The sequence below is a fragment of the Gordonia sp. YY1 genome (assembly GCF_009872315.1).
Lineage (GTDB): Bacteria > Actinomycetota > Actinomycetes > Mycobacteriales > Mycobacteriaceae > Gordonia > Gordonia amicalis.
Map to the genome: position 1 here is coordinate 402,653 of NZ_WXYI01000001.1, position 57,671 is coordinate 460,323.

Annotated in this window: 46 protein-coding genes, 1 tRNA gene and 1 pseudogene (1 of these 48 cut by a window edge); 21 read left to right on the forward strand and 27 right to left on the reverse strand. The window is 66.4% G+C overall.

Features of this window, described 5'->3' with window-relative positions:
• Positions 1-88 precede the first annotated feature (88 nt).
• A complete protein-coding gene (locus BPODLACK_RS01865; RefSeq protein ID WP_410471361.1) occupies positions 89-1,642 on the forward strand; it encodes a DUF222 domain-containing protein in 1,554 nt (517 codons plus the stop codon).
• Positions 1,643-1,977: 335 nt separating this feature from the next.
• On the opposite strand, the gene BPODLACK_RS01870 is transcribed toward BPODLACK_RS01865, so the two are convergent.
• The 7 genes from BPODLACK_RS01870 to BPODLACK_RS01900 all read right to left on the reverse strand — a co-directional run bounded on the left by BPODLACK_RS01870 (position 1,978) and on the right by BPODLACK_RS01900 (position 10,030).
• Positions 1,978-2,883, reverse strand: coding sequence for an alpha/beta hydrolase family protein (locus tag BPODLACK_RS01870; RefSeq protein ID WP_024500045.1), 906 nt, complete (start codon positions 2,881-2,883; stop codon positions 1,978-1,980).
• A gap of 263 nt (positions 2,884-3,146) precedes the next feature.
• On the reverse strand, positions 3,147-4,718 hold the full coding sequence (locus BPODLACK_RS01875) for a hypothetical protein (protein WP_024500044.1): 1,572 nt from the start codon (positions 4,716-4,718) through the stop codon (positions 3,147-3,149).
• Between the two features lie 100 nt (positions 4,719-4,818).
• Positions 4,819-5,655, reverse strand: a complete 837-nt coding sequence (locus tag BPODLACK_RS01880) for an HpcH/HpaI aldolase/citrate lyase family protein (RefSeq protein ID WP_024500043.1) — start codon at positions 5,653-5,655, stop codon at positions 4,819-4,821.
• On the reverse strand, positions 5,652-6,815 hold the full coding sequence (locus tag BPODLACK_RS01885; protein ID WP_024500042.1) for an acyl-CoA dehydrogenase family protein: 1,164 nt from the start codon (positions 6,813-6,815) through the stop codon (positions 5,652-5,654). The genes BPODLACK_RS01880 and BPODLACK_RS01885 overlap by 4 nt, the downstream gene beginning before the upstream one ends.
• Before the next feature lie 70 nt (positions 6,816-6,885).
• Positions 6,886-8,265 (reverse strand): MmgE/PrpD family protein, encoded by a 1,380-nt coding sequence (locus BPODLACK_RS01890; RefSeq protein WP_024500041.1) that lies wholly within the window; start codon positions 8,263-8,265, stop codon positions 6,886-6,888.
• Positions 8,262-9,473 carry a CaiB/BaiF CoA transferase family protein gene (locus BPODLACK_RS01895; protein WP_024500040.1) on the reverse strand — a complete coding sequence of 404 codons (1,212 nt, stop codon included), beginning with the start codon at positions 9,471-9,473 and terminating at the stop codon, positions 8,262-8,264. Before BPODLACK_RS01895 ends, BPODLACK_RS01890 begins: the two co-directional genes overlap by 4 nt.
• Positions 9,470-10,030, reverse strand: coding sequence for a MaoC family dehydratase (locus tag BPODLACK_RS01900; protein WP_024500039.1), 561 nt, complete (start codon positions 10,028-10,030; stop codon positions 9,470-9,472). The genes BPODLACK_RS01895 and BPODLACK_RS01900 overlap by 4 nt, the downstream gene beginning before the upstream one ends.
• Before the next feature lie 258 nt (positions 10,031-10,288).
• Here BPODLACK_RS01900 and BPODLACK_RS01905 point away from each other — a divergent pair, with 258 nt between their 5' ends.
• The 3 genes from BPODLACK_RS01905 (at position 10,289) to BPODLACK_RS01915 (ending at position 15,532) form a co-directional block, all read left to right on the forward strand.
• Positions 10,289-12,367, forward strand: a complete 2,079-nt coding sequence (locus BPODLACK_RS01905) for a hydantoinase/oxoprolinase family protein (protein ID WP_024500038.1) — start codon at positions 10,289-10,291, stop codon at positions 12,365-12,367.
• A 1-nt stretch (position 12,368) separates the two neighbouring features.
• Positions 12,369-14,189 carry a hydantoinase B/oxoprolinase family protein gene (locus tag BPODLACK_RS01910; RefSeq protein ID WP_024500037.1) on the forward strand — a complete coding sequence of 607 codons (1,821 nt, stop codon included), beginning with the start codon at positions 12,369-12,371 and terminating at the stop codon, positions 14,187-14,189.
• A gap of 128 nt (positions 14,190-14,317) precedes the next feature.
• Complete coding sequence (locus BPODLACK_RS01915; RefSeq protein WP_159404579.1) at positions 14,318-15,532, forward strand: amidase; 1,215 nt, start codon at positions 14,318-14,320, stop codon at positions 15,530-15,532.
• Here BPODLACK_RS01915 and BPODLACK_RS01920 read toward each other — a convergent pair.
• Positions 15,516-16,241 (reverse strand): FadR/GntR family transcriptional regulator, encoded by a 726-nt coding sequence (locus BPODLACK_RS01920; RefSeq protein ID WP_024500035.1) that lies wholly within the window; start codon positions 16,239-16,241, stop codon positions 15,516-15,518. The two genes, BPODLACK_RS01915 and BPODLACK_RS01920, sit on opposite strands and share 17 nt — an antisense overlap.
• A gap of 212 nt (positions 16,242-16,453) precedes the next feature.
• Here BPODLACK_RS01920 and BPODLACK_RS01925 point away from each other — a divergent pair, with 212 nt between their 5' ends.
• Positions 16,454-16,867 (forward strand): helix-turn-helix transcriptional regulator, encoded by a 414-nt coding sequence (locus BPODLACK_RS01925; protein WP_024500034.1) that lies wholly within the window; start codon positions 16,454-16,456, stop codon positions 16,865-16,867.
• On the opposite strand, the gene BPODLACK_RS01930 is transcribed toward BPODLACK_RS01925, so the two are convergent.
• Positions 16,864-17,379 carry a hypothetical protein gene (locus tag BPODLACK_RS01930; protein WP_159404580.1) on the reverse strand — a complete coding sequence of 172 codons (516 nt, stop codon included), beginning with the start codon at positions 17,377-17,379 and terminating at the stop codon, positions 16,864-16,866. The genes BPODLACK_RS01925 and BPODLACK_RS01930 overlap by 4 nt on opposite strands.
• A 345-nt stretch (positions 17,380-17,724) precedes the next feature.
• Between BPODLACK_RS01930 and BPODLACK_RS01935 the strand changes: the two genes are divergently transcribed.
• Positions 17,725-19,080, forward strand: coding sequence for an FAD/NAD(P)-binding protein (locus tag BPODLACK_RS01935; RefSeq protein WP_159404581.1), 1,356 nt, complete (start codon positions 17,725-17,727; stop codon positions 19,078-19,080).
• 37 nt (positions 19,081-19,117) lie between these two features.
• Here the strand turns inward: BPODLACK_RS01935 and BPODLACK_RS01940 are convergent, their stop codons facing one another.
• Genes BPODLACK_RS01940 through BPODLACK_RS01955 form a run of 4 tightly spaced genes read right to left on the reverse strand, consistent with a single transcriptional unit; the run spans position 19,118 to position 22,073 of the window.
• The gene (locus tag BPODLACK_RS01940) at positions 19,118-19,552 is read right to left on the reverse strand and encodes a hypothetical protein (protein WP_159404582.1); all 435 of its coding nucleotides are present in this window, start codon (positions 19,550-19,552) and stop codon (positions 19,118-19,120) included.
• Positions 19,549-20,730 (reverse strand): globin domain-containing protein, encoded by a 1,182-nt coding sequence (locus BPODLACK_RS01945; RefSeq protein WP_159404583.1) that lies wholly within the window; start codon positions 20,728-20,730, stop codon positions 19,549-19,551. The genes BPODLACK_RS01940 and BPODLACK_RS01945 overlap by 4 nt, the downstream gene beginning before the upstream one ends.
• A gap of 14 nt (positions 20,731-20,744) precedes the next feature.
• Positions 20,745-21,251 (reverse strand): RrF2 family transcriptional regulator, encoded by a 507-nt coding sequence (locus BPODLACK_RS01950; protein ID WP_006437469.1) that lies wholly within the window; start codon positions 21,249-21,251, stop codon positions 20,745-20,747.
• 39 nt (positions 21,252-21,290) lie between these two features.
• Positions 21,291-22,073 (reverse strand): DUF72 domain-containing protein, encoded by a 783-nt coding sequence (locus tag BPODLACK_RS01955; RefSeq protein ID WP_159404584.1) that lies wholly within the window; start codon positions 22,071-22,073, stop codon positions 21,291-21,293.
• Positions 22,074-22,443: 370 nt separating this feature from the next.
• Here BPODLACK_RS01955 and BPODLACK_RS01960 point away from each other — a divergent pair, with 370 nt between their 5' ends.
• A complete protein-coding gene (locus BPODLACK_RS01960) occupies positions 22,444-22,938 on the forward strand; it encodes an FBP domain-containing protein (protein WP_159404585.1) in 495 nt (164 codons plus the stop codon).
• A 93-nt stretch (positions 22,939-23,031) separates the two neighbouring features.
• Here the strand turns inward: BPODLACK_RS01960 and BPODLACK_RS01965 are convergent, their stop codons facing one another.
• Together BPODLACK_RS01965 and BPODLACK_RS01970 are read right to left on the reverse strand one after the other, a co-directional pair.
• Entirely contained in the window at positions 23,032-23,685 is a 654-nt protein-coding gene (locus BPODLACK_RS01965; protein ID WP_159404586.1) for a hypothetical protein, read from the reverse strand.
• Between the two features lie 236 nt (positions 23,686-23,921).
• On the reverse strand, positions 23,922-25,271 hold the full coding sequence (locus tag BPODLACK_RS01970; RefSeq protein WP_159404587.1) for a lipase family protein: 1,350 nt from the start codon (positions 25,269-25,271) through the stop codon (positions 23,922-23,924).
• A 148-nt stretch (positions 25,272-25,419) separates the two neighbouring features.
• Between BPODLACK_RS01970 and BPODLACK_RS01975 the strand changes: the two genes are divergently transcribed.
• The gene (locus BPODLACK_RS01975; protein ID WP_159404588.1) at positions 25,420-27,087 is read left to right on the forward strand and encodes a RecQ family ATP-dependent DNA helicase; all 1,668 of its coding nucleotides are present in this window, start codon (positions 25,420-25,422) and stop codon (positions 27,085-27,087) included.
• Between the two features lie 41 nt (positions 27,088-27,128).
• Here the strand turns inward: BPODLACK_RS01975 and BPODLACK_RS01980 are convergent, their stop codons facing one another.
• The 6 genes from BPODLACK_RS01980 to BPODLACK_RS02005 form a co-directional block, all read right to left on the reverse strand.
• Complete coding sequence (locus tag BPODLACK_RS01980) at positions 27,129-27,887, reverse strand: M48 family metallopeptidase (protein ID WP_159404589.1); 759 nt, start codon at positions 27,885-27,887, stop codon at positions 27,129-27,131.
• Positions 27,874-30,951 carry a type I restriction endonuclease subunit R gene (locus tag BPODLACK_RS01985; protein ID WP_159404590.1) on the reverse strand — a complete coding sequence of 1,026 codons (3,078 nt, stop codon included), beginning with the start codon at positions 30,949-30,951 and terminating at the stop codon, positions 27,874-27,876. Before BPODLACK_RS01985 ends, BPODLACK_RS01980 begins: the two co-directional genes overlap by 14 nt.
• Complete coding sequence (locus BPODLACK_RS01990) at positions 30,944-31,885, reverse strand: GIY-YIG nuclease family protein (protein ID WP_159404591.1); 942 nt, start codon at positions 31,883-31,885, stop codon at positions 30,944-30,946. The genes BPODLACK_RS01985 and BPODLACK_RS01990 overlap by 8 nt, the downstream gene beginning before the upstream one ends.
• A complete protein-coding gene (locus tag BPODLACK_RS01995) occupies positions 31,882-33,018 on the reverse strand; it encodes a restriction endonuclease subunit S (RefSeq protein ID WP_159404592.1) in 1,137 nt (378 codons plus the stop codon). Before BPODLACK_RS01995 ends, BPODLACK_RS01990 begins: the two co-directional genes overlap by 4 nt.
• The gene (locus BPODLACK_RS02000) at positions 33,018-35,450 is read right to left on the reverse strand and encodes a type I restriction-modification system subunit M (protein WP_159404593.1); all 2,433 of its coding nucleotides are present in this window, start codon (positions 35,448-35,450) and stop codon (positions 33,018-33,020) included. Before BPODLACK_RS02000 ends, BPODLACK_RS01995 begins: the two co-directional genes overlap by 1 nt.
• A gap of 206 nt (positions 35,451-35,656) precedes the next feature.
• Positions 35,657-35,742: transfer RNA gene (locus BPODLACK_RS02005), tRNA-Leu, on the reverse strand.
• 276 nt (positions 35,743-36,018) lie between these two features.
• Here BPODLACK_RS02005 and BPODLACK_RS02010 point away from each other — a divergent pair.
• The 7 genes from BPODLACK_RS02010 to pknB all read left to right on the forward strand — a co-directional run bounded on the left by BPODLACK_RS02010 (position 36,019) and on the right by pknB (position 45,879).
• Positions 36,019-37,365 carry a DUF3662 and FHA domain-containing protein gene (locus BPODLACK_RS02010; protein ID WP_159404594.1) on the forward strand — a complete coding sequence of 449 codons (1,347 nt, stop codon included), beginning with the start codon at positions 36,019-36,021 and terminating at the stop codon, positions 37,363-37,365.
• Between the two features lie 251 nt (positions 37,366-37,616).
• A complete protein-coding gene (locus BPODLACK_RS02015; protein ID WP_006437475.1) occupies positions 37,617-38,081 on the forward strand; it encodes an FHA domain-containing protein FhaB/FipA in 465 nt (154 codons plus the stop codon).
• Positions 38,078-39,574, forward strand: coding sequence for a PP2C family protein-serine/threonine phosphatase (locus BPODLACK_RS02020; RefSeq protein ID WP_159404595.1), 1,497 nt, complete (start codon positions 38,078-38,080; stop codon positions 39,572-39,574). Before BPODLACK_RS02015 ends, BPODLACK_RS02020 begins: the two co-directional genes overlap by 4 nt.
• The gene (locus BPODLACK_RS02025) at positions 39,571-41,004 is read left to right on the forward strand and encodes an FtsW/RodA/SpoVE family cell cycle protein (protein ID WP_024497913.1); all 1,434 of its coding nucleotides are present in this window, start codon (positions 39,571-39,573) and stop codon (positions 41,002-41,004) included. Before BPODLACK_RS02020 ends, BPODLACK_RS02025 begins: the two co-directional genes overlap by 4 nt.
• Positions 41,001-42,500 (forward strand): peptidoglycan D,D-transpeptidase FtsI family protein, encoded by a 1,500-nt coding sequence (locus tag BPODLACK_RS02030; protein WP_024497914.1) that lies wholly within the window; start codon positions 41,001-41,003, stop codon positions 42,498-42,500. The genes BPODLACK_RS02025 and BPODLACK_RS02030 overlap by 4 nt, the downstream gene beginning before the upstream one ends.
• The gene (locus BPODLACK_RS02035) at positions 42,497-43,858 is read left to right on the forward strand and encodes a protein kinase domain-containing protein (protein ID WP_159404596.1); all 1,362 of its coding nucleotides are present in this window, start codon (positions 42,497-42,499) and stop codon (positions 43,856-43,858) included. The genes BPODLACK_RS02030 and BPODLACK_RS02035 overlap by 4 nt, the downstream gene beginning before the upstream one ends.
• Before the next feature lie 71 nt (positions 43,859-43,929).
• Positions 43,930-45,879, forward strand: coding sequence for a Stk1 family PASTA domain-containing Ser/Thr kinase (pknB, locus tag BPODLACK_RS02040; RefSeq protein ID WP_159404597.1), 1,950 nt, complete (start codon positions 43,930-43,932; stop codon positions 45,877-45,879).
• 30 nt (positions 45,880-45,909) lie between these two features.
• On the opposite strand, the gene BPODLACK_RS02045 is transcribed toward pknB, so the two are convergent.
• Complete coding sequence (locus BPODLACK_RS02045) at positions 45,910-46,569, reverse strand: aminodeoxychorismate/anthranilate synthase component II (protein WP_159404598.1); 660 nt, start codon at positions 46,567-46,569, stop codon at positions 45,910-45,912.
• Between the two features lie 161 nt (positions 46,570-46,730).
• Between BPODLACK_RS02045 and crgA the strand changes: the two genes are divergently transcribed.
• Positions 46,731-47,021 (forward strand): cell division protein CrgA, encoded by a 291-nt coding sequence (gene crgA, locus BPODLACK_RS02050; protein ID WP_096272635.1) that lies wholly within the window; start codon positions 46,731-46,733, stop codon positions 47,019-47,021.
• A 118-nt stretch (positions 47,022-47,139) separates the two neighbouring features.
• Positions 47,140-47,652 carry a PH domain-containing protein gene (locus BPODLACK_RS02055; protein ID WP_159404599.1) on the forward strand — a complete coding sequence of 171 codons (513 nt, stop codon included), beginning with the start codon at positions 47,140-47,142 and terminating at the stop codon, positions 47,650-47,652.
• A 10-nt stretch (positions 47,653-47,662) separates the two neighbouring features.
• On the opposite strand, the gene BPODLACK_RS02060 is transcribed toward BPODLACK_RS02055, so the two are convergent.
• Together BPODLACK_RS02060 and BPODLACK_RS02065 are read right to left on the reverse strand one after the other, a co-directional pair.
• Positions 47,663-48,376, reverse strand: coding sequence for a rhomboid family intramembrane serine protease (locus tag BPODLACK_RS02060; RefSeq protein ID WP_159404600.1), 714 nt, complete (start codon positions 48,374-48,376; stop codon positions 47,663-47,665).
• Between the two features lie 203 nt (positions 48,377-48,579).
• Positions 48,580-49,101 (reverse strand): peptidylprolyl isomerase, encoded by a 522-nt coding sequence (locus BPODLACK_RS02065; protein ID WP_006437485.1) that lies wholly within the window; start codon positions 49,099-49,101, stop codon positions 48,580-48,582.
• Positions 49,102-49,248: 147 nt separating this feature from the next.
• Here BPODLACK_RS02065 and BPODLACK_RS02070 point away from each other — a divergent pair, with 147 nt between their 5' ends.
• The 3 genes from BPODLACK_RS02070 (at position 49,249) to BPODLACK_RS02080 (ending at position 56,332) form a co-directional block, all read left to right on the forward strand.
• Positions 49,249-49,428: a hypothetical protein gene (locus tag BPODLACK_RS02070; RefSeq protein ID WP_096272627.1), complete on the forward strand. Its 180-nt coding sequence runs from the start codon at positions 49,249-49,251 to the stop codon at positions 49,426-49,428.
• A gap of 885 nt (positions 49,429-50,313) precedes the next feature.
• On the forward strand, positions 50,314-50,553 hold the full coding sequence (locus BPODLACK_RS02075) for a DUF4190 domain-containing protein (protein WP_159404601.1): 240 nt from the start codon (positions 50,314-50,316) through the stop codon (positions 50,551-50,553).
• A gap of 295 nt (positions 50,554-50,848) precedes the next feature.
• Complete coding sequence (locus tag BPODLACK_RS02080; protein WP_159404602.1) at positions 50,849-56,332, forward strand: ATP-binding protein; 5,484 nt, start codon at positions 50,849-50,851, stop codon at positions 56,330-56,332.
• 184 nt (positions 56,333-56,516) lie between these two features.
• On the opposite strand, the pseudogene BPODLACK_RS02085 reads toward BPODLACK_RS02080, so the two are convergent.
• From BPODLACK_RS02085 to rpmB, 3 genes and pseudogenes are all read right to left on the reverse strand, one after another.
• Positions 56,517-56,621 (reverse strand): annotated as a pseudogene (locus BPODLACK_RS02085) (30S ribosomal protein S14); the annotation flags it as partial.
• Positions 56,617-56,781 (reverse strand): 50S ribosomal protein L33, encoded by a 165-nt coding sequence (rpmG, locus tag BPODLACK_RS02090; RefSeq protein ID WP_159404603.1) that lies wholly within the window; start codon positions 56,779-56,781, stop codon positions 56,617-56,619. The pseudogene BPODLACK_RS02085 and the gene rpmG, both read right to left, overlap by 5 nt.
• Positions 56,781-57,017, reverse strand: a complete 237-nt coding sequence (gene rpmB, locus BPODLACK_RS02095; protein ID WP_159404604.1) for a 50S ribosomal protein L28 — start codon at positions 57,015-57,017, stop codon at positions 56,781-56,783. Before rpmB ends, rpmG begins: the two co-directional genes overlap by 1 nt.
• A 100-nt stretch (positions 57,018-57,117) precedes the next feature.
• On the opposite strand from rpmB, the gene mrf reads away from it, so the two are divergent.
• A protein-coding gene (gene mrf, locus BPODLACK_RS02100; RefSeq protein WP_159404605.1) for a ribosome hibernation factor-recruiting GTPase MRF crosses the window boundary here: on the forward strand, positions 57,118-57,671 show its beginning. 793 nt of this gene lie beyond the right edge of the window; 554 of the gene's 1,347 nt are visible here — the first part of the coding sequence; its start codon is at positions 57,118-57,120; the stop codon falls past the right edge of the window.

Sequence of the window (57,671 nt, forward strand, 5' to 3'; positions counted from 1 at the left end):
GATATTCAGGCGTACGCTCGAACATACATTCGTAACAACGGCATCGGGGGGGGTGACCGTCTTGATCGAGATCTCGAACTCCGACGTCGTGCCGTCGACCCGCGCCTCCGAACTCGTGCAAGAACTACACCGGATCACCACCGAGCTGCAGACCGTCGACCTGACACAATGCTCCGATGCCGAGCTCGTCGACGTCGCCGCCGACACCGAACGCGCCATCGCCCGACTCACTTTCGCCGGCGACCGGCAGATCGTCGAGATCGCCGACCGCGACCTGCCCCATAAAACCGGGCACCGCAGCATCACCCAGTTCATGACCCACCGCCTGCGCGTGGCCGACCCCATGCGCCGCACCAAACAACGCCACGCGACCGCCACCCACCTCAGCCCGACCGGCGAACCGCTCGAACCCGAACACCCCGCTCTGGCCGAGGCATTGGCCGACGGCAAGATCAACACCTCCCACATCCGGGCGGTACTCGACGTGCTCGACCAGATCCCGCACGCCGTCGACCACGACGTGAAGATCGCCGCCGAACGACAGATGGCCGAAATCGCCGTCGACCACACCCCCGCCGACATCACCGCCCTCGGCGCCCGCCTGTTGGCCCACCTCGACCCCGACGGAACACTCGCCGACGACACCGACCGCAAACGCCGTCGCAAACTGTCGGTCAACCGGCAACGCGCCGACGGCACCGCCAAGATGTCCGCCGACCTCACACCCGAACTCCTCGCGCGGATCACCATGCTGCTCGCGGTCTGGGCCAAACCCGGCATGAACAACCCCGACGACCCCGAATCACCGCACGGGTCGATCGAGAATGCCGACCCCGAGATGGTCGAAGCCGCTGCCGCACGTGATGATCGCAGCGATGCGCAGCGCAACCACGACGCGTTCAACGCCTTGCTGAAGGCTGTGTTCGAGGACGGCCTGCTCGGCAAGAGTCACCGCGGGTTGCCGATACAGGTGATCGTCAAAGCCGACCTCAACGATCTGGTCCGCGAAGCCGGGTTCGCCACCACCGCCACCGGCACCCTGATCCCGATCCCCGACCTCATCGACATGGCCGCCGACGCCCAACCCTGGCTGGCGGTGTTCAAAGACGCCACCGCCGTCCCGCTCTACTTCGGCCGCGGCAAACGGCTGGCGACCCGCGAACAGCGACTGGTGTCCTTCGCCCGACCCGACGGCGAGGTCTGCTCCACACCCGACTGCGGCATAGCCGCCGCACACGTGGAAATGCACCACGCCCAACTCGATTGGGGTCTGGGTGGCCTCACCGACATCACCGACCTCGCCCCGGCCTGCCCGAAACACAATCGCATGGTCGGCGACCAGCCCGGACAGTTCACCACCCGGATGGTCCGGGAAGGGCCCGATGAGGGCCGCTGCGTCTGGCGGCTCAACGCCGAACCCGGCGCGCCACCCAACCCCGAACGTGTGAACCGGCGACCCGACATACCCCGACGGTTCATCGAGCACCTTGAACAGGTGCGCACCGAAATCCACGGGCCCGATGAGGCGTCCGGCGATCAGTCGCGCCTTCAGCTGCGCCAGATCATCGACCTACGCAACGCCTCCGACGCCGAAGCCACCCTCGCCTCGATAATGCTCGCCGCCGCATACCCGCGCGTGTGAAGCAAGCGTGGCGAGGGACGGTCACCGGCCCTTCGAGGCTCGTCGCTAACGCTCCTCACACCTCAGGGAGCAGATGGGCAAACACCCCCAACACTCCTCACACCTGAGGGAGCAAGTGGGCACCACTCGCTAACGCTCCTCACACCACAGAGAGCAAGTGGCCACTCACCGCCAACACTCCTCACACCTCAGGGAGCAAGTGGGCACCACTCGCTAACGCTCCTCGCACCTCAGGGAGCAAAGGTGGGCTCCTCAGAGAGCGAGGGTGGGCACCTCATCGAGCGAAAGTTCATGCAACCGGGCCGAAGTCGAATCGGAGGTCCGTGGTCGCTGCGTCAGTCGATCACGTCATCGACGTCATCGAGGTCTGCCGCCGAGACGCCGGTGATGATGTCGAGAACCTGCGGGTATTCGGGCGCGGTCGAGGTCACCACCGAGCCATGGTCACCGCCCGGGATCAGCACCGCCTCGGCCTGACCACCCTGCCTCACGACGGCATCGACGTAGCGGCTCGAGTTGACCGGCGAGACCATGCGGTCCTTGGTGCCGTGTACGGCCACCACCGGTGTCGTCGGATCGATGTTCTGGATCGGGTCGACCATGGTGTAGCGCTTCGGCACCTGACGAGGCGAGCCACCCAGGGCGGTCACGATCCGATCGTCGCCATGTGTTGCGGCATAGACCATGTCGAGAGGTCCGGCGAGCGACACCACCCGGGTCGGCCGGAACACCGGCCGCGCACCGACCTCGTCGTCCTCCAGCTTGTGCCTGGTGCCACCCCACACCGCGAGTTGAGCGCCGGCACTGTGTCCGACGACGAGCTCGTCATCCGTGGTGATCTGCGGGAACTGCTTGTCCACCACCGACACGTGGTCGAGCGCACTCGCGACATCGCGGAAGGTCGTCGGCCAGCCGCCGCCCGAACCCACCCGCCGGTATTCGACGTTGTAGACCGCCATGCCGCGCTCGGCGAGATCACGAGCCAGCGGATCGAAGATGTCCGCGCCCAACGCACTCTGCCAGGCACCGCCGTGGATCAGAACGACGAGCGGGATCGAGTCGACCCGCTGCTCGCCCTTCGGGAGGTACAACTCGGCCCAGTTCTGATCGCTGTCGGCCTCGCTGGGTGTCGGGTACTCGATCCGGTGGATGGTGACGTCGTCGAGGTACTGCACCTCCTCGGTCGCCTGGGTCTTGACCGGACCCGAGACCGCCGGGTCGTCGGCACTGCACGCCGTCAGTCCCAGTCCCGCGGCGAGTGCGACACCCAGAAATCGAAGTGGGACAGGCGACCAGCGGGTTCGCCGGGAGTCGCTCAGGGTCAACGAAGGCAACAATTCAGTGCCTGCCTTTCCGGCCACGAGGCCATCACGCATTCTGTCGCAACCGGTCCCGAGTGTCGGCACCACGATGTCGCCGGCTTCGCCGCCACCGCCCACGCGATCGGCGTCGAATGTCCCGGATGGATCTGTTCTTCACTTCGCCGGCGTCACTGCCGGCGAGATCACTTCACCGACAGGGGCACGGCGGTGGTCGACCCACCGGCGCGGACCGTTGCGGTCAGCGGGGTCCACCCCGTCCAGAGATCCACCGGCACATCGAGCTTCGCACCCGGCCGGAGTGTGACCGGAGTCTGTGTGACCGCGCTCCGGTCGGCGATGGTGTCGCTGCGTTCGACCGCGACCCGGAATTTCTGCGCACGACCCTCGGTCTGCACGGTCACGCCGACGGGCGACGTGGCCCCTACCGAGACCGACGAGCCCGGACCGATGGCGAGCTGCGAGGTCTGGGTCGAGACCGAACGCAGCGAATCCTCGGTCGCAACCTCGAACCGGGCTGTCGTCGGTGCCGACGAACTCACCCGGATCGCGTGACGAACGGGATCGACATCGAGCGCGGACGTCGCGCCGGCGGGAACCTCGAGATCCCCGACCGCCACCGCACCACCGCTGCTCAGGACCGTCGTGCTGATGTCGGCGGTACGTCCGGCCTCGACAGCGTCGACGACGACGCGGAAACGCTTGCCGGCGGGGACGATGAACCGCGCGGTGTTGTCGTTGTTGAACAGGATCTTCTGCTCCACACCGGGAATCGGCTTGCCGGACAGATCGGTGACACGGACATCCCAGTCGACGTCACCGACCCCCTTGGCCGTACCGTTCGTGTCGGTCACCACGACGACGGTGTCGTCGGTGCGGAGATCGGGATCCTGATGACGCGCCAGGACCGTGGCCAGCGGGACCAGCACCAACTTGTTCTTCTGCGAGCCCTGGAAGAGCATCGTCGGATCGGACGGCTTGGTCGCCGTCGAGTAGTACCAGGTGTCGGCGGCCGGATCCACGACCACCATCTTCTCCACACCCGGGAAGTTGTTGTCGTACACCACGATGCCGCGCTTGCCGTCGCCGAGATCCCGAATCGCCACCGGGTTGATCGCGTGTCCGGCCGTCTGCTCGTCATCGGTGAAGATGGCGAGGATGTAGTTGTCGTTGCGCGACCAGGCGTTCCGGAGCTTGGTCAGTGCCTGCGACACCGAGACCTCGGACATGGCGAGATCCGTGGGCGGGAAGCCCTGGGTGATGAACATCCGGGCGATCAGCTCGTCGAGAGGACCCGACGCGGGCATGCTGTAGACCGTCTGCCAGGGCATCGCCAGCGGGAACGGGCTCAGGCGCTTCGTGTTGTACAGACCTGCCAGCGCCGCCATGCCGTAGCAGTGGCCCCCGGTCATCGACTCGTTGAACTCGTTCTGCACGAGTTCGGCGACGGTGGTCGGTGAGCAGACGCCGAGCACGATCCGGGCACATACCTCGTCGCCGAAGACCGCACGCATGCCGTCGATGGTGAGACCGCGCCGGTGCAGGGCGTCGTCGTCTCCCCAGTTCTCGAAGGAGAAGCCGTCGCGTTTGACGTCGAATCCCGAGTGCGCGACCACCTTCCCGGCCTGAGGATTCACGACGGGTGCCGCCTCGGAGGCTCCTATCCCCACCACCGAGAACGTCGCCGAGATTGACACCGCGAGCGCCGCAACCAGCGGACGCGTCGACCATCGGGAATGGCCCTGACCTTTGCGCATTGCTAAACATTAGCGGACAAATCAGGCACCCTGAGCACATCCTGAGAGGAATCAGGCCCCCGGTCGATGATCTGTCACGAAAACGTCGTCCGCGGGTGTGTCAGGTCCGGCGAGCGAGGGTCCTACGCGCGATCCGGGCGACCGCCTCGTCGATGAGCCGGCCCGCACTGTCGGTCGCCGCCCCCTGCCCGGCGGCGTCGAAGGCCGCGAGCACGTCGACCGCGGCGTCCACCTCGGACGCGGTCGGTGCGAGACCGGCACGCGCGGGCCCGATCTGACGCGGGTGGATGCACGCGCGACCGAAGAACCCGAGCCCGGCCAGCCGCCGGGTCTCGGTCTCGAACGACTCGGCATCGTCGATGACCGGCGATGCGGCCGCGAGGGGTGGCCGGATTCCGGCCGCCGCCGACGCGGCCACGACTTGCGATCGTGCCCAGAGCAACTCGTCGCCGACGATCGGCGTCACCCCGAGATCAGCCGCCAGGTCCACCTCGCCGATCTGCACGAACTCGACCCGGGGACCGCCGGCGATCGCCGGCGCATTCACCAGTCCGGCACCGGTCTCGATGAGCGGTGAGACCGGTGTCCGTGGACGATCATCCTGCGTCTCGAGATCGGTGAGCATCCGGTCCACGCGTTCCAGGGTCGCGCGATCATCGCATTTGGGCAGCCAGATGCCGTCGGCCCCGCACCGGACCGCCATGGTCAGGTCGTCGAGCAGTTCGGCACCCGGATTCACCCGTACCCACGCGGGCACACCGGACCGGTCGCGGTTCTCGAGCCAGGCGCCCACCGCGATACGCGCAGCGTCCTTGGCGGCCACCGGCACCGCGTCCTCGAGGTCGAGGACCACGGCGTCGGTACCGGAGGCAGTCGCCTTCCCGAAACGTTCGGGCCGGTCGCCCGGTACGTACAGGTAGATCAGCGCCGAACTCATCCGACGGTGACGGTCCCGTTGACCAGTGCCTTGGCGATGACGGTCCGCATGATGTCGTTGGTGCCCTCGCCGATCGACATCAGCGGCGCGTCGCGGTAGTACCGCTCGACGTTGAACTCGGTCGAGTAGCCGTAGCCACCGTGGATCCGCATCGCCTCGAGGCTCGCGGTGATCGCGGTCTCCGAGGCGAAGTACTTCGCCATGCCCGCCTCGCCGTCGACGCGCGCACCCGAATCCGCCTTCGCGGCAGCCCAATACGTCATGAGACGGGCGGCCTGCAGCTGGGTCGCGATGTCGGCGAGCTTGAGCTGGATCGCCTGGAAGTCCGAGATCGGCTTGCCGAAGGCGGTGCGCTCCCGGGAGTAGTTGAGCGCCGCGTCGTACGACGCCTGCGCGATGCCGACGCTGCGGCCGGCGATGTTGAGGCGGCCGATCTCCAGGCCGGACAAGGCCTGCTGCATGCCGCGGCCCTCGACCCCGCCGAGCAGCGTCGACGCCGGCACCCGCACCTCGTCGAGGAAGATCTCGCACGATTCGGTGCCCTTGTAGCCGAGCTTCCCGAGGTCGCGCTGGACCTCGAATCCGGGAGTCGTGGTGTCGACGAGCAGGATGCTCATGCCCTTGTGCGCCGGGGTGGCCGACGGATCGGTCTTGACCAGGACGGGGAGCACGTTTGCGTGGCGTGCGTTGGTGATCCAGGTCTTGGTGCCGCGGATGACGTAGTCGTCGCCGTCGCGGTTGGCGGTGGTCTTGATGCCCTGCAGGTCGGTGCCCGCGCCCGGTTCGGTCAGGCCGATGCCGGTACGGCATTCCCCGCTGGCCAGCCGGGGCAGCCACTGCTGCTTCTGTTCCTCGGTACCGTGCCGCGCGATCATCCAGCACGCCAGGTTGTGACTGCCGAGAATGCCGGCGATACCCATCCAGCCGCGGGCGATCTCCTCGTACACGAGGGTGAACGACACCATGTCGAGTTCGAGTCCGCCGTACTCCTCGGGCGTCGTGATCCCGAACAGGCCCATGTCCCGCAGTCGCGCGACGATCTCCGTGGGATAGCGACCCTCACGTTCCCACTCGTTGGCGACCGGGATGATCTCCTTGTCGACCAACTGGCGGAGCGCCGACCGGAAGTCGCGCTGTTCCTCGGTGAAGCTGAAATCCATTGCGTGATCCTTGATCTGAGGTGTGGACGGTACTCCGGGCCCGGCCCGGGGTTTCGGCGAGAAGAGTCGGTCAGCCGATGAGGGCGGTCGCGAGCACCGGGATCTGTTCGACGGACGGGGCGTCGCACAAACCGAGGACCGCTTCGATGAGCGCATCCGCGTCGGCTCCGCCGCCGCTGTTGCCCCGGAACTTCTCGGCGACCGCGGCGTCGTCCATCGGCCGGCCGGAAGTGCCTCGGCTGCACGGAACCTCGCCGACGAGCCGGGTGGAGTCGTCGAGGGTGATGACCGCCCGGCCGGCGGCGTCGGCGGCCGGGCGGGCATCGGGTACGGGAACGACCTCGACGAGTCCGGCGGTGGCGGCCACGTCGGGTCTGACGATCGATTCCTCGGCATAGGTGTCGACCGTGACCGCTCCGTCGTGGACGAGTGCGGCGACGCTCCATGGCAGGTCGAACTTCGCGTCATAGACGCTGCGTGGGCTGCGGGTTCCGGTTCCGGGCCCGCAGACGATGTCCACGCTGTCGGGATGAACGTCGACGCTGATGGCGGCGACGCGCGACGCCGTCACCGCGACACCCGCCTGCGCCGCATCGGCCAGGACCTGCGCCACCGCATCGAGCGAGGCGTGCATGAGCTGACAGCTCGGGTACGGCTTGATACCGATACCGGCGCTCTCCCAACGAGTTCCGAGATCGGCGACGATCACGTCGGGATCGACGTCCCGGTCGGCGAGCGCCCGGTAGAGGCCGCGCCGGCCCTCCAGCACCGATTCGGGACCAGTGGCCCCGGCCAGGGCCAGGCGCGCGGCGAGGACACCGCTGAAACCCGCGTTCCCCGGGTGCAGGACCTTGGTGTTGGCCCCGGTGTCGAGGAACTCGAGCAACCCACCCGACGACGACGCCGCGATGCCGATCGCATCGGTGAGACGGTCGGCGTCGGCGCCGTACAGCAGGCCGGCGGCGACGGCACCGGCGAGCGGGCCGACGACGGCGGTCGCATGGAGTCCGCGCGCGTGGAAGCCGTGCGGTGCGGCCGCACCCAGTCGACAGGCGGTCTCCAGGCCGGCCACCAGCGCGGTCACCGTCCGCGCACCGGTCGCGCCGACTTCCTCGGCGACGGCCAGGACGGCCGGTGCCACGACCGTCGTCGGATGCACGAGCGCACCGGCATGCGTGTCGTCGAAGTCCAGGGCGTGCATCAGAACCCCGTTGGCGAAGGCCGCCGCGGGAGCGGAGATGGCCTCGGGGTCACCGAGCGGATGTGCCTGCGCCGGGCCGCCGAGCCCGCGGGCGACGGACAGTCCGGGGCCGCCCTGATCGAGTCGACGGGCGCCGATCGCATTGCCGATCCCGTCGAGGAGATGTCGCACCGCGGCCTGCCGAGTGACCTCGGGAATGTCGTCGATGTCGAGGCCCGCGGCCCATCGCGCAAGCCGGCGGGCGGTCACGGCGTGCCCTGTGCGATCGATCCGAAGGCGCCGGCCTCGACGAGACCGTTGACGTCGTCTGCGCTGTAGCCGAGCAGTTCCATCACCTCGTCGAAGTTCTCGTTGCGGCGCGGTGCCCGACGATACTCCGTGGGCTCGTTGCCGAAGCGCACCGGTGAGGTGACCTGACGGACCTCGCCCCACACCTCGTGTTCGGTGGTGGCGATGAGCCCGCGCGCCAGGGTGTGCTCCTCGGTCAACGCCTGCTCGACGTCGTTGATCGGCCCCGTCGGCACACCGGCCTCCGTCAGCAACGACACCCAGTGATCGACCGTCGCCTCGGCGAATCGCTTCTCCAGCAAGGGCAGCAGTTCGTCCTTGTGCTGACCGCGGGCGGCGAAGTCGGTGAACCGCGGGTCGTCGAGCAGCTCGGTGAGACCGATGGCCTCGGCCAGCCGCACCCAGAACTTCTCCTTGGCGCAGCCGACGACGAACCACCCGTCGGAGGCCTCGAAAGCCTGGAACGGCACCAGCGAGGGATGCGCGGAGTTCTTCGTGCGGCCCGGACGGTAGCCGGCGTTGAGGTGCCAGGCGGCCGGGTAGGTGAGCATCGAGATGGCGGTGTCGTAGAGCGAGACGTCGCAGTCGCCGCCGACCCCATCCCGCCGGGCGGCGTGCAGACCCGCCATCAGGCTGAGCGCGGCGACATAGCCGCCACAGAAATCGACAAGGGAGAGACCGGATTTGGTGGGCGGACCGTCGGGATCGCCGGTGAGGTCCATCCATCCGGCCAGGCCCTGCAGGATGTAGTCGTAACCGGGTTGCTTGGCCCGCGGACCGGTCATGCCGAACCCGGTCAGGCTGCAGCAGACGATGGCCGGGTTGAGGTGCTTGAGGTCGTCGTAGGTGATCTTGATCTTCGCCGGGACGTCGCCGCGCAGATTCGAATAGACCGCGTCGCTGGTGCGGACCAGATCTTCGAAGACCTTGCGTCCGCCGGGCGTTCCGAGGTCCAGCGACAGGCTGCGCTTGTTGCGGTTGAAGGTCTCGAAGAACAGGGAGTCCTCGCCCTTGTTGTAGGGCGGAACGTAGCGCCCGACGTCGCCGCCGGAGGTGGGTTCCTCGATCTTCAGCACGTCGGCACCGAGATCGGCCAGATGGACGCTGCCGAAGGGGCCGGCGCCGTACTGCTCGACGGCAATGATGCGGACGTCTTCGAGCGGCCTCATGAGCGCGCATCCTCGGTCTGTGCGGCGGCGGTGAGCTCGGTCAGCGAGGGCGCCTTGACTTCGGGGAAGTAGTTCTGTCCGATGCCGCTCTCGCGGGTCGCCACCATGACGGAGCGCTTCCAGGACACCACGACCTCGCCGTCCTGGTTGATCCCGCGGGTGACCATCGACACGATGCCGGCGTAGGGACGAGACTTGGACTGGCGCAGGTCGGTGCAGATGCTCTCGGCGTAGATCGTGTCGCCGACGTACACCGGATGCTGGAGTTTGACGTCGGTGAACTGGAGGTTGGCGACGGCGTTCTGACTCATGTCGATCACCGACAGGCCGAGCACCAACGCGATGGTCAGCCCCGAGTTAACGATCACCTTGCCGTCGGTGATGGGATTCGTCCGGGCGAGGTGCTCGTTGAAGTGGTTCTGATTGGTGTTCATCGACAGACAGGTGATCCACGCGTTGTCGGTGTCGGTGATCGTGCGGCCCATCGGGTGCTGATAGACGTCGCCCACGACGTAGTCCTCGAAGAAGCGTCCGAGTGTGGCGGGATGGGTGGTCAATGGTCCTCCTGAAGGGTGCGGCGTCGTCGTCGAGAAGCACACGCCGTGACGCGGCCCACCATAAACATCTGATCTTTAAGTCGTCAATACAACGGGAATGGGTTGTATCCACCGAGAATCTGCTCATGGGTTGCCGAAACATCCGATGTATTGCATCATTCTTCCGAGCGCAGCTATGGCTCAGATCACTCCCGTCACCGGATGGGGCGCACCGATCCGACGTCGGGGTGACGGCATGAGAAGAGGAAGCGAGTTTCGATGAAGCGAATCGGCGTGGATGTGGGCGGTACGTTCACCGACCTGGTCCTGTGGGACGACGACGGGACGGTGACGGTGCACAAGACGCCGTCGACCAACCACGATCCCTCGATCGGCACGATGGACGGGATCGAGGTGCTGGCGCAGCGTGCGGGCATCGACGTCGCCGACATCGAGATGTTCTTCCACGGGACCACCGTGGCCACCAACATCGTGCTCGAGCACAACGGCAGCGACGTCGGCATGATCACCACCGACGGGTTCCGCGACCTCCTGCACATCGCGCGTAAGAAGCGCCCCCTGAACTACTCCAACTACCAGGATCTGCCCTGGCAGAAGTGGCAGCTGGTCCCGCGCCGCAACCGGCGGACCGTCCCCGAGCGGATCGACGCCGCCGGTGACGTGCTGACGCCGCTCGACGAGGACGCCGTCCGCCGCGAGGTCGCACTTCTCCGCGAACGCGGGGTCGAGGCGATCGCCGTCGCCTTCCTGCACGCCTACCGCAACCCCACCCACGAGCAGCGGGTCCGCGAGATCATCGCCGAGGAGTACCCCGGCGTCTTCGTGTCGCTGTCCAGCGACGTCGCCAGCCAGTACCGCGAATACGAGCGCTTCTCGACCACCGCCCTCAACGCCTTCGTGGGACCCAAGACCTCCCGCTACATCGAGAACCTGGCCGGCAAGGCGAAGGCCGCGCAGGTCGGCGAGGACGTCCACCTGATGACCTCGGCCGGTGGTCTGGTGACCTCGCGCAGCGCCAGCGAGGTCCCCGTGTCGCTGCTGACCAGCGGCGTCGTCGCCGGTCTGCTCGGCGGCTGCTTCATCGGCCGGGCCTCGGGATACCCGAGCGTCATCACCCTCGACGTGGGCGGCACCTCGGCCGACATCGGTGTCGCACCCGACGGCAAGCTGCGCATGAAGCACCTCCTCGACACCCGGATCGGTGACTACCACGCGATGGTCCCGATGGCCGAGGTCGACACCATCGGCGCAGGCGGTGGCTCGATCGCCAGCATCGACGAGGGCGGCATGTTCCGCGTCGGACCACGCAGCGCGGGCGCCATGCCCGGACCCGCCTGCTACAACCGCGGCGGCACCGAACCCACCTCGACCGACGCCATGGTCGTCATGGGCTGGCTGGGCGCCGACAGCTTCCTGTCGGGAACCATGGAGGTCAAGCCGGAGCTGGCGACCGAGGCGGTCAAGACCCACATCGCCGACAAGCTCGGCGCCGATCTCGAGCATGCCGCGATGGGTATCTTCCAGATCCTCGCCCACTCGATGACCGAGGCCATCTCCCTGCACTCGGTGCGCAAAGGCTATGACCCGCGCGAGTTCTCGCTGGTCGCCGAGGGCGGCGCCGGACCGCTGTACGCGTGGCAGATCGCCGAGCACCTGGGCATTCCGCGCGTCATCGTCCCCGGCCATCCGGGCATCACGTCGGCGGTCGGCCTGCTGACCACCGACGTGCGCTACGAGGTCCCGACCACCGTGTGGACGTCGTCGGCCGAACCCGACCTCGAACTGCTGGCCCGCGAGATGGACCGGCTCTCCGAGCAGGCCGTCGCCCAGCTGCGGGCCGACGGCATCGCCGAGGACGACATCACCCTCGAGCGCAGCGTCGACTGCCGTTATGTCGGACAGGGTTACGAACTGCGCGTGCCCGCACCCGACGGCGAGATCACCGCCGAATGGGTCGAGCAGACCGCGGCCACCTTCCACGAGGTGCACGGCCGTACCTACTCGCAGCGTTTCGACGACAAGCCGGTACAGCTGGTCAACATCCGCGTGACCGGTGTCGGTGCCGTCGAGCACATCCGCATCGCCGAGATCGAGAAGGGCGGCGCCGACGCATCGGGCGCCATCAAGTCGACCACCCAGGCGCTGTTCTGGAAGAACGACTCCGCTGACCCCGAATGGGTCGAGACCCCCGTCTACGACCGCGCACTGTTCAAGGCGGGCAACACCTTCGAGGGCCCAGCCATCGTCCAGCAGTTCGACTCGACGACCATCGTCGGCATCGGACAGAAGGCCACGGTCGACGCCGTGGGCCACATCATCATCGAGAGGAGCGCCTGAGATGGCGAAGACCCTGATGCCCACCGACGGCGTTTCCCTTGCCGCCGAGGCCAATCGGACCTGGAACACCGTCGAGGTCGATCCGATCACCCTGCGCGTCATCGGTGGTGCGCTGAACTCGATGGCCAAGGAGATGGCCCAGGTCCTCTACCGCATGGCCTACTCGAGCCTGATCCGCGAGTCCGAGGACCTCGGCGCCGGCATCTTCGACGTCAACGGTCGCGAACTGTGCGAGTCGGATTCGACTCCGATGCACTGTGGTTCGATCCCGGCCTACATCCGCGGCGTCAACCGTAAGCTCGCCGGGACCTACAAGCCGGGTGACGTGATCCTGCACAATCACCCGTACCACGGCGCGGCGCACTCCCCCGACTACGGCGTGATCATCCCGATCTTCTGGGAGGGCGAGCACATCGGGTTCGCCGGGTGTACCGGTCACGTCTCCGACATCGGCGGCAACTTCCCCGGCCTGTGCATGGACGTCGTCGACGTCTGGGCCGAGGGCAAGCTGATGGACTCCATGAAGATCTACGACGGCGGCGTCCGCAACGACATGCTGATCCAGCACATCCTGGACAACGTGCGCACACCGGAGCAGAACCGCGGCGATCTCGAGGCCCTGATCGCCTGCTCTCGCATCGGCGAGAAGCGGTTCGTCGAACTGCTCGAGAAGTACGGTCTCGACGTCGTGATGAGCGCCGCCGACCGGTGGATGGACTACTCGGAGGAGATGCTGCGCAGCCGCATCCGGGCGATCCCCAACGGCAGCTACGAAGCACCGATCGGCTACCTCGACGACGACGGCAAGAATCGCGGTGTCCCGCTGAAGGTCGCGGTCCGCGTGCAGGTGGAGGACGAGGACGTCCTCATCGACCTCACCGGCTCGAACGATCAGGTGCCCACGGCGTTCAACGTGCCCTTCGAGGGTTCGGTGCTTCCCGTCGCGGTGAGCGCGATCCGCACCATCCTCCTCGATGAGTACCTCACCGAGGAGTTCGTCCCGCAGAACGACGGGTGCTTCCGTCCGGTGCGTGCCTACGCACCCGAGGGGACGATCTTCAACCCGGATTTCCCGGCGTCGTGTTTTGCCCGGTTCTCTCAGGTCAACCGGATCTTCGACTCGATCAACCTGGCGCTCGCGCCGGTGCTGCCCGAGCGGGCGATCGCCGGTTCGTCGGCGGCGCTGTGTGCCATCGCCTATTCGGGTCTGGCCGAGGACGGCGAATCGTACTGGGTCTACATCGAGATCAACGAGGGTTCCTACGGTGCGCGCAACGGCAAGGACGGCATGGACGCCGTCGACGCCCTGATGGCCAACACCCGCAACAACCCGATCGAGGAACTCGAGCTCAATCACGCCATGCGCGCCGAGCGTTACGAACTGCGCGACGAGTCGCCGGCTCCCGGTCAGTGGCGCGGAGGCATCGGCAGTGTGCGCACCTGGTACATGGAGACCGACACCTTCCTCGGCTCGGAGGCCGACAACCGCACCGACCCGCCCGCGGGTGCGCTCGGCGGCGGCGACGGCGCCTCCGGATCGTTCATCCGCAATCCCGGCACACCGGAAGAAGAGGTGCTCTTCTCGAAGGTCACCCAGGAGGTCATCCACGCGGGTGACCGCCTGGAGATCCGGATGCCGTCGGGTGGAGGTTTCGGCGACCCGTTCCGGCGCGACCCGTTCGCCGTGCTGTCCGACGTGTGGGACGAGTACCTGACCGCCGAGGAGGCGCGCCAGGACTACGGTGTGGTCGTGAACACCGACAACTGGACCGTCGACGAGGCTGCCACCGAGGCCCTGCGCTCGTCGCGGGTGGCGTCCTGACCAGTGATCTCGGAGGGGCCGGCGATGCCAGCGCCGGGAGCGAAGCGAGCGGGCTGAGTGTCGCTGTCGCCGGCCCCTCCGGCATCTCCGGGAGTCCCTCTGCCGAGGCGGTTTCCGTCGCCGAGCGCTTGAACACGGTCATCAGCTGGGTGCCCGGCGAACTGGGCGTCGATCCATCCGGGGCCCGGGGTCCCCTGGCGGGTGTCCGCGTGGGCGTGAAGGACAACATCGAGGTCGGTGGGGTGCGCTCCACCTGTGGATCGGAGTTCTTCGCCGACCGCGTGGCGGCGGACGACGCGGCATGTGTCGACGCCCTGAAACGCGCCGGGGCGGTGATCACCTCCACGCTGAACCTCGCCGAGTTCGCCGTCGGCGTCACGAGCCAGAACTCGGCATCGGGCGGTCCGGTGAATCCCTGGAACGCCCGCCGTGTGCCCGGCGGCTCGAGCGGCGGGTCAGGTGTCGCCGTCGCCGCGGGGCTCGTCGACGTGGCACTCGGCACCGACACCGGCGGTTCGATCCGGTTGCCCGCCGCGTGCTGTGGGGTGACCGGTCTGCGCCCGTCCATCGGCCTGCTGGACATGTCCGGGATCTTCCCCGTGAGTGCGGACTTCGACACCGTCGGACCGCTGGCCCGCACGGCCACCCGGGTGCGCGAGACGTTCGCGGTGCTCGCCGGTTCGGACCCGGCACCTCCGGACACCGGTCCCCTCAGAGTTGCGGTCCCGTGGCCGTTCGTCACCGGCGACGTCGATCCCGCCATCACCGACGCCGTCACCGAAACCGTCGAACTCCTCCGGAGAGTGGGTCACCGTGTCGTGGAATGTCCGGTGCCGCACAGCGAGTCGGCGCAGGATGTGGTCTACACCCTGATCTACTCGGACCTGGCGCGCACCCACGCCGAGCGGCTGCGGGACGAGCCGTCCCGGTTCCAGCCGGCGACCCGGGAGCGAATCCAATTGGGGCTGAGCATCTCCGACGCACAGCGAGACGCTGCGGTGCGACAGCGGGACGTCTTCCGGTCGGCGATGGCCGACATGTTCCGCAACGTGGACGTGGTGCTCACGCCGGCGATGCCGGTGGACGTACCGGAGCTCGGCGTCGGGGAGGCCGTGGTGGCGCAGGCCCGCCGGATGGGACAGCTGACGTATCCGTGGTCGTTGCACGACGGCCCGACACTGGCGCTGCCGGTCGGCGTGCATCCGTCCGGAATGCCCATCGGTGCACAGCTGACGGCGGCGCGTCTTCACGAGGGGACGCTCCTCGCGCTGGCCGAGCAGGTGCAGGAGCACAGCGAATGGCATCTCCGACGCCCACCGGTCCGCGTCAGTTCTGACGTCTGAGCAGATCCATCTGCTTGTAGACGTCGCCGAGGTGGTCGAGGTGCCGGCGCATGAGGGTCATCGCCGTCATCGAGTCCCGGCGCTCGACCGCCTCGAGGATCGCACGGTGATCTTCGTCGACGCACTGCCAGAACCCCTCCGGTGCGGCGTCGCGACTGAAGCGGCTGCCGATGACCCGGAACACCGGGACGGTGATGAGATCGAGGAGCGGGTTGTCCGCCGCGCGCAGCAGGATGCGGTGAAACTCCTGGTTGTTGGCGTAGACCTCGGGACCGATGCCGGAGGATGGGTCGAAGATGGTGTCGCGCAACTCTTCCAGGTGAGCGTCGGTGTGCCGGTAGGCGGCGACGCCAGCCGCGGGGACCTCGGTGAGCTGACGAACCTCCATGAGTTGGTCGACGGTCACCCCCTCGGCGGCGGCGAGCAGGGTGACCCCGGCTTCGAGATGGGCGCTGAGCTGGCCGATGTCGGGGGTGGCGACGAACGTCCCGCCGGTGACCCCGCGCGTGGTGTGGACCAGGTTCTCGCTCGCGAGCGTCCGGATGGCCTCGCGTACGGTGCTCTGCCCCACGCCGAACTCGGCCCGGAGTTCGGTGTCCGGTGGGAGACGGGTGCCCGGGGTCAGTTCGCCGGCGAGGATCCGTACACGCAGCGCGTCGGCGACGACCTCGTACGCGGGACGCTTGCCGGACTTATTCGCCTCTGTCACAACATGTTCCGATCTCAGTGGGTTTGTCCCAAACTACCAGATCATCCACACATCGACGCCTACCGACAGACCCGAGCTCGGGCTGCGCAGTCTCTGCAGGACCTCGTCGACAGTCGTCCCTGGGACGATTCGATGTGGACTACCTTTGTCACTTCGTCGCGGTCCGACCGACTCTAGGCATCAGCTGCACGAAGGCGTGGCATGGAAGAGTGATGACAACGATCGCACACGCCGCAATTCGTGTGCACATCTTGGGAATCACATTGCAGTCGGACGTCTCCGAGCATCGGCTCCTGGAGGAACTGCGTCGCCGCGGTTACCGCGTGCAGCCAAGCGATCTACGCCTGGCGCTCGACGACATCGTCAGACGAGGCCTGATCGAGCGGCACGACACAATGCGGAGATGCCGAAATCGTCGCACCTACGAGGCGACACCGGCCGGTCGCATGGCGTGGGCCGACGAGTGCCGTGCCTTGAGCAAATTCACCCACGAAGTGTTCGGGACCCAGCTACCGCCGCTGCCGGCGCAAGTCGGTCTCGACGACTCGCAGGCGTGGTCATCCGCACCCCGTCGACAGAACGGTGAGACAAAGACCTCTCGGGCGACCGGTCAACGCGCGTTCTAGGCTCGGTCCGGCTCTGAGTTCGCCGTCTTGCGCGACCTGGTCAGCAGCCACCATCCCAACGCTGTGACGATGACAGCTCTTCCGCCAGTCGCGATGGCGTGCAACATGGCGTCTGCAGTAGTGGCGGGCCGGTCGACCACCTCACCGTCCGGAGCCAGCCAGATCTCTCGTGTTCCACCGACACGGTCTTGTCGCTCACGCCCAACTGCTGCCGTGATCTGGCGACCGTCGCGTTCTGACCACACGACGAATGATGTGTCGTTGTCCTGCTTCGGAGTGCCGACCACTTTCGCGGTCACCTCATGCCGTGGAGGCTGGTTCTCAACGACAACCTTGTTTCGGGCGTAGGCGTCACTACCCATGGTCAGTGCGACCAACACTCCCAGCAGACCCATCAACGAGACGACGGCCAGCAGCACGCTTTCGAGACGGTCGGCCGAACGCACCAGCTCGTTCGATGACACATGCATGACCCGCCAGCTGTGCAACTCGCGAGACAAGAACCGCAACATGGCTCGCCTCCAAACCGGGAGTTCTGACTACGGTGCCCGGCCCACTCACAACCAAGCCTCCCCTGGAGTCAACATGGCGGCGCGAACCCAGAAAAGGGACTTACGTAGTACGAGAAGGGCATCAAGTACAACGACGGCGGCGACAGCAGGACGAGCGACGACGGTGGCCGCGCTGCCTCGGGCGGTGGGGTCACCGGCCCGCATCCAGTGACTGCCGACACTGCCGCTGCGCCTCGTCCAACCGAGCGGGACCGGTCTGCTGTAAGAAGTACCGGTGCCAGAAATGCGTCCCCGTCCACGAGCCGGATCCGTCTGTTCCGGCTTCGTCGGCGCAGGTGCCGGGTGATGCGCGTCATCGTGGTCGGGGCCGGCGCCGCCGGCTCGCTCGTCGTGTTCCACCTGGCTCGACTGCTGGCCGCGGACGAACGGACAGACACACTCGAGGTCGTGGTCATCGACGCGGTCGACCAGGTCGCCGGGCCGGCCTTCGGCACCACGGATCCTGCCCACCTCCTGAACGTCCCCGCATCGGGGATGTCGGTGGACCCGGACGAGCGGTTCGACTTCGTGGACTGGTGCCGGTCGGAGGGGCTGGTCGCCGGCGAACAGGCGCACTACTTCTTCGCCCCGCGGGCGCAGTGGGCCCGCTACCTCCGATCCCGGCTGGCGGAGGCCTGCGAACGCGCCGGAGACCGGCTGAGTGTCCGGCACCTGCGTGACGACGCCACCACCGTCACCGCCGTGGGTGACGGCGTTCGCGTGGAGACGGCGGGCGGGACAGTCGTCGACGGGGACCGCCTGGTGCTCGCGACCGGACTTCCCGGCGTGGGCGACGACTGGGCGCCGTGCGACCTGAGTGAACAACCTCGATACATCGCCGACCCGTGGCTGCCCGACGCCCTCGAACCGGTGCTGGCCGACGACGGGGACGTCCTGGTGGTCGGTACCGGCCTCACCATGGTCGACGTGGCGATCAGCCTGCTGAAGTCCGGCGACGACCGACGCGTGGAAGCCATCTCGCGCGGGGGTCGATTGCCTCGACGTCATGCCGACACGTACCTCGGCGAGGTCGTCCCCGACACCTCGACGTGGGGCGACAGCCTGGACGAGATCCGGGCCGCGGTCGCCACCCATGTCGCGAGAGTCGAACGCCTGCTGGGGAACTGGCGACCCGGCGTCGACGGTGTGCGCTACCGGATCGCCGAATTGTGGAGGCGGCTCGACGAGACGGACCGCCGCACCTTCGTCCGCGACCTCGCCGGGGACTGGGGTGTGCGTCGTCATCGGATGCCGCCGTCGAGCGGTGCGCTGATCGACGAGGCCCGACGGACGGGCCGTCTCGTCGTGCGCTCGGGGCGGATCACCCGAGTCGACGCGGTCCCGGACGGCCTGGTCGTCGCGACCGGCGAGGACGAGCGCACCTATGCCTGGATCGTGAACTGCACCGGCCCGCAGACGGATCTGCGACGACTCGGCAATCCCGTCCTCGACTCGATGTTCGACGCCGGACTGGCGACGACCGACCCGCTCGGTCTGGGTCTGGTCACCGACGACGGTCGTGTCCTCGACGCCGCCGGCCGTCCGGGCCCGATCTGGACACTGGGATCGCTGCGCCGCGGTGAACTCTGGGAGTCCACCGCCATACCCGAGATCCGCACGCAAGCAGAGGAATTGGCCGCGTCGCTCATCGGTGACACCTGAGGTCACCGATGAGCGACGGGTTGCTCGGGTCAGCTCGTCAGGTCGCGCTGACGAGTACCGCCGTGCCGAGCCAGACCAGCGCGGCCACCTTGATGACCTCGACGCCGACATAGACGAGATGCGCTGAGCTACGCGGACCGTCGTGTCCGGCCAGCACGGCGTCGGACCGCTTGGTGAGGGCCGGCCGGACCGCGATGAGCTGGACGACCAACGCGGCGACCGCAACCCCGGTGGCAGTCGGTATGGCCGCTCCCGGCCAGGAACCGAGTACGACGGCGACCAGGATGGCGACCGCCCAGACGAGCTCCGCGGCGTTGAGAGCACGGAAGACCAGCCGGCCGATCCCGAGACCGATGGGCAGGGTCACGCCGGGCGCCCGGAACTTCAGCGGTGCCTCCAGGAAAGAGATCGCGACGACCATGCCGAGCCACACGAAGGTGAGCGCGGTGACCACCGCCGCGGCGGTGCTCATCGGGCACCCGATCGCAGGAGTTCCGGACCGAAGGTCTCGTAGTGGATCCGACTCTCCGCGATGTCGCGGCCGAGGAACTCCTCACGCATCGAGGACAGGAATCCGGTGGGGCCACAGAGCATCACATTCGATTCGGGGTGCACCTCGACATTGTCCAGCGACATCTGCCCGACCCGGACCGAGTCGGAGACGATGTGCGGCGAGGTGTTCTCATACCACTGGATGAGTCGACCGGTCGGCAGCGAGTCCACCAGTGCGGCAAGCATTCCGCGGTGCGGCTGACGGTCGCGGGAACGATCGGCGTGCAGGACCGTCACCGGACGGGCGTCGCCCTTCTCCGACAGTGCGGTCAGCAGGCCGATCACCGGCGTGCAACCGATGCCGGCCGAGGCCAGCAGCAGCGGGGCGTCGTCGTCGGGCAGGACGAGATCGCCGAAGGGAGTGCTGACTCGCAGGATGTCGCCTTCGAAGACGTTCTCGTGCAGGTGGGCCGAGACCTCGCCGGCGAGTTTGACGCTGAAGCGCCACTGGGTGTCGACGGGAGACCCCGTCAGGCTGTACTGGCGGATCTGCTGGGCGCCGTCACTCAGCGGGACCTGCACCGAGATGTACTGACCGGGACGGAATCCCGGGAGACCGCCGTCGACAGCGGCGACCGTGAGAGCGATCGTGTCGGGCGAGACCTGGACGCGGTCGGTGACCCGGACCTCGCGCCACACCTGGCCGGGCTCGACACCCGCAGCGGCATACAGGTCGGATTCGGAGGCGATGAGCAGATCCGCCATGTCCCAGTACAACTGGTCCCACGCGTCGGCCACCTCCGGCGTGACGGCACCGCCGAGGACCTCGACGATGGCCGCGAACAGGTGCTGGTGGACGACCTTGTACTGATCGGCGGTGACACCCAGCGAGGCGTGCTTGTGCGCGATCCGGTCCAGGATGAACCGCTGGCGTCGAACATCGGGTTCGAGCTGGAGACGCGCGAAGGCGGCGACCGAACCGGCGAGGGCCTGCGGCTGTTCACCGCTCTTCTGGTGGGTGCGGTTGAACAGGTTGTCCAGCAGGTTCGGATGTGCGTCGAACAGTCCGCGATAGAACCGCGGGGTGATCTCGGGGAGAGCTCCCTCGACTGCGGGCAGGGTCGCTGCGAGAGTGGCGCGTTGGGTGTCGGACAGCATGAGAACTCCTCTGTTCACTTGCTCACTGGGTGAGAGTCTCCGGCCTCCGGCCGGAAGTCGTTGTCACCGTTGGGCGGCCGCGTCGACAACGACAGCAGCACCGCGGTGGTCGGCTCGCCGGCGAGATCGGCGACGGTTTCGGAATCGAGGCTGTCGTAGAACGCGGCGGCTGCCCGGGCGAGCGCACCCCGGAGATGGCACCCGCGGCGCAGCGGGCACGGCTGCGGGCCTTCGCAATCGACGACCTCCCCGTCACCTTCGAGGGATCGCGCGAGCCAGCCCACGCGCGCTTCGCGACCGAGGTCGGTGATCGTCAGACCCCCGGCCCGGCCACGGCGCGCATGGACGACACCCATCTCCGACAGCCTGCCGACGACTTTGGCGACATGCGTGTACGGGACGGCGAGCTCCGCCGCGAGATCCTTTGTGGTGAGAGATGGTGCAGCCGAGGACTGTTCACCGGCGACGGCGAGTCGCATCACGACCCGGAGGCCGATGTCGGTGAAGCGTGTCAGCTGCATGCGGCAAGTCAAACATAAATTGGCATCACCGATACCAATTTATGTGACGTGTTCTCTATCACTCGGCGATCGACGTGCGACCGTCCTCACAGGTTTCCCCAGGGTCTGAGCGCGCCGAATCATGGTGCGCGCATTGTCGATCGCGGCACAGCCGGGGTCGTTGTTGAAGTACACGTAGACGTCGCACTCAGCGTCGAAGCTGTCGCGCAAACGGCGCAGCCAGGTGTCGATCGCACGGACGCCGTAGCTCATCGGCCGTGTGGCGGTGCCATCGTGCATGCGCAGGTATCCGAAGTCGGCGGTCCGCCACAGCGGGGTGAGGATCCGACTACGGCGATCGGCCCAGCACAGCGCGGCGTTGTGCCGTTCGAGGACCTCACGTACCTCGTCGGTCCACCAGGACTCGTGACGCGGCTCCACGGCGATCTGGACACTGTCCGGGAAGAGCTTCAGGGTGTCGGCGAGGGCGTCGGGCTCTGCCCGGAGGTTGGGCGGCAGCTGCAACAGCACAGGTCCCAGCTTCGTCCCGAGACCGGCGGCACGGTCGAGAAAGCGTTCGACCGGTTCGGCCGGCTCCTTCAGCCGCTTCACATGCGTGAGATAGCGGCTCATCTTCGCCGCCATCCGGAAGTCTGCGGGAACCGCGTCGGCCCAGTGCTCGAACGCCGTCTTCTCGGGCAGCCGGTAGAAGGTGTTGTTCACCTCCGCCGTGGTGAACCGTTCCGCGTAGTAGTTCAGCCACAGCCGCTGCGGGAGCTTCTCGGGATAGAACGCGCCGCGCCAGTCCTTGTACTGCCAGCCGGAGGTACCGATGTGGAGCATGCTGCTCACCTCTGGCCGCGTGCCGACGCGGTCGGCTCGACACGATCGTCCGATGGCCGCACGCCCGTGGTGGGGATCACCACGATCGGGTACCCGCTTTCGGCATGTGCCAATCGCCGCCGGCAAGGCTCCGCCGGCAGAGTGGTTCCTCGATCGTGGTTATTTCCGTTGACAGAGTCGCATCGGGACGCGAGCATCTGGTTCATGCATCCGTTCGTGTCGTCGCCCGCTGGGCGTGAGGAGGTCGTCGGCGTCGTGCGCGCCGACGGTTGAGTGACCTGCCCCGACCGGCGCGAGTACCGCATCCGCGGACCGCGCCGGTCGACGCGTGCCCTCATTCCCTTCACGACACCCGAGGTGTTTTTCCTTCATGCATGCTCTGACCGAGTCCGAGATCCGCTCTTCCCTCGTCAATGCGACCGTCCGCGAACGCAAATCACTCATCCTGCCGCCCGATTTCACGGAAACGAATTGGGAGCGGACGGATTTCGTCGGCTGGCGAGATCCGAAGCAGCCGGTGGTCGGCTACGTCGTCATCCCGACCGACGTCGAGCCGGTCGGCGTCATGCTCCGGCTGGGCGGACGCCAGCCGCGCAAACGCCCGCTGTGTTCGTTCTGCGAGGACGTCCTCCTGCCCAACGACGTCGCTTTTTTCAGCGCCAAGCTCGCCGGTGCCGCCGGACGCAAGGGCGACACCATCGGCACCTTGATCTGCTCGAACTTCGAGTGCTCGAAGAACGTCCGGATGAAGCCGCCACCGATGTTGGGCGGCCATGACCCGGAAGCCGTCCGGCAGCAGCGAATCGAGTCGCTGCGAACACGCCTCTCCGGCTTCGCCGGTCGCGTGCTCGGCACGTCTGCGTGAACGACGACCCGCGAGTCTGAATGACGTCGAGGACCCCGCTCCGCGATTGCGGAACGGGGTCCTCGATGTGAGAGGTCAAGCGGTCTGGAGAAGCTACTTCTTCTTCGGCGGAGCGTTGAGCAACTGGATGAAGGGCTGGGCGTTGGCGATGGCCGATCCGAGTCCGCCGACAGCGGTTCCGCCCAGCGAGGCAGCCGAACCCAGCAGGATCGCGCCGCCGATGCAACCGGCGAGGGGGCCGGCTCCGAAGAGCAGGGCCACCGGCGCGGAAACAACACCCGCAGCCACGGCGCCGAGCAGACAGCCACCGACCAGGCCCGTCGCCGCGCCGAGGAAGCCTCCCACACTCGCGGTCAGGCCGATGTTGTCCTTCACGCCGGCGACAGCGGCCTGCAGGTCGACATTGTGACGAACCGGCTGCAGCCGGGCGGCCAGCGGCGAGGTGTTCACCGTCAGCGTGGCCGACCGGCCGTGCACGTAGGCATTCACGGGATGGGTGAAGTCGTCGACGGCCAGGGTCAGCGGGATCGATTCCACGTTGTGTCCGTTGCGGTCGCGAAGGACGAGCTGATTACCGGACTTGACGAATGAACCGGTGTCGGTGGAGACGACTACGCTCGAGTCGTGCCGAGCCACGTTCCATTGGGTACTGACCGGGCCTGCGGTGTCGGCGTAGGCGGTACCGGTAGCCACACCCATGGACGCGATGACCATTGCCGCCGTGGCAAGGATTCTGTTGAACTTCATCGAGTTCGCTTTCTCTTTGTGCCCCAGCACTTCCGGGGCCACCTTCGGACCGCATGACCATAGGGGCCCCGGACAACCAGGCTGGCGTCCGGCAGCCGGCCAGTAGGTGAACAACAGGAGAAAAGCGGTGCAGAAAACGGCAAACAATACCAATCGGGCGACTCCGTGTGGGTCGCGCGCCGGTGACACCGGACATCCGGGTCCCAGATCCTGCCGCGCCGAGCTTCAGCGAGTGATCACGCGGTCTGTTCCGACGGCGGGACCGGCACCGTCACGTCCGTGGTGGGGTCGGTTCCCCCAGTCGGCGCGACGAGGTCGCCACGCCGCTCGGCCACCGAGCCGCGCAGCCGTCGGGTCACCTGTCGCAGCGCCCATGCGGGCGACGGCTGTCCGGCGAGCGTCGTCACCGTGCGATCGGTCGCCGGACGGCCGGCGAGCCGGTTCGCGAGCCAGGACACGGCCATCGGGCCGGACAGCGGCAGCAGCGAGATGTGCTCGCTGAGCTGATCCCGGACATATGTGACGGGCACCCCCTGCTCGCGGTAGCGGGCGACCTGCCGGTCGACGTCGGCGACAGCGATGATCGGATCGCGCACCGCCTGCACGACGAGCAACGGGATGTCGGGGCGATGGGTGCCGAGCTGCACGTCGCTCATCATCTCGACGATCTCGCGCTGAGCCAGGACGTCGGCGAGCGGGATGTCGAGGTATCGGTCGATGTCGTGGTTGCGGAACCGGCGCACCGCGTGCAGCGTCGGCATCTCGGCGATCTCGTCGAGATGCCGACGCCCGGACGGGGTCGCGTGCTGCAGGATCACCTGGTCGAGCTGTGGATACACCCGGCGCAGACCGGCGATCACCATGACGGGCAGACCGGCATGCAGGCTCCCGTTGAGTCGCAGTAGCGCCGAGGCCATGTCACCGACCGGTGATCCGAGGACGGCGCCGACCAGCCGGAGTTCCGGCGCGTACTCCGGCGCCATCTCCGCAGCCCATGACGTCGCCATACCGCCACCGGAGTAACCCCACAAGCCGACCGGGGTGTCGTGTGAGAGTTCATGATGGGTGAAGGCCAGCGCTGCGCGGATGCCGTCGAGGGTGCGATAACCGGGCTCTCGTGGAGCACCCCAGGCGCCGAGCATGCCCTCGTGGTCGGGGATGGAAACCGCCCAGCCCTTCGCGAGCGCGCGACGCACCACGAGGAATTCGAAGGGTGCGATGGCGTGCCCCGCCCGGGCACCCTTTCGCAGCGCGTACGACGGGAAACTCTGCGAGGTGACGGCATCGATCGCGCACTGGAACGACAGCAGCTGGAATTTTGCCTCGCCGGCTCGTCTCCGCGGCAGCACGACCGTGGTGGCAGCCACCCCGGCGACGCCACGGAGGTCCGTCGACCGATACAGCAGTTGCCAGGCATCGGTGCGGTGCTGGGAGGCCCAGTAGTCCTTGAGCTCGACCTGCCGGCACCGGATGATGTCTCCCGGGGCCAGGGCGGCCACATCGGCCGGCTCGTCGTAGAACGGATCGTGCACAGGAAGCAGCACGTCGGCAGGCTCGTGCTGTCCTCGATGAACACCGGCGGTCATCGTCAAACCTCATCTCCGGGACGCCTCCGCGCCCTGTACCGGATACTCAACGGATTCCGCGTTCACGGCATTCCGGGCGACGCCCCCTCTCTCCACGATGGCACGTCGTGGTCTTCCCGTGGTTCGTCTGGAAGGAGAAACAGCGAGGATGACCGAATCGATCGACGAACGCCGTCGTGCGGAGCTGAGGCGGATCGCCCGCGAGGACTTCGGCTGGACCACGCTGCGACCCGGGCTGATCGAGGCGATGGAGCCGCTTCTCGACAGCCGCGACGTGCTTGCGGCGATGCGCACCGGATACGGGAAGTCGGCGATCTATCAGGTGGCCGGCGCCATGCTCGACGGGATCACCCTCGTCATCTCCCCGTTGATCGCGCTGCAGCACGACCAGGTGGCCGGGATCTCCGCCGCCGACGACGCACCGATCGCCGTCGCCCTCAACTCCGCGCTCGGTCCGCGGGCACTGACCCGTGCGTGGGACCTCGTCACCGCCGGGGGCGCCGAGTACGTGTTCGCCGCACCCGAACAGCTGGCGAAGACCGAGGTGGTCGACCGTCTCCGCGACGCGGGCGTCTCGCTGGTCGTGGTCGACGAGGCACACTGCATCGCCGCGTGGGGCCACGACTTCCGCCCCGATTATCTGCGTCTGGGTGCGACGATCGCCGGCCTGGCGGCGTCGCCGAGGTCGCCTCGGCCACCGGTCCTGGCCCTGACCGCAACCGCGTCGCCACCGGTCCGCGACGAGATCATCACCGAACTGCGCATGCGGGAACCGGTCGTAGTCGCGACCGGCTTCGACCGTCCGAACATCCGGCTCGAGGTACGACGCGCCGCCCACGCCACGGACAAGCGGCGCGCACTGATCGCTCGTGTCACCGAACTCGACGGATGCGGCCTGGTCTACGTCTCCACTCACCGGGCGGCGATCGAGTACGCGTCGGCATTGCGGGGGCGCGGGATCCGCGCCGCCGGATACCACGGGGGCCTGCGTGCGGTCGACCGGTCGCAGGTGCATGGCGACTTCCGTGCCGGCGAGGTCGACGTGGTGGTGGCGACGTCGGCGTTCGGGATGGGCATCGACAAACACGACATCCGGTTCGTCGTCCACGAGTCGGTGCCCGATTCGCTGGACGACTACTACCAGGAGATCGGTCGTGCGGGCCGCGACGGCGACCCGGCCCTGGCCCTACTGTTCTATCGGCCCGAGGATCTGGCCCTGCGGCGGTTCTTCGCCGGTCGGCATCCCGTGGAGAACGTACTCCGCCGCGTGTTCGCGGCGCTGCCCCCGCAGGGTGAGCCGATCCCGCTGCGTGACCTGGGTCGGCGACTGGACCTCCGGACACGCACCCTGATCAACTCGCTGAACCTTCTCGAGCAGGCCGGCGCGGTGCTGTCCGGACCCGACGGATACCGAGTCGGTCAGACGACGGCGGATGACGCGGTCGCCGGAGCGGTGCACGCCGCCGACGTCGGGGCCCGGATGGACACGTCCCGCGTGGAGATGATGCGCGGCTACGCCGAGACCGCCGACTGCCGACGCCGCTTCCTGCTCGGCTACTTCGGCGAACACCGTGTGGGTGCCTGCGGCAACTGCGACAACTGCCTGACGGGAGCGGCCCCACCCTCGGCGATCCTCGACGCCGACGTACCGTTCCCACTCAATCACCGTGTGCGGCACGAAGACTGGGGAGAGGGCGAGGTGGTCCGCGTCGAACCGGATCGAGTGACCGTGCTCTTCGACGAGCAGGGTTACCGCACGCTGTCGCTCGACGCCGTGAAGCGGTCGCAGGTGCTACGTGTCGTCGGAGAGCAGTGAGCGGGAACCGCGACACCACCGGCCCGAAACAAGAAGGCCGGTCATGACTTCGGTCTCCATTCCTCGTCCGCCAGTGGCGCCTCGTTCAGCTGGCTTCGCCGGTTGCGCCAGTCAGGCAGTTCCACGTCCATGAGAGCAACGAATCGCTGTCCGTGCCCTCGTTCCAGATAGTGGGTCATCTCATGAACGACGATGTACTCCAGGCATTCTGGTTGCTTCTTGGCCAGCTCGACATTGAACCATATGTGGCGCGTTTCTCGATTGCAGGAGCCCCATTTGGTCTTCATCTTTCGCACACTCCATTTGGGGACAGAAAGTCCTAGTCGCTGTTCCCACGTTTCGATGAGAGGGGGCAGCGCATGCCGAAGTTGCTGCCGGTACCACTGGTCAAGTAGCTGGCGATGCCGCTCCGGTGACATCTCGCCGTGGGTGTAGAGCAACAACCGACCGCCGCTGACTTCGAAGTGCGGCCGGCCAGGGCGCTCGATCAAGGCGAGGCGCAGCCGGCGTCCCCACACGTAGTGCGATTCACCGGTTGTCATTTCCCGCTCAGACTGACGGGGTGCGTTCCGGAGTTGATCTCGCTGCGTACGAATCCATGCGTACCGTTGCAGAACAGCCAGTCTGACCTGGTCCTCGGTAAGAGTTGGAGGCGCGGCCACACGGACCCGTCCGAGCGGTGGTTCGACTGCGATGTGCAGATTCTTGACGTCTTTGAACTCGACGTCGACCTCAATGTCGCGGACGGTGAGGTACCCAGTCGAGGCGGTGGGGTCTGGCGAATGGTCAGTGGTACTCATCGTGAGCCTTCACCACTGCCATGAGTTCGTCGAATTCATCGTCGCCGAAGTCGGCTGGCAGTTCGGCTCTGATCGCGTTCCGTACAAGTCGCTGCTTGAGTTTGCTGTCGATCCAGTGGTGCGGTTTGACCTCACGGATGACGATGTCGATTCGTTTGGCGAGAGGCTCGTCGCCGAGGTTGTCGATCAGCGCCCGTAGTCCCGTGTGGATCGGACTCTCGCGCTCGGGTCGTGCCTTGCGTGCGAGTTCGATGAGTTCGGCGAGGTAGTTCTCATAGTCGATCGCTTCTTTCCGCCGCCGTTCGATGAGTGCGGTGAGGAGGTCACTGACGTGGTCGTAGTACTTGGGGTTCATCATGCGTTCGTCGGTGAGGATCTTGCGCACGTTGTTGACGATCGTCTCCGACACAGCCTGCGGATTGCTTCTGACGCCGGCTGGGAGGAGGCCGAGAACATCGGGGCCGAGTTCGACGATGAGTTCGATGAGTCCTTTGTCCTCAAAGGTGGCGACAACCCTGGATGTGTCTGCCTGGATGTAGGTATCTAGGAGGTAGCGCATTCCAGCTTCATATTGTTTGAAGTCGACGTTCTCGCCGGCACCGAGTTTGACCTCGGTGCGGATGCTGATGTAGTCGGCGACTTCTGTCTTGATCTGCGCTGCTTGGGATTTCGTGTACCCAGCCTCGGTCATGTCGCTGGCGATGTTCGCGTAAGCGCTGGTGACCGCCGACACTGCTTTGTAGAGCATGACCCGCTTGGGTTCGTTGTCCTTGAGTTGCTTCGTGTCGCCTTCATCCTTGGCGCAGAAGTACTGTTGGTACGCGTAGGTGTCCTTGGGCGGCTTAACGGGTTCGACGAGTGCTCGGATCTGCTCGAGTGCCTCGTCGAGATCTTCGCGCGCCTTCTTGATGCGATCGGTGAGGAGTCCCTCGATGTCGTCCTTCTCGTAGCCGTCGAGTGCTTCGGCAGTGTAGTCGTGGATAGCTGATTCCAGTGATTTGAACAGATCACGGTAGTCGACGATGTAGCCGTAGTCCTTATCGTCCCCGTCGAGTCTGTTGACGCGGCAGATCGCCTGGAACAGGCCGTGGTTTTGCATCTTCTTGTCGATGTAGAGGTAGGTGGCCGACGGGGCGTCGAACCCGGTGAGTAGCTTGTCGACGACGATGAGCAGTTTCATCTGGCCGGGGTTGTCGACGAATTGTCGTTTGACCTCGCGTTCGAACTGCTCGACTTTGCTCATGGCTTTGTCGGCGGGTTCGTTGAAGTAGTCGGCGAGCATGCGCCGGTAGATCTCGTACTGCCGGAGCTTCTCGGTCTTCCCCTCCCCCGAGCGTTCTTTCGCGATGTCACTGGTGTTGGGGACGTAGCTGGTGACGATGGCGCACTTGCCTTGGAAACCAGCGTTGCAGAACAGTTCGTAGAGTCGGCATGCCTGGTAAATGCTTTCCCCGACGAGCATGGCGTTGCCCCGTGAGGTCTTGAGGCGCGGTTTGAGTTCCATGTCGAGGAGGATGTCGTTGACGATCTGTCGCGATCGGGGTTCGCCGGAGGCGATCTTCTGCATCGTCATCCAGCGTTTCTTCAGCTCGGCCTTCGACAGGTCGGTCATGTTCTGCGTCTTGGCCTCGAACCACTGGTCCACCCGATCCGGTGACGTCAGGTGCTGGTCGATGTTGCGAGCTTCGTAACGCAGATCGAGGACCACACCATCGGCCACGGCCTCGTTGAACTTGTAGGTGTGGATGAACGAACCGAAAGTCTCGATGCTGGTGGCTTTGTCGGACTTGAGCAGCGGGGTGCCGGTGAAACCGATGAACATCGCCTCGGGGAGTAACTGCTTCATGGCGTCGTGCATAGCGCCGGACTGCGTGCGGTGGGCTTCGTCGACGAAGACGAAGATGTTGCCCTTCGCTTTGAAGTTCTTCGGGATCTTCGCGTTGAGTTCCCGGATGAATTCGGCGGTGGCCTCCTCGTCCTCGCGGTCGGAGTCGGGGGCCCGGAACTTGTGCACCAGTGAGCACATCAGCCATTGCTCCGACTTGTTGAGTGTGGCGATCAGGTCGGCGCCGCTGCTGGTGCGATAGATGTCCTCGTTGACACCCTTGAACACCTTCTCGATCTGCTCATCGAGTTCGGTGCGGTCGGTAATGAGCAGCACGCGTGGATCGTTGGGCTGGTTCTCCCGAATCCACTTGGCAAGCCACACCATCGTGAGGCTCTTGCCGGATCCCTGGGTGTGCCAGATGATGCCGCCCTCGCGCTGAGCAATACGGTCCTGCGCCGCTTTGACGCCAAAGTACTGGTTGTGTCGGGGTCCCTTCTTCACGCCTGAGTCGAAGACGATGAAGTCGTGAATGAGTTCGAGAAAGCGGTGCTTCTCGCACATCTGGAGGAGGGCGCGATCGAGCGGTCCTACCTTGCGGCGGAAGGGTTCTTTCCAGGTGAGCCAGTACTTCTCGGGTGTGTCGATCAGGCCGTAGCGGAGGCCTTCGACGTCGTTACCAGCAAACACAAACTGGACGGTGGAGAAGAACGGCCGGATGAAATCTTGTGACTGGTTGCCGATCGTCTGTCGAATACCCTCGGAGACAGCGACTTTAGACCGCTTGAGTTCTAGGGTGGCCAGGGCGATGCCGTTAACGTAGATCACGATGTCGGGGCGCTTGGTGTGTTCGCCCTTTACCGTCACTTCTTCCGCGACAGCGAAGTGATTAGCTTCGCGATCATTCCAGTCGATCAGCCAGACAGTTTCGTACTGTTCCCCGACGCCAGGCTTGACCTTCACCCCGTAGCGAAGCAGGCCGTAGACCTCGCGGTTCGCCTCATAGAGATCGTGGCCGGCGCCGACTGCTGCGGCCTTCCCGAGACGGTCTAGTGCACGAGCGATGAGGTTCTTCTCGTAGCCCCGGGCTCGGAGACTTGCGACCAGCAGACCCTCGTCGATACTGGAGTTGCCGACTCTGGCAGCCCAATTGCCGAGGTAGTCGTACCCGAGATTCGTGTTGAGAAGATTCACCACACGTTTCTGCGTGATGCGCTCCCTCTGACCAACCTCACTCATGGTTGGCCTCCTGGCTCATGGCCTCCTCGAGCCCCTCGGACTCCCATTCTCCGTAGGTTGTGCGTGTGCCCTGCACCTTCCAGTCGAGGCGGCCGTTCGCAGGACGGCCAGCGACCACAGCGGCCGCTGCGCTGGGGCTGGAGAAGGCGTGGTCGCGGTTGAAGATCATCGTGCCGCCATCCGATGAGAGTACGAGTGTTCCGTCCTTCTCCAACTTTGTGCGCAGCCCAATGTAACTGTGGCCCGCTGCCCCTATCCACGCGGAACGCGCATGGGAACCTTCGAACACTGTGAACTCGCCATCGACTTCTTGCGCGGTCGCCGAGATACCCAACTTCTTCATCGTCATCTCAAACACAGGTGAATCAGTGCGGCCACCGTGGGAATCTGGGGGCGACGCCACCGCTGTTCTCGGGGATCGAAATATGTTGACTCCCAATACCGGCAGCACGATCTTGCTCTGGTCGACGAAGTACTCCATGTCGGACATATCCGCCTCGGGCAGCACAATCGGCGCGGGCGAGGTGCCGTTGGTGAGCCGCGCTCGATTGGCTTGCAGCGCGAGCGTGATGAACCGACTCTCCAGGTATCTGGCGTGCGCCTTGGTCAGGTTCGCGTCTTTACTCGTCAGCACGATGGCCCGATCCCAGAAGTCCTTGCCGTTCTGGTTTTCTGGGCGCGCGTGGTGGTATAGGCGTTTGCTAACGTCATCACCTTCGCCGATGTATGCCATCTGCCCGCCGACGCTGTCCGGATCGTCACCCAGCAAGATGTAGATGCCTGTGCGGGAAGTCTCGGGCCGCTTCAACAGAGCGGCCAGGTCTGAACGCGGGGCCGCTACAACATGACCGGTCCAGTTCATGATCTCTGCCGTCAGCAATCCTCCAGGAGTGCCGTCAGCGAGGAACAGCCGAACCGTTTTGCCAGCGCTCACGATCCATCCTCCTCCACCGGCAGGCGTGTACGACCAGTCAGGAGTTGCTGCATCATCCCAGTCTTGATATCGCGAGCCTTTTCGAGCCGAGAGTGGAGTACCTCAATCTCGATTTCTACGTCCCGCAAGACTTTCGAGATAGCCTGCTGCTCACTTACAGCCGGAAGGGCAATTGTGAAATTACGCATGTCCGCCGCGTACAGATGGTAGACGGTCGAACCACGCACGAGCTGAAGGACCTGATCAGCGTTCTGACGAATTGCGCGCGCCAAGAAAGGTCCATACCCCCGCTCGCTGTCGGCTCTTATGACAAGGATGTCCCCACCCAGTGCCACCCCGGCAGCCCCGATCGCGCTCGCTTTCGCGAGGCCGCGAGGTGTCACATCCGATGTAGGCATCAGGACATCCAGGGCTTCCGAGAGAACCACTCGCCCATTCGGCGTTGTACGACTTTTCACTTCGGTAATCTCCGCACCGTAGAAGGTGAATAATTCGCCGTAGTGAACAGACTCCGTGGAACCGGTCGAAGTGAGTGCGGATTTTGGCAAACCCGAGCCCTTACTGAAGCTTGCAATTTCACCGAGCGTGACATGTACCCACGCTTGATTGAACCCCGGCAGGCGGGTGCTGCCGGTCAGGAGTTGCTGCATCATGCCCTGCTTGATCGCCTGCTTCTTGGCGATGAGGCGTTCGAGTGTGGAGATCATCTGACTTGCGTCGTCGAGCGCATCCGCAATTGCGCACTGTTCAGCGGTTGAAGTTGGCAGCAGAACACTCTCATTGTGCAAGTCATTCCGGTTGACGCCGGGAACACCACTTTTTCCCTTATGGGCGTCATAGTCCACACGTTGAAGAAGATAATAAATGAACCGAGGACTATTGCCGTGGAAGTCAGAGACCCATAGAGTCGTATTCAGAGGCCAGAATCCAGAGCTTTGGAAGAAGACCTCTCCAATTGTGCCGTATCGCCCAGTCACAACACCCGGTCCCGCAACCACTGCCTTGTTATGCCAACCACTGACGCCTGATGAGCTAACAACCGGTACACGTCCTGGTCGACGGTTGCGCGCAGGCAAGTCGAAGCCGCGCTGCAGCGTGGCAACACTTCCTAGACTTGTTTTTCGCCACCTCATCAGACGATTCCTATAGCTTCTAGATGGCGCGAGACTCTGTCCTCAAGCTTCTGCAACTCACTGTCAAGATCAGCGATCGTCGACGCGTATCGCTCCCCGAGCAGCAGGATTCGATCAACCAGGTTCAGCGTAAGCGCTTCGACCCGACCATCTATGCGGTGGGCGATAGCAGACTGCCACTTGGCATCGAGCACAAGGGCCTTGACATCGCTCGTCGTCAGATCTCCGTACATACTCAGTGTCACCTGGTCCAGCTCAGCCTGCGCATCTTTGGCAGCCTTCTTCGCGTCGGCCTCGGCGTCGTAGAGCTTGAGCAGTTGCTGCAAGGATTCAGCTTCGTCTGGGTCTGCCCCTTCTCGTTTAGCTGTCCGCAGGCGCCCACTTACAAGTGCCTTCGTGACCTTGCCGTCGTCCATGGCTTCGGCGAGCGGACCGTCTTCGGTCCCGTTCTCTTCGATGTACTCCTCGACGGCTCGTGTCGCGTCGCCGGCAGCCGCATTCAGTTCGTCGAGCTCAGCTTGCTCAGCAGCGTAGTAACGAGCGACGATCAGTGCCGGTGGGACGAGGTCCATCTTGTACTTGGTGGCACCTCGTCCCTTGCCGACGACGAGATCGGGTGTCTCCGAGAGTTTTCGGACCTTGTCTTCGATGGTCTTGCGGGGTTTGGCCGCGTCGAGCCAGCCGTCACTCATGATGAGGTAGACGTCGTCATGCATGACGTCGTGCCAGTAGGTCATGAGTTGTTCGTAGACGTCGTACTCGTCGAGTAATGGCACGTCGGCGAAGCTGAGGAGGAGGTCGTCGCCGATCTCGGTGATCAGGTGGTTCGGTTTCGTGTTCGCAGTGATGTGGCTGAGCCGCGCACGGTGTGAGGTGAACCAGTCCGTCGCGATGGCCTGGGCCCGTTCTGCGAACTCCTTGAACTCCTCAGAGTCGAGGATCGCCTGTTGTACGTCTCCGACGTCGATGCGGAGGTCGCTGTAGCCGGGCCGGTTGCGTTTGAAGAGGTGTTTGCGCAACGTCGGGAATGCATCCCAGTAGTCGTTGAGGGCATCGAGGTCGCGGTTGGGGATGCCGCCGTTGATGTGGGCGTCGAGGTCCTGCAGGTCTTCAGGCTCCGAAGAGTCGATGTAGCGGGGGATGTTGAGGTTGTAGTCGTTCCTGGCGTCGGCGATCTCTCGCAGCGGCACCATGCGCGAGTAGCGGTCGATTTCTCGCTCGTTGGTGAAGGTGTCGACGATCTTGTGGATGTCCTGGCTGCGCAGCCGGTTCTTGGGTCCGTCTTTCATGAAGCCCTTGGAGGCATCGATCATGAACACACCGGTCCGGGCGTTGGCGTTCTCTTTGTCAAGTACGACGATGCAGGCCGGTATTCCGGTGCCGTAGAACAGGTTTGCGGGGAGTCCGATAATTCCCTTGATGTATCCCTGCTGGAGCAGGCGTTCCCGGATCGAAGCTTCGGCATTTCCGCGGAAGAGTACGCCGTGGGGCATGATGATCGCGGCCTTGCCTGTGCTTTTCAGGGATGCGAGCGCATGGAGCAGGAAGGCGAAGTCGCCGTTTTTCTCGGGCGGACGGCCGTAGTCGAACCGGCCATACTCGTTTTCCAAGCCGTTGCTCCACGACTTCACCGAGAACGGCGGATTCATGACCACATAGTCGAAGCGCTCGAGTTGATTGCCTTTGAGGAAGGCTGGGCTGGTGATCGTGTCACCCTTCGCGAGTTCGGCAATCTCGTTGCCATGCAGGATCATGTTCATCTTGGCCAGCGCCCAGGTTGAGAAGTCTTTCTCCTGGCCGTAAATACTCATGCCGTGCGGTGCCTCAGCGGCCGCTTTCAGCAGCAGCGAACCGGAGCCGCACGCGGGGTCGAAGACGGTATTGCCCCTCTTTGTGTGCGGTCCAATGCCGACCACCTTGGCAAGGATTCGGGAGACCTCAGCGGGCGTGTAGAACTGGCCTTTGCTCTTGCCCGATTCGGTGGCGAAGTGGCGCATCAAGTACTCGTAGGCGTCGCCTAGTAGATCATCGCCCTCGGCCCGGGAACCGCGAAAGTCCAGGCCGTTGAAGATCTCGACCAGCTTGGAAAGCCGGTCCTGCATCTCCTTGCCTTTTCCGAGCTTCTCCTCATCGTTGAAGTCCGCCAGATCGATGACGTTGCGCAGCTCATTGGCAGTCGCCAGCTTGGCGATGACCTTGTTGAACCGGTCGCCGATCTCCACCGACCCCTTCGCCTTGAGTAGATCGTCGAACGACCCACCATGAGGTACGTCAATGAGGCTGTCCGGATCGGCCTTGGCCTTGTCGGACACGTACTTCACGAACAGCAGGGTCAGGATGTAGTCCTTGTACTGGCTCGCGTCCATGCTGCCGCGCAACTGGTCGCAGCTCGCCCACAGGGATGAGTACAGATCAGACTTCTTCAATGCCACAGCACGGGCCTCCACGCGATTCGACGCTAATCAGGCCAACCCTACTAATCTCTGATGTGGTGTCTGGGTGGCTCGAGGGGACGACAAGAGAAGAAGTCCCGGAAAAGCATCGTCCGACCGTCAGCTGACCCACTGACCAACAAAGCACAAGGTCACGACGCCGTCTGCATCGTGACCTTGTGTGTGTAGTTGTGCTGAACTGCTCGTGGTGGGCGAAGGGGGACTTGAACCCCCACGTCCCGAAGGACACTGGCACCTGAAGCCAGCGCGTCTGCCATTCCGCCACTCGCCCGTGGCCGCCGGAGTTCCGGCGGGCATGCCGTCGAACTGGGTTCGTCCGGCGACTGGACGACGATAACAGCACCGCGCCCCTACTACAAAACCCGGGTCTCCGCGGGCATTCGCAGCGTCGGTGACCTGCGGCACCGGTGACTGGCCAGACACCTGGGGCAGGTGTTACACACGATGCACCAGTTGTCGCGGTGGCACAGTTATCCGTTGTTGTCGCTATCATCAAACAAGGCCATATGCACGGCGACACGCTCGAATGCCGCGAAAGGAGGTCTCGGTGGGGATCCTGCAACGAATTGAACGCAAGCTCGAAGGTGCTGTTGACGACGGCTTTGCGCGAGTTTTCGGTGGTCAGGTGGCTCCGCAGGAGATCGAGAACGGCCTGGCGCGCGAAGCCGAGGAGTCGCTGGAGAACCTCGGCGACGGTACCGTCCTTGCGGCGAACAGCTACACATTGCTGTTGAGTCCGACCGATCACGAGCACATCGCGGCGGAATACGAACTGAACCGCAAGACTTTCTCGAAGCATTTGGAACACTTCATCCATGACAACGGGTGGCAGACCTACGGCAAGGTCGTCGTAGAGTTCGAGCAATCGCCATCTCTACACACCGGGATCTTCCGTGCGCGCGGCACGGTGAACCCGGACGCACGGCCCCGACCGGTGCCGCCGCGTTCGGAGCAACCACACGGCGCGCCACCACCGAAGGCCCCTCGCCCACCGGCCGGTCCCCCGGCCCCGAATCCTCGCCCGGCCGCACAAGCCCTTCCCGCCGACGCCCTCGACCAAGGAGCCCCCAAGATGACTCAGAACCCCGGATACGACCAGCGCAGGGGCGCCGATCCCGCTTACGACCAGCAGGCCTACGAGCAGCAGGGCTACGACCAGCAGGGGTACGGACAGCAGGGCTACGAGCAGTACGGTCAGCAGCCCGGCTACGAGCAGGGGTACGACCAGCAAGGCTACGGTCAGCAGCCCGCCGGCTACGAACAGCAGGGTTACGGCCAGCAGCCCGGCTACGGCCAGCAGGGCTACGGTCAGCAGCCCGGCTACGAGCAGCAGGGTTACGGCCAGCAGCCCGGCTACGGCCAGGGCTATGAGCAGCCGGGCTACCAGCAACCCGCCGGCTACGAGCAGCAGGGCTACGGACAGCAGCCCGGCTACGGCCAGCCCGGATACGAACAGCAGGGCTACGGACAGCAGCCCGGCTACGACCAGGGTTACGGCCAGCAGGGCTATTCGCAGCAGGGCTACGGCCAGCAGCCGGCCGCCTACGACTACCAGGGCGGCTACGACCAGGGTTACGGCGCGGGACGTCCCGCCGCCGGTTACGCCCCGACGTCGATCACCCTGCTCCTCGAGGACGGCAGCAACCGCACCTTCCAGCTGCACGAGGGTTCCAACGTGATCGGTCGCGGCCAGGACGCGCAGTTCCGTCTGCCCGACACCGGTGTGTCGCGTCGCCACGTGGAGATCCGCTGGGACGGCACCACCGCGATGCTCACCGACCTCAACTCGACCAACGGCACCACCGTCAACGATCTGCAGGTCAACACCTGGGAACTCGCCGACGGCGACCGCATCCGCGTGGGTCACTCCGACATCACCGTCCGGTTCCAGTAGGCCCGGCAACCGCCGACGAACGCCCCGTGGAACGCGGGCGGCGATCGTCGCTGATCGAGGCGATCCGGCGACTGTGCGCGGGCGGTTGATACTGAACTGTCATATGTGAATGAACGGGTTAGGCGGAACTGCCCATAAGATGCACACGGGGTCCGCCGGTTGCGATCGGCAGTCGAGATCGACACCCGCCCGTACGGCTTGCCGAGTACGACTGAACCGAGATGTGACGGCGCTGGAGGTGAACACACGAGATGCAGGGCTTGGTGCTGCAATTGACCCGTATCGGGTTCCTGCTGTTGCTGTGGTTGTTCGTCTTCGCCGTGATCCGGACTCTTCGTGCCGACATCGCCTCGGCCGGCGGCATGCGCATCCCGCGCTACTCGGGTGGCGCGGACAAGCGTCGACGCAGCGGTGGGGTACGAGGCGCGGCCCGCTACCTCGTCGTCACGCACGGCGCCTTGGCCAACACCCGCATCAGCCTCGGCCAGCAACCGGTGCTGCTCGGCCGCGCCGACGACTCGACTCTCGTCCTCACCGACGACTACGCCTCGGAACGTCACGCACGTCTCTCCAGACGGGGTGACGACTGGTATGTCGAAGACCTCGGTTCCACCAACGGCACCTATCTCGACCGGTCCAAGGTGACGACTGCCGCGAAGGTCCCGCTGAACACGCCGATCCGCATCGGCAAGACCGTGATCGAGTTGCGCCCGTGACACTTGTGTTGCGTTACATCGCGCGCAGCGACCGCGGTCTCGTCCGGTCCAACAACGAGGACTCCTTCTACGCCGGTCCGCGCCTGCTCGCGCTCGCCGACGGCATGGGCGGACACGCGGCCGGCGAGGTCGCCAGTCAGCTCGTCATCCGTGCCCTGTCCGAACTCGACGAGGACGAGCCCGGCGGCGATCTGCTGAGCCAGCTCGACCGCGCCACACGCGCGGGCAACGAGGCCATCGCCGCGCAGGTCCACGAGGCGCCCGAGCTCGACGGCATGGGCACCACGCTCACCGCCATCCTCTTCGCCGGCAGCCGAATCGGACTGTGCCACATCGGCGATTCACGCGGCTACATGTACCGCGACGGTGTACTCAACCAGATCACCCGCGACGACACCTTCGTGCAGACACTCGTCGACGAAGGCCGGATCACCGCCGAGCAGGCACACACGCACCCGCAACGGTCGCTGATCATGCGGGCGCTGACCGGCAGCGAGGTCGAACCCACACTCACCATGCGCGAGGCCCGCGCCGGCGACCGGTACATGCTCTGCAGCGACGGGCTGTCCGACGTCGTGAGCGAGGAGACCCTCGCCGAAACCCTCGGCTCGATCGCGGATCCGAAGGAGTGCGCCGACCGCTTGATCGAACTCGCCCTGCGCGGTGGCGGCCCGGACAACGTGACCGTCGTCCTCGCCGACGTCGTCGACACCGAGTACGGCGACTCTCGCCCGATCGTCGGCGGAGCCGCCGGCGGCCACGAGGAGCACTACACCCCCGATCCCGCGACCGCTGCCGGGCGCGCCGCCGCGCTGCGTCCGCCGGCCGCCCAGCCGCAGCGCCCGACGGTCCTGACCGAGGACGACGCGCCGCCGAAGCACAAGAGCACGTGGCGTCGGTGGCTTGCCGTCGGTGTCGCAGTCGCGGTCGTCGTCGCACTGGTCGCCGGATTCTTCGCCGTCCGCGCGGTCGTGCAGAGAAACTACTACGTGGCCGCCGACTCCGGCGGGGACGTCGTGATCCATCAGGGTTCGCCGGCCGACTTCCTCTTCGTGTCGATGAGCGAACCCGTGACACGGGTGTGCGTCGAGAATCTCGACCAGGAGAAACCCACCTACACCTTCATCCCGTACGACGACACCTGCAAGATCTCGCTCAACGTCGACGATCTCGTGTCCGGACCGGCCCAGTCGGTGAAGAACGTGATGATCCGCGACCGCAGCGCCGAGGAGATCGAGGGCGTGGTGACCAAGGAGCTCACCTTCCGCTGCGACAATGCTCCGTCGTCGACTCCTCCGCCTCCGCCGTCCACGCCGACCCCGCCCCCGGCCTCGAGCGCACCGCCCGCTCCCCGTGCCTCCGCGAACCCGTCCGGCATCCCTCAGAGAGGTGCCACCGAGTCGGTGGCCCCGCCCGCACCGGGCGCTGCACCCACCGAGAAGCCCGCACCTCCACAGGACGCCGGTACCAGCTGCCGGCAGCAGGTGAGATGACTCAAGCCGCGCCCACCCCGCATGCCCCGCCTCGCGAGCCCGCGACGAGTACCGGCCGCAACGCCGAGCTACTCCTGCTGGTGTTCGCCATCGGTCTCGTGACAGTGGCCCTTCTCGTCGTCCAAGCCGCCCAGGGCCAGAACCTGACGTGGGACATCGTCAAGTACGTCGCCGCGTACACGGCGCTGTTCGGGATCGCCCACCTGGTCGTACGACGCTATGCGCCGCACGCGGACCCGATCCTGCTCCCCGTCGTCGCCGTGCTCAACGGGCTGGGTCTGGTGCTGATCCACCGCCTCGACCTCGGGTCCGGCAACACCGGTGAGTCGATCAACCCGACCGAGTCGACCAACAACGCCGACCAGCAGTTGCTGTGGGCCGGTCTGGGCATCATCGCGTTCTCGGCGGTGCTGATCCTCATCCGGGATCACCGCACCCTGTCGCGGTACGCCTACACCCTCGGCCTCGGCGGACTGATCTTCCTGATCATCCCGGCGATCCTGCCGAGCGCGTTCTCGGAGATCAACGGCTCCAAGAACTGGATCATCACGCCGTTCTTCTCGATCCAGCCGAGCGAGTTCTCGAAGATCCTGATCATCATCTTCGCCGCGGCGGTCCTGGTGTCGAAGCGCGACCTGTTCATCACCGCGGGCCCGCACGTCCTCGGCGTCGACCTCCCCCGCGCCCGCGACCTCGGCCCACTGATCGCCGCCTGGGCCATCGCCATCGCGGTGATGGTGGTCCAGAAGGACCTCGGCACGTCGCTGCTGATCTTCGCGACCATCCTGACGATGCTCTACGTGGCGACGTCCCGGGTCGAATGGCTGGTCCTCGGCATCGGTCTGTTCGCCATCGGCGCCGTGCTGGCGTGGTCGATCTTCTCCCATCTGCAGACGCGTGTCTCGGTGTGGCTCAACCCCTTCGAGGACTTCGACGGCTCGGGCTACCAGATCGGTCAGAGCCTGTTCGGCTTGGCCACGGGCGGTCTGTTCGGTACCGGCCTCGGTTCCGGACGACCCAACATCGTGCCGTTCGCCAACACCGACTTCATCATCTCGACCATCGGTGAGGAGCTCGGGCTCGCCGGGCTCACCGCGATCCTGCTGCTCTACATGGTGTTCATCCATCGCGGCCTGCGCACCGGCATCGCCGTCCGGGACAGCTTCGGCAAGCTTCTCGCGACAGGCCTGGCGTTCACCATCGCCATGCAGATCTTCGTCGTGGTCGGTGGCGTCACCAAGCTCATCCCGCTGACCGGTCTGACGACGCCGTTCCTGTCCTACGGCGGATCGTCGCTGCTGGCCAACTACATCCTCGTCGCGCTGCTCATCCGGATCTCCAACGCCGCCCGCGAACCCGATCCGGTCAAGAAACGTCCGGCGGCCAAGCCGGTGGACGCGCTGCCCACCCAGGTGGTGAAGCGCCGATGAACAAGCCTATCCGGAACGTGTCGATCGCGGTGATCGTGATGATCGTCGCGCTGCTCGCCAACGCCACCTACGTCCAGGTGTTCAAGGCCGACGCCCTGAAGACCGACCCGCGCAACAACCGGGTGCTGCTCGACGAGTACTCGCGCCAGCGCGGCCTGATCACCACCGCCGACGGCACCGTGATCGCCCTGTCGGTGCCCATCGACAGCCGCCTCAAGTTCCTGCGTCAGTACCCGCGGGAAGGCGCCGAGGCATTCGCGCCGGTCACCGGCTACTACTCGTTCCAGTACCTGGCGAGCCAGATCGAGCACTACGAGAACTCCATCCTCAACGGATCCGACGACCGGCTCTTCGGCCAGCGGTTCATGGACATGTTCTCCGGCCGCGACCCGCGTGGCGGGAACGTCGTCACGACGATCAACCCGAAGGTCCAGCAAGCCGCGTACCGCGCCATGCTCAACGGGCCGTGCGACGGACCGTGCCGCGGCGCGGTGGTGGCGCTCCAGCCCAACACCGGCAAGATCCTGGCGATGGTCTCGACCCCGAGCTACGACCCCAACAAACTCGCCAGCCACGACCAGGAAGTTCGTGAGAGCAGCTGGGAGGCGTGGAACCGTCCCGGCGACACCGCACAGCCGATGCTCAATCGCGCGATAAGCCAGCTGTACCCGCCGGGGTCGACCTTCAAGGTCGTCACCTCGGCGGCCGCGCTCCGCGACAACATCACCCCGGGCATCCGCCTCACCGCGTCACCGAGTTTCCCGCTGCCGGGCACCAACGTGTCCCTGCCGAACTACGGCGGACAGGCCTGCCCGGGATCCTCGGGCGGAACCGTGTCGCTGGAGACGGCGTTCAAGTACTCGTGCAACACCGCGTTCGCCGAACTCGTGACGGAGAAGATGTCGGACGCGATCCCCAAGTTCACCGAGACCGCGAGCCTGTTCGGCCTCGATCAACCCGGCCCGGACATCCCGATCCCCGTCGCCGACTCGACCGTGGGTCAGATCCCGTCTCTCGACGTTCTCGCACAGGCATCCATCGGACAGCGGGATGTACGGCTCACGCCGCTGCAGAACGCCATGATCGCGGCGACCGTCGCCAACGGAGGGGTGCGTATGCAGCCGTACCTGGTCGATAAGCTCCAATCGGCGGATCTGCGAACCTTGCAGACCACACCGCCGAACACCGCCAACAAACCGATCACACCGGAGCAGGCGGCCGAGCTGACATCGATGATGATCGAGTCCGAGCGCTCCACCGCGGGCGCCGGCGGACCGGTGTCCATCGCGTCGAAGACCGGCACCGCCGAGAGCGGTTCGAGCACCGAGACACCGTACGCCTGGTACATCGCGTTCGGACCGTCGTCGAATGCACAGATTGCCGTGGCCGTCGTGGTGGAGAATGGACAATTCGGTGCGGACTCGGTCGGCGGGACCGTCGCCGCACCGATCGGACGAGAAGTGATCAACTCACTGGTGGGAGGTGGCAGTCGATGACCCTGCAGAACGGCACCACCATCGGTGATCGTTACCGGCTCATCCGTCTGATCGCGACGGGCGGCATGGGCCAGGTGTGGGAAGCCCTCGACACACGCCTGAACCGTCGTGTCGCGGTGAAGGTCCTCAAGGCCGAGTACACGAGCGACCCGGAGTTCATCGCGCGGTTCCGCGCGGAGGCGCAGACGACCGCGAAACTCAACAACCCGGGCATCGCCAATGTCTTCGATTACGGCGAGACGCCGGATTACAACGGTGGCGACCCGCTGGCCTATCTGGTGATGGAACTGGTCGACGGTGAGCCGCTGAACTCGGTGATCTCGCGTCTCGGCCGGCTGTCGCTGACCAACACGCTCGACATGCTCGAACAGACCGGCCGTGCCCTGCAGGCCGCGCACAGTCAGGGTCTGGTGCACCGCGACGTCAAGCCGGGCAACATCCTGATCACTCCCACCGGCCAGGTGAAGATCACCGACTTCGGTATCGCCAAGGCCGTCGACTCCGCCCCGGTCACCAAGACCGGGATGGTCATGGGCACCGCGCAGTACATCTCTCCCGAGCAGGCCACCGGCGACGAGGCGACGGCCGCGTCCGACGTGTACTCGCTCGGCGTCGTCGGCTACGAGGCCCTCACCGGCCGGCGCCCGTTCCTCGGCGACGGTGCGATCACCGTGGCGATGAAACACATCCGCGAATCACCGCCGCCACTGCCGTCCAACCTGCCCTCGGGTGTCCGTGAGCTCATCGAGATCACGATGGCCAAGGATCCACGCCAGCGTTACGCCAACGGTGGCGAGTTCGCCGACGCGGTGGCCGCCGTCCGCGCGGGTCGCCGACCCCCGCGGCCGGGTGCCGTCGCCGGCGCGGCAGCGGGTGCTGCCGGGGCCGCGGCGCTGGGGGCCGCCGTCGCGACACGCGCCACGACGTCGCCGGGCACCGCTTCGCGTCCCGTCACACCGCGTCCGACGTCCCGGACGGCGGTCGCGCCGCCACCGGACAACAGCTGGACGACCGGCCAGAAGGTCCTCGCCGGTGTGGCCGCCGCGCTGCTGGTCGGTGCGATCGGCCTGATCGGCTTCTACCTGGTCAGCAGCGGTGGCAGCGATGCCGCACCGCCGGCCCCGTCCACCTCCTCGACAGTCACCCAGACCACCACTGTGGCCCCGACCGAGGAACCGACGGAGACCACGACCACGCGGCGCCCGACCCGCACCACCACGCGGGAGGAGACGACCACCAGCGAACAGACGACGGAGACGACGACACCGGCTCCGCCGACGACCACCGAGGACACGACGGACACCGGTGCCGCCACCGGTACCCCGTGCTTCCCCGGCGTGCCGTTCCCGCTGTGCTAGACCCCCGCGCCATGCTGACATCACGTCCGACCACCACACCGAGCTGAGATCCGAGGCTGACCCCGAGGCAGATGACGACACCACACCACCTCTCCGACCGCTACGAACTCGGCGAAACGCTGGGTTTCGGTGGCATGTCCGAGGTGCACTATGCCCGGGATCTGGTGTTGCACCGGGACGTGGCGATCAAGGTGCTGCGCGCCGACCTCGCGCGTGATCCGTCGTTCTACCTCCGGTTCCGGCGGGAGGCCCAGAACGCGGCGAAGCTGAATCACCCGACGATCGTCCAGGTCTTCGACACCGGTGAGGCCGAGACCGAGGACGGTCCGCTGCCGTTCATCGTGATGGAGTACGTCGACGGCGACACCCTGCGTGACGTGTTGCGCGCCAACGGTCCGATCGCACCGCGGCAGGCGATGACGTGGATGGCCGACGTCGCGGCCGCGATGGACTTCTCACACCGCAACGGCATCGTGCACCGCGACATGAAGCCGGCGAACGTGATGATCGACAAGTCCGGCGCGGTGAAGGTGATGGACTTCGGCATCGCCCGCGCGATGAGCGACTCGACGTCGACCATGACGCAGACGTCCGCGGTGATGGGCACCGCCCAGTACCTGTCGCCGGAGCAGGCCCGCGGCATCAAGGTCGACCCGCGCAGCGACATCTACTCGATGGGTTGTGTGCTCTTCGAATTGCTCACCGGAGAACCGCCGTTCACCGGTGACTCACCCGTCGCGGTCGCCCACCAGCACGTGCACGAGGACCCGCCGTGGCCGTCGCACGTGCGCCCCGACATCCCGCGTGAGCTCGACTCCGTCGTGCTCAAGGCGATGAGCAAGAACAAGGAGAACCGGTATCAGTCGGCCGCGGATCTGCGCGCCGACCTGATCCGGGTGCTCGCCGGCGGCAAGCCGTCGGCGCCGATGCTGCTCACCGACGAGGAGCGCACCGAGTTCATCGACACCGGGCCGCGACGCCCCACCCGGTCGGAGACGACCGGGCCCCGGCGCGCCGTCCCCGCGCGGGCCGGCGGCAACCATCGACGAGACGACGCATACCGGGACGACGCCGACGACGAGCCGCCACGCCGAAGGTCACGCCGGCTGATGGCCGGCGCGATGGCCGCAGTGGTGCTGCTCGTCGGAACGCTGTTCCTCTGGTCCCCGTGGAGTTCGGGGTCCGATCCCGAGGTCACCGTGCCCGCAGTCGCCGGACTCAGTTCCGACGACGCCCGGTCCTCCCTCGAACGCGCCGGTTTCGAGGTGCGGGTCCTCGAGGAACCCAGCCTCGACGTCGGGCCCGGACTGGCCACCAGGTCGACGCCGGGCGAAGGGGTCCTGGCGGCCGAGGGATCCGAGGTCGCCCTGTACATCTCGACCGGTCCACAACGGCACCGGATACCGTCTGACCTGGTCGGGAAGACCCCGTCGGAGGCGCAGGACGCCCTCAAGGTGCTCGGGTTCACCAACGTCAGGACCGAACGTGTCGACTCGACGATCGACATGAAGGACAAGGTCGTCTCGACCGCACCGAAGATCGGCACCGAGGTGCCGGTGAACGGCGCGGTGGTCCTCAACGTGGGCAACGGCCCCAAGGAGATCACCGTCCGCGACGTCGTCGGCATGCCGGCGGACCGCGCCCGCGCGGTCCTCGAAGAGCTCGGTATGACGGTCGAGGTGATCGCGGTCGACTCGGAACAGCCCGCGGGCGAGGTCATCTCCACCTCTCCCGGGCCCGGTTCGACGGCCGAGCAGGGCAGCACGGTGCAGCTCTCGGTGTCCCGTGGCAACCTGTTCACCGTGCCGAACCTGCGGGGCAAGACGCCCGTCGAGGCCCAGGCATCCCTCGAGCAGGCCGGGTGGGAACGGTCGACGCTGACGCGTCAGACGCGCAACGTGCCACTGAACAGTCCCGACAGCGGACGGGTCATCGGGCAGGACCCCCCGGTGGGATCGAAGGCGCGCAAGAACGGCGCGATCACCATCGTCGTCGGTCAGGCCAGCCTGCTGCCGAACTGACGGACGCCCGGTCGGCAGGGTCGGATCACGTCAGCCGACCGCGCTGGCCATCTCCGCTTCGAGCGCCGCGACACGTGCCTCGTCGACCTCGATTCCGCAGATCTCGAGCCAGTTGGCGAGCATCCGGTGCCCGCCCTGGGTCAGAACGCTCTCGGGGTGGAATTGCACCCCGTGGATCGGCAGCTCGCGGTGGGCCATCGCCATCACGATGCCGGACTCGGTGCGTCCGGTGACGACGAGCTCGTCGGGGATCGTCTCGGGCAAGACGGTCAGCGAGTGGTAGCGGGTGGCGGTGAACGGATCCGGCAGGCCGGCGAGCACACCCTTGTCGTCGTGGAAAACCAGCGAGGTCTTTCCGTGCAGCAGTTCCGGAGCTCGGTCGACGGTCCCGCCGAAGGCAGCGCCGATCGCCTGGTGCCCCAAGCACACGCCCAGCAGGGGGAGTTCCTCGGCAGCGGCCACCTCGACCATCGGCATCGTCGCACCGGCACGCTGCGGGGTGCCCGGTCCCGGGCTCAGCAGCACTCCGTCGAATCCGGCGACCGCCTCACGCAGATGTTCGGCGTCGAACGGGGTCAGACGCGGGTCGTCGTTGCGCCACACGACGGCCTCGACACCGAGCTGACCCAGGTATTGGACCAGGTTGTAGACGAAGCTGTCGTAGTTGTCGATGACCAGGATGCGGCTCACGGACAAAAGGCTACCGCCGAAAGCGGGTACCGCCGTCAGCGACCTGGTGAGATACCGTAGAAGTCGAGTGTTTCCGACCCCGGACCGCTCGTCGCCACGACGTTCGGGACGCCAGGGCACGCATACGACCGCTGCCGCGGTACAGCACAACAGAGGATGTCATGCCGAAGTCAAAAGTCCGGAAGAAGACCGACTACACGATCAACACCGCGAGCAGGACGCCGGTCAAGGTCAAGGCCGGCGCTTCGAGCACCATCTACGTGAGCGTGATGCTCGGCCTGATGCTCTTGGGGCTGGCCTGGCTCGTCGTCTACTACCTCGCCGCCACCCCCACCGCGTACGGCGGCGAGGGTCAGGTCCTCCACTGGATGGCGCAGCTCAACTCCTGGAACTTCCTCATCGGGTTCTCGCTCATGGTGGCCGGCCTGTTGATGACCATGCGGTGGCGCTGATCGCATTGCCGCTCATGTGCCGGACGAATCGCTCTGAACTGCGGAAACACATGTGTGTAAGTTGTCCACAGTGTGGAAATAACATGTGTGTAAGTTCTCCCCACTGTGAGTAACTCCTGTGGATAACTCTGGCGACTCATCCACACACGCATGGTCGACGCCCGTCGGCGCGGGAGTCGCGGGCTGCCTCGGAGGAGTGATCCTGCTCGGCGGCGCGGTTCTGGTGTCCAACGACCCGGGCGGCTCCGTGCTCATGGGAATCGCCGGCATCCTGCTGGTCGGCCTGGGTGTCTACACGCTGGTCGTCCGGCCGCGCCTCGAACTCACCGCCGGATACCCGGCCACGCTGACCGTCCGCGGTCTGACCGGGCGACGCAGCTACACGCCCGACCGCGTCGAGCGCATCCGGCTGTTGTCGATGCGCCGCGTCGGGCGTCGGGTGGGACAGCTCGAGATCGACGTCCTCGACGACGACGCCGAACCCGTCCGCCCGAATGACGGAACCGGGAGAGACGGACCCCGGGACGACACCCGGTTGCTGGTCTTCAGCCGATGGGATCTCGGCACCGACCTCATCTCGGTCGTCGACGAACTCCGCGCTGCGGGATTCCACGTCGACGACGACAGATGACGTGTGAACGTCAGCGGATGTAGGTCAGCCCGTCGTAGGTGACGCCCCCGGCGATCCCCAGGCCGAGCGCGACGACGAAGAGCACGCCGAGCGCGATCCAGCCGACCCGGCCGGTCGCCTGCGGGGTCCGGCGCCCCTCGGGCAGGACCAGTCCCGGGAGATACACGACGGCTGCGGTGGCCGCGGAACCGAAGGCGAGACCGCCGAGGTGCCCCAGGACGGAGATCCCGGGCAGCGAGAACGACAGGACCACGTTGAACCCGATGATCAACAGCACCGGCACCGGCGAGACCCGCGCCTTGAGGATGATCACCAGCATCGCGCCCATGAGGCCGTAGATGGCGCCCGAGGCGCCCGCGGTCAGGGCGCGGTCGTTCTCGAAGAGCATGACGGCGGCGCTGCCGCCCAACAGGGCGATCAGATACACCGCGAGGTAGCGGGCCATGCCGAGCGCGAGCTCCAGGTCACGGCCCAGGATGTAGAGCGAGAGCATGTTGACGGCCACATGCATCACGCTGAAATGCAGGAAGCCGGACGTCAGCAGTCGCCAGTACTCGCCGGCGGCGACGTCGCTCTTGAGCAGATCTCCGGAACTGAAGATCGTGGCGGCCCCGGGGTCGCCGAAGCCTCCCTGCACCGCGCACAGGAGGAAGACCAGGATGTTGATCCCGATCAGGGTGTAGGTGACGTAGGGCTTGCCCTCGGACAGCCGGGTCCTGGCCATCCTCCGGATCCCGCGGTCGCCGAAGGCCGGCGTCTGCTGGATGCCGTCACCTCGAAGACATTCGAGACAATGCTGGCCGACCGACGCCGGTCGAAGACACTCCGGACACGCCGGCCGCCCACACCGGCTGCAGGACAGGCCGGTGGGACGGTCGGGATGCCGGTAGCACACCGCCCGCTGGGGGGCGGTGTGTTCCGGAGTGGTCAGTTGACCTCGATCTTCTCGATGACGACGGCGTCGAGCGGACGATCCTGACGATCGGTCGACGTGGTCGCGATGGCGTCGACGACCTGCTGCGACGCGGGGTCGGTGACCTCACCGAAGATGCTGTGGCGACGGTTGAGGTGCGGGGTCGGGCCGACGGTGATGAAGAACTGCGAGCCGTTGGTGCCCGGCCCGGCGTTGGCCATGGCGAGCAGGTACGGACGATCGAACTGCAGCTCGGGATGGAACTCGTCACCGAACTGGTAACCGGGGCCGCCCATGCCGGTGCCGGTCGGGTCACCGCCCTGGATCATGAAGCCGGCGATCACACGGTGGAAGACCGAGCCGTCGTAGAACGGTCCGGAGTTGCCGCCGGACGCGTTCGGCTTGCTGTACTCCTTGCTGCCGTCGGCGAGGCCGACGAAGTTCTCGACTGTCTTCGGCGCATGGTTCGGGAACAGGTCGACCTTGATGTCGCCGCGGTTGGTGTGGATGACTGCGGAGGTTTTCTGAGTGGTCACCCCACCATCCAACCACTTGTGGCCTTTCGGGTGGTCGGGAGATGGCTCTCAAATGCATGGATCCGATTCCGCAGACGTGGTCGGCGCGCGCAGGGTCACACGATCCGAGGTGGCATCGGCGGCCGTCCGGCTGGCACTCTGGTCGACATGCCGAAGAACTACCTCGTCGTCGCGGTGACCGTGCTCGCAGCGGCGCTCATCGCAGGTGCCGGCGCGGTCATCCTGCGTCGTACGCGCCAGGATCCGCCGCCGGTCTCCCCGACTGTTCCCCGCGTCGAAGAGGTCCGTCAGGCCCTCGTGGAGAGCACGGAATCACAGGCCTCGTGACGACACCGCCGACGGTCGATCCGGGCGTCGGCGGCGTCCACGGGTAATTTGAAACACGTGACCTCAGACGACGAGCGCTCTACGACCACGCCCGCCTCCCCCGGTGGCGCGTCCGAGCGGGCACGCGAGCTGTGGTCGATGTCCGACGACGCGAGGCCTCGCGACCCGGAACCGACCCGTTCCGGTCCGAGCGGCGCCGGCCCGGTGCCCACCGGCGGATCCCATGGCACCGCCCCCTGGGAGCGTGTTCCGAGCGCACCCATCAGTGCACCCTCCCCGCCCCGCGGTCGTGACGTGACCGAACCGAACCGTCCCGGGCCCAGCGGATCCTTCCCACCCGCATCGGGTGGCCCGACGCCCGGTGGTCCCACATCTGCCCAGCGTCCCGGTCCGCCTCCCGGCAGTCCCCGTCCCTCGGGCGGACCCGGCGGGCACGGCGGTCCGCGTCCGCAACCGCCCGGCACGAACGGTCCCCGCCCCGGCGGTGACCCGGGTCCTCCCCCACGTCCGGCCGGCGCGTACACGACCGGGCCCCGTCCGCGGCCGGTTCCGGGTGATCCGCAGGGCAATCCCCGTCCGATGCCCCCTGGCGCCCGGCCCCCGGCCGGACACCACCCGCCGCCCGGAGCCCCCCTCCAGTCGCCCATTCCTGGTGCGCCGCAAGGTAATTCGTCGCAAGGTGATCCCTCGCAACGCACCGGTGCACCACGTCCGGACGCGCTCGGTGCCCGTCCGGGACCGCCCCCGTCTCGTCCGGAACCGTCTCGTCCGCGCCCGGAGCTCGACGGCGAGACGTCCGACTCAGACGACCGCACGGTCTTCGCGCCGGTCTCCCAGGCCTACTCAGCAAACAACCCAGCACTCGAGGACGATCCGGAGGACAACGTGGCTCCCCAGTCCGGCCCACGCCTCAATCGCACGGCCGTGTGGGCCCTGGTCCTCTCCGGGCTGGGCATCACCTCCGTGATCGGTCTCGTACTCGGCTACCGCGCGCGGGCCCAGATCCGTCGCACCCGGGAGGCCGGACTGCCGTTCGCGAACGTCGCGATCTGGTTGGGCTGGGCCTACCTCGGCGTGCTGGTGTTCGGGCTGCTCGTCTACGGCTGGATCCTGTTCGTCGCCTGATGCGATTCTGCGCGGCACTATGACATCGGTCTCAGCGGAAACGGGCGAATCGCCTTCCTCGAGATCGCGGATCGGCACCGAATTGTGCGCCGTTTCGGTAGGAAGATCTGATAGCGGAAAAGAGGCTCCATCCAGCGCGTTCCCGGTCACGGCGAGCCGCGGGGTCGCGCCGAGGAGATCCCGGCGCGCGTGAACGTACTCGCGCGTAATGGCTTCGGTCCGCAACTATCGATCTGTTGAACCACCTCGCGTGTGCCGAAAACACCCTCGGCACGACGAACCGAAGGAGTCGGTGATGTTCTCCCGAATCGCCATCGTCAACCGTGGCGAGGCCGCAATGCGCCTCATCCACGCCGTCCGTGGCCTGTCCGCCGAGACCGGGCAGCCGATCGAGGTCATCGCGCTGCACACCGATGTCGACGCCGCCGCCACCTTCGTGCGCGAAGCCGACATCGCCTACGACCTCGGTCCCGCCGCGTCGCGCCCGTACCTCAACATGAAGGTGCTCGAGCGCGCCCTGCTGGAGACCGGCGCCGACGCGGCGTGGGTCGGCTGGGGCTTCGTCGCCGAGGACCCGGTGTTCGCCGAACTCTGTGAGCGGATCGGCGTCACCTTCGTCGGTCCGTCGCCCGACGCGATGCGCAAGCTGGGCGACAAGATCGGCGCGAAGCTGATCGCCGAGGAAGTCGGTGTGCCGGTCGCACCGTGGAGCCGCGGTGCCGTCGACTCCATCGACGAGGCCCTGACCGCGGCCGCCGACATCGGCTACCCGCTGATGCTGAAGGCCACCGCCGGCGGCGGCGGGCGCGGCATCCGCGTCATCAACAACGACGACGAGCTGCGCGACGCCTACGAGCGCACCCGCGACGAGGCCGCCCGCGCCTTCGGCAGCGGCGTCGTCTTCCTGGAGCGCCTGGTCACCGGTGCGCGCCACGTCGAGGTCCAGGTCATCGCCGACGGTCAGGGCACCGCGTGGGCGCTCGGCGTCCGCGACTGCTCGGTCCAGCGTCGTAACCAGAAGGTCGTCGAGGAATCGGCATCGCCCGTCCTCTCCGAGGAGCAGGTCGCCGAGCTCAAGGCCTCCGCCGAGCGGCTCGCCGTCGCCGTCGGCTACCGCGGCGCCGCCACCGTCGAGTTCCTGTACCACCCCGGCGAGAAGCTCTTCGCCTTCCTCGAGGTCAACACCCGACTCCAGGTCGAGCACCCGATCACCGAGATCACCAACGGCTTCGACCTCGTCCGTGCCCAGCTGCACGTCGCGTCCGGCGGCAAGCTCGACGGCGAACCGCCGCGCGAGCGCGGACACGCCATCGAGGCGCGCCTCAACGCCGAGGATCCCGACCGCGACTTCGCACCGGCCCCCGGTCGCATCAACCTCCTCGAACTGCCGGCCGGCCCGGGTATCCGCGTCGACACCGGCGTGAGCGAGGGCGACACCATCCCCGCCGACTTCGACTCGATGATCGCCAAGATCATCGCCTACGGACGTGACCGCGACGAAGCGCTCGGCCGCCTGCGCCGGGCGATGCGCGAGACCCGCGTGATCATCGCCGGTGGCGCCACCAACAAGTCCTTCGTGCTCGAGCTGCTCGACCAGCCCGAGGTGATCGACGGCAGCGCCGACACCGGCTGGATCGACCGCGTCCGCGCCGAGGGCCGCCTGGTCGCGAACCAGCATTCGGCGATCGCACTGATCGCCGCCGCGATCGACGCCTACGAGGAGCAGGAGCAGGTCGAACAGCAGCGTCTGATGTCGACCGCCTCGGGCGGCCGTCCGCAGGTCCAGCACGACAGCGGTCGTCCGCTCGACCTCAAGCTGCGCGGCGCCACCTACCGGGTCCGCGTCGCGCGGATCGGCGCGCATCGCTTCCGTGTGAGCATCGAGGCAGGTACCGACACCCGCACCGTCGACGTCGAGCTCGAGCGCTTCGACGACCATGCCGCCCAGCTCGTGGTCAACCGTGAACGGTTCCGGCTCGTCACCGACACCCACGGTCCCGTCCACCTCGTCGACGTCGACGGGATCACCCACCGCGTCAGCCGCGACGAGGGCGGCATCGTCCGCTCGCCGGCACCCGCGCTGGTCGTCGCCACTCCGCTGCAGGTCGGCGACGAGGTCGAGGCCGGCGCCCCGGTGCTGGTCCTGGAGGCCATGAAGATGGAGACCGTGTTGCGCGCTCCGGTCCGCTCACGTCTCAAGGAATGTGCGGTGTCCGTGGGCGCACAGGTGGAGACCGGAGCGACGCTGCTGCGGCTCGAACCGCTCGCCGACGAGGACGAAGAAACTCCGGAGGAAGTCGCGGGCGTCGACATCGAGCTGCCCGTCGAACCCGAGGTCGAGGCCGACGAGCGCACCACCCGTACGCAGGAGGACCTGCGCGCCCAGCTACTCGGCTACGACGTCGACCCGCACGACCGCACCCGTCTCCTCGACGAGTACCTCGCGGTGCGGCGCGCCGCGATGGCCAGCGGTCGCCGGCCGCTCGCCGACGAGCTCGAACTCATCACCGTGTTCGCCGACATCGCCGAGCTGAGCCAGAACCGGCCGTCCAGCGACGAGCTCGGCGTCGAGCACGTCCACAGTGCGCGCGAGAACTTCCACACGTACCTGCAGAGCCTCGACGTGGAGCGGGACGGCCTGCGCGCCGCCTTCCACGATCAGCTCAGCCGGGCGCTGCGGCACTACGGGGTCACCGAGCTCGACCGGACCCCGGAGCTCGAGGCCGCGGTCTTCCGCATCTTCCTGGCGCTGCAGAACCCGACCGGGTCCGTCACCGTCATCAGCACCCTGCTGCGTGAGTGGCTGCAGGAGCCGACGCCCCGCGACGAGCTGCGCGACGACGTGGGCCCCGCCCTCGACCGCCTGATCGCCGCGACCCAGATGCGCTACCCCGCGATCGCCGACCTCGCCCGTGGCGTCGTCTACGCGTGGTACGGCCAGCCGCTGCTGCTCCGCGATCGTGCCCGCGTCTACAGCAACGTGCGCAAGCAACTCCGCTACCTCGACGAGAACCCGAACGCCGCGGACCGCGACGAGCGCATCGACAACATGGTGCGCAGCACCGAGCCGCTGGTCCGTCTCCTCGGCCAGCGCATCGAGCGGGGTAGCACCGACAACCGGGTGATGCTCGAGGTCCTGACCCGCCGCTACTACGGCAACAAGGGGCTCTCGGACATCCGCAACCACGAGGCCGGCGGCACGACCTTCGTCGTCGCCGACCGCGAGGGCGGCAGCCTGATGTCCGCGGCCGTCGGTTTCGCGGCGCTGCCGTCGGTGCTGGAGGGTCTCGGCAAACTCGCCCGGGGCGCGGCTGCGGTCGACTCGGACATCTATCTCAGCTGGGAGCAGCAGCCGAACGACTTCGACGTGCTGGCCGAGACGCTGCACGAGATCGTCTCCAACGCCTCACTCCCCCCGCAGGTCCACCGCGTCACGATCACCGTGGCCGGCAGCGGCGATGCGCGGATGCACCACCACGTCACCTTCCGGCCGTCCGCGACCGGCATGGCGGAGGAACGACTCATCCGCGGTCTGCACCCGCACATCGCGCAGCGGATGCGGATGGAGCGCCTCCGCAAGTTCGACCTCACCCGGCTCTCCTCGGCCGACGACGAAGAGGTGTACCTCTTCCGTTGTGTTGCAAGGGAGAACCCGTCCGACGAACGGCTCATCGCGTTCGCTCAGGTGCGTGACCTCACGGCGGTCCGCGAACCCGGCGGACGTCTGTTGACGCTGCCCACCGCGGAGGCGACGCTCGCCTCGTGTGCGGACTCGATCCGCCGCGCCCAGCGCGGAGCGGCCCGTCCGTCGAGCACCAACCGCATCGTCCTCTACGTGTGGCCGCCCATCGACGACGACGCGTCGATCCTCGACATGATCGCCGGTCACATCCGCGGTGTCACACAGGGAATCGGCCTCGAAGAGGTCCAGGTGATCGCTCGTCGGCGCAATCCCGAAACCAGGGATCTCACCAAGGTGTCGATTCACTTCTCGCTCACCGCGACCGGCGAATTCGACGTCAAGGTCGGGGAACCGTCCGAGACCCCGATCGAGCCCGTCGACGAGTACCGACAGAAGGTCAAGCGCGCCGCGGCACGCAACACCGTCTATCCGTACGAGTTGGCCGAGATCCTCGGTGAATTCACCGAATACGACCTCGACGCCGAGCATCGTCTCGTCCCGGTCGACCGACCCAAGGGCCGCAACACCGCGGCGATGGTCGCCGGTCTGGTCACCACCCCGACCGAGAAGTTCCCCGAGGGCGTCACCCGCGTGGTCCTGCTCGGCGATCCCACCAAATCGCTTGGTGCGCTGTCGGAACCGGAGTGCAGCCGGGTCATCGCCGCACTCGATCTCGCCGAACAGATGCAGGTGCCGCTCGAGTGGTACGCGCTGTCCTCGGGCGCCCGGATCTCGATGGACTCCGGCACCGAGAACATGGACTGGGTCGCCCGCGCGCTGAAGCGTGTCGTCGAGTACACCCAGGCGGGTGGCGAGATCAACATCGTCGTGGCGGGCATCAATGTCGGTGCGCAGCCGTACTGGAACGCCGAGGCGACGATGCTCATGCACACCAAGGGCATCCTGGTCATGACCCCGGATTCGGCGATGGTCCTCACCGGCAAGCAGTCGCTGGACTTCTCCGGCGGTGTCTCGGCCGAGGACAACTTCGGCATCGGTGGTTACGACCGCGTGATGGGCCCGAACGGCCAGGCGCAGTACTGGGCACCGAATCTCGGTGCGGCACGCGATGTCCTGATGTCCCACTACGAGCACACCTACGTGCTTCCGGGCGAGCGCACCCCGCGTCGTGCGATCACGACCGATCCGTCGGACCGGGACGTCTCCGATTACCCGCACGTGCTCGCCGGCAGCGACTTCACCACGGTGGGTCAGGTCTTCTCGCGGGAACACAACCCGGATCGCAAGAAGCCCTTCGACATCCGCACCGTGATGCGCGCCGTCGCCGACCAGGATCACGTCGTCCTCGAACGCTGGGCCGGCATGGCCGACGCCGAGACGGCCGTCGTGTGTGACGTCCACCTGGGCGGCATCCCGGTGTGCATGCTGGGCATCGAGTCGCGTGAGGTCGCGCGTCGTGGCTACAAGCCGACCGACGGACCCGACACGTACACCGCGGGCACGCTGTTCCCGCAGTCGTCGAAGAAGGCGGCCCGCGCGATCAACGTGGCCAGCGGCAACCGTCCGCTCGTCGTTCTCGCGAACCTGTCGGGGTTCGACGGTTCGCCGGAGTCGATGCGCAAACTGCAGCTCGAGTACGGCGCCGAGATCGGCCGGGCGATCGTCAACTTCCGCGGCCCGATCGTGTTCTGCGTGATCTCGCGCTATCACGGCGGTGCGTTCGTGGTGTTCTCGAAGGCGCTGAACCCGAACATGACCGTGCTGGCCATCGACGGTTCGTTCGCGTCCGTGCTCGGCGGTGCGCCCGCGGCCGCGGTCGTGTTCGCCGGTGAGGTCGCCAAGCGCGTCGCCGCCGATCCTCGCGTCCGCGAGCTCGAGGCGAGCGTCGCCGAGTCGTCCGGTACCGATCGCTCGAGCCTGAACGCGGAACTCGCCGACATCCTGCAGTCCGTTCGTGCCGAGAAGATCAGCGAGATCGCCGCCGAGTTCGACAAGGTGCACAGCATCCAGCGGGCCGTCGAGGTCGGTTCGGTCGACGCGGTCATCGGTGCCGAGGAGCTGCGTCCGCGGATCATCGGGGCGATCGAGAACTCCCCGGCGTGGGGCAAGACGGACTCGCATGCCGTGAGTTCCTGACCCTCGGAGTCCTGAACTCTCAGCACAATCGCCACCTCCGGCGGAATCGCTATCAGTAGATAGCGAACCGCCCGGGGTGGCGATTGTCGTATGTGGGCGTGTGATCAGTTGGTTCTTCTTGCGGGCGGGACGTTCGTCCTCCCGGCGTGTTCTGCGTGCCATGGGTGTCTCCTGAGGTCGTGGTTCACCAGCTGGACTTGTGGATACCGGGCAACTCTCCGCGATGAGCGAGTTCGCGGAACCGCACACGGGAGAGACCGGCCTTCCCGATGTATCCGCGCGTTCTACCGGTCCTCCTTGAAATCGACGTGGGCGCGGGCGATCGGGTCGTACTTGCGGAGCACCAAGCGGTCCGGGTCGTTGCGGCGGTTCTTCCGGGTCACGTAGGTGTATCCGGTACCGGCCGTGGACCGGAGCTTGACGATGGGCCGGATCTCGTTGCGCGCCATCAGATCTTCTCTCCTCGTGCGCGCATCGTGCGCAACACGGACTCGATGCCGTACCTGTCGATGGTCGAGATCCCCTTCGTACTCACCCGGAGGGTGATGTACCGGCCCTCGCTGGGGACGAAGTACCGCTTGCGCTGGATGTTCGGGTCCCAGCGACGCGACGTACGCCGATGGGAGTGCGAGACCTGTTTGCCGAAGCGCGGTTCACGGCCGGTGACCTGGCACCGTCGAGACATGACGTCCTCCTTATTGACAATGATTGGCATTAGTGTCGCGGCCACGGTACCGTCGACCTCACGTAAATGGAAATGATTCTCAATAGCCAGGAGTGTTGCCGTGTTCGAGCCCGACGCCGCCGACGGTCAGGTGCGCCACCTGCCGGCCGACATCCGGACGCCAGTCGTCCTGGTGACCGGCCTCGACCGGCCCGTCCTCTCGCGGATCGGCGACGCGCTGGAGGCCGACGCCGGAACGGTGCAGGTCCATCACGATCTGCGACACGTCGGCGAGGGCCGGGTGGTGCGAACACTGAGCTGGCGGGAGGCTGATGGTCGGCGGCGCGACGGGGTCACCGTGATCGAACTCGCCCACGGCTGTGTGTCGTGCACGCTGCGGGAGGACCTGCTTCCCCTGCTTCGGCGTCTTCATCGGCGATCGTCGGTGCGGCGCATCGTGCTCACGCTCGACCCGATTCTGGAGCCCGAACGGGTGGCCTGGTCCATCGAGCACGTCATCGTCGACGGCATGTCCGGCATCCCGGCGGCACCGGCAGCACTGGACGTACGGGTCGATTCCACGATCACCGCTGTGGCAGAACAGGATTGGCTGGATTCCGCGACGGGCGACCGCATCCTCGGCGAAGTATTGCCCGTCCCGCCCGACGACGAGCG

Excerpts from the sequence above, each read along its gene's own strand:
- BPODLACK_RS01910 (WP_024500037.1), top strand. The coding sequence starts at position 12,369 with ATGGCGAAGACCCTGATGCCCACCGACGGCGTTTCCCTTGCCGCCGAG.
- BPODLACK_RS02060 (WP_159404600.1), bottom strand. The coding sequence starts at position 48,376 with ATGGCCAGGACCCGGCTGTCCGAGGGCAAGCCCTACGTCACCTACACC.
- rpmB (WP_159404604.1), bottom strand. The coding sequence starts at position 57,017 with ATGTCTCGACGGTGCCAGGTCACCGGCCGTGAACCGCGCTTCGGCAAA.
- BPODLACK_RS02080 (WP_159404602.1), top strand. The coding sequence starts at position 50,849 with ATGTTCTCCCGAATCGCCATCGTCAACCGTGGCGAGGCCGCAATGCGC.
- BPODLACK_RS01970 (WP_159404587.1), bottom strand. The coding sequence starts at position 25,271 with ATGACCGCCGGTGTTCATCGAGGACAGCACGAGCCTGCCGACGTGCTG.
- BPODLACK_RS01980 (WP_159404589.1), bottom strand. The coding sequence starts at position 27,887 with ATGAGTACCACTGACCATTCGCCAGACCCCACCGCCTCGACTGGGTAC.
- BPODLACK_RS01895 (WP_024500040.1), bottom strand. The coding sequence starts at position 9,473 with ATGAGGCCGCTCGAAGACGTCCGCATCATTGCCGTCGAGCAGTACGGC.
- BPODLACK_RS02035 (WP_159404596.1), top strand. The coding sequence starts at position 42,497 with ATGACCCTGCAGAACGGCACCACCATCGGTGATCGTTACCGGCTCATC.
- BPODLACK_RS01930 (WP_159404580.1), bottom strand. The coding sequence starts at position 17,379 with ATGTTGCGGTTCTTGTCTCGCGAGTTGCACAGCTGGCGGGTCATGCAT.
- BPODLACK_RS01945 (WP_159404583.1), bottom strand. The coding sequence starts at position 20,730 with ATGCTGTCCGACACCCAACGCGCCACTCTCGCAGCGACCCTGCCCGCA.
- BPODLACK_RS01965 (WP_159404586.1), bottom strand. The coding sequence starts at position 23,685 with ATGAAGTTCAACAGAATCCTTGCCACGGCGGCAATGGTCATCGCGTCC.
- BPODLACK_RS01955 (WP_159404584.1), bottom strand. The coding sequence starts at position 22,073 with ATGCTCCACATCGGTACCTCCGGCTGGCAGTACAAGGACTGGCGCGGC.
- BPODLACK_RS02070 (WP_096272627.1), top strand. The coding sequence starts at position 49,249 with ATGCCGAAGAACTACCTCGTCGTCGCGGTGACCGTGCTCGCAGCGGCG.
- BPODLACK_RS01875 (WP_024500044.1), bottom strand. The coding sequence starts at position 4,718 with ATGCGCAAAGGTCAGGGCCATTCCCGATGGTCGACGCGTCCGCTGGTT.
- BPODLACK_RS01905 (WP_024500038.1), top strand. The coding sequence starts at position 10,289 with ATGAAGCGAATCGGCGTGGATGTGGGCGGTACGTTCACCGACCTGGTC.
- BPODLACK_RS01925 (WP_024500034.1), top strand. The coding sequence starts at position 16,454 with ATGACAACGATCGCACACGCCGCAATTCGTGTGCACATCTTGGGAATC.
- BPODLACK_RS01935 (WP_159404581.1), top strand. The coding sequence starts at position 17,725 with ATGCGCGTCATCGTGGTCGGGGCCGGCGCCGCCGGCTCGCTCGTCGTG.
- BPODLACK_RS01985 (WP_159404590.1), bottom strand. The coding sequence starts at position 30,951 with ATGAGTGAGGTTGGTCAGAGGGAGCGCATCACGCAGAAACGTGTGGTG.
- pknB (WP_159404597.1), top strand. The coding sequence starts at position 43,930 with ATGACGACACCACACCACCTCTCCGACCGCTACGAACTCGGCGAAACG.
- rpmG (WP_159404603.1), bottom strand. The coding sequence starts at position 56,781 with ATGGCGCGCAACGAGATCCGGCCCATCGTCAAGCTCCGGTCCACGGCC.
- BPODLACK_RS02025 (WP_024497913.1), top strand. The coding sequence starts at position 39,571 with ATGACTCAAGCCGCGCCCACCCCGCATGCCCCGCCTCGCGAGCCCGCG.
- BPODLACK_RS01995 (WP_159404592.1), bottom strand. The coding sequence starts at position 33,018 with ATGAGGTGGCGAAAAACAAGTCTAGGAAGTGTTGCCACGCTGCAGCGC.
- BPODLACK_RS01950 (WP_006437469.1), bottom strand. The coding sequence starts at position 21,251 with ATGCAGCTGACACGCTTCACCGACATCGGCCTCCGGGTCGTGATGCGA.
- BPODLACK_RS01885 (WP_024500042.1), bottom strand. The coding sequence starts at position 6,815 with ATGGATTTCAGCTTCACCGAGGAACAGCGCGACTTCCGGTCGGCGCTC.
- BPODLACK_RS02015 (WP_006437475.1), top strand. The coding sequence starts at position 37,617 with ATGCAGGGCTTGGTGCTGCAATTGACCCGTATCGGGTTCCTGCTGTTG.
- BPODLACK_RS01880 (WP_024500043.1), bottom strand. The coding sequence starts at position 5,655 with ATGAGTTCGGCGCTGATCTACCTGTACGTACCGGGCGACCGGCCCGAA.
- BPODLACK_RS02030 (WP_024497914.1), top strand. The coding sequence starts at position 41,001 with ATGAACAAGCCTATCCGGAACGTGTCGATCGCGGTGATCGTGATGATC.
- BPODLACK_RS01940 (WP_159404582.1), bottom strand. The coding sequence starts at position 19,552 with ATGAGCACCGCCGCGGCGGTGGTCACCGCGCTCACCTTCGTGTGGCTC.
- BPODLACK_RS01975 (WP_159404588.1), top strand. The coding sequence starts at position 25,420 with ATGACCGAATCGATCGACGAACGCCGTCGTGCGGAGCTGAGGCGGATC.
- crgA (WP_096272635.1), top strand. The coding sequence starts at position 46,731 with ATGCCGAAGTCAAAAGTCCGGAAGAAGACCGACTACACGATCAACACC.
- BPODLACK_RS01960 (WP_159404585.1), top strand. The coding sequence starts at position 22,444 with ATGCATGCTCTGACCGAGTCCGAGATCCGCTCTTCCCTCGTCAATGCG.